This is a genomic window from Pseudomonas sp. NUPR-001 (assembly GCF_052147955.1).
GTDB lineage: Bacteria > Pseudomonadota > Gammaproteobacteria > Pseudomonadales > Pseudomonadaceae > Aquipseudomonas.
On sequence record NZ_CP197353.1, the window covers coordinates 1,131,894 to 1,189,564 of the forward strand.

The 57,671-nt window shown below is 59.9% G+C and carries 48 protein-coding genes and 1 pseudogene (2 of these 49 cut by a window edge); 26 read left to right on the forward strand and 23 right to left on the reverse strand.

What is annotated here, in order from left to right; all coding sequences use genetic code 11:
• Positions 1-365, reverse strand: partial view of an L-ornithine N(alpha)-acyltransferase gene (gene olsB / locus ACP6KB_RS05300; protein ID WP_442112374.1) — the beginning only. The gene continues 391 nt to the left of window position 1, outside the view; the window shows 365 of its 756 coding nt (coding positions 1-365); it begins with the start codon at positions 363-365; its stop codon lies beyond the left edge, outside the window.
• A 133-nt stretch (positions 366-498) separates the two neighbouring features.
• On the opposite strand from olsB, the gene ACP6KB_RS05305 reads away from it, so the two are divergent.
• Genes ACP6KB_RS05305 through ACP6KB_RS05325 form a run of 5 tightly spaced genes read left to right on the forward strand, consistent with a single transcriptional unit; the run spans position 499 to position 4,609 of the window.
• Positions 499-1,386, forward strand: a complete 888-nt coding sequence (locus ACP6KB_RS05305; protein ID WP_442112375.1) for an acyl-CoA dehydrogenase — start codon at positions 499-501, stop codon at positions 1,384-1,386.
• Between the two features lie 43 nt (positions 1,387-1,429).
• Positions 1,430-2,530 carry a serine hydrolase domain-containing protein gene (locus tag ACP6KB_RS05310; RefSeq protein ID WP_442112376.1) on the forward strand — a complete coding sequence of 367 codons (1,101 nt, stop codon included), beginning with the start codon at positions 1,430-1,432 and terminating at the stop codon, positions 2,528-2,530.
• On the forward strand, positions 2,527-2,823 hold the full coding sequence (locus ACP6KB_RS05315; RefSeq protein ID WP_442112377.1) for an amidase: 297 nt from the start codon (positions 2,527-2,529) through the stop codon (positions 2,821-2,823). Before ACP6KB_RS05310 ends, ACP6KB_RS05315 begins: the two co-directional genes overlap by 4 nt.
• Before the next feature lie 45 nt (positions 2,824-2,868).
• A complete protein-coding gene (locus ACP6KB_RS05320) occupies positions 2,869-3,450 on the forward strand; it encodes a YceI family protein (protein WP_442112378.1) in 582 nt (193 codons plus the stop codon).
• 1 nt (position 3,451) lies between these two features.
• Positions 3,452-4,609, forward strand: a complete 1,158-nt coding sequence (locus tag ACP6KB_RS05325) for a phospholipase D-like domain-containing protein (RefSeq protein ID WP_442112379.1) — start codon at positions 3,452-3,454, stop codon at positions 4,607-4,609.
• A 22-nt stretch (positions 4,610-4,631) separates the two neighbouring features.
• Here ACP6KB_RS05325 and ACP6KB_RS05330 read toward each other — a convergent pair whose 3' ends face one another.
• The 5 genes from ACP6KB_RS05330 to ACP6KB_RS05350 all read right to left on the reverse strand — a co-directional run bounded on the left by ACP6KB_RS05330 (position 4,632) and on the right by ACP6KB_RS05350 (position 16,162).
• Positions 4,632-7,112, reverse strand: coding sequence for an RHS repeat domain-containing protein (locus ACP6KB_RS05330; protein WP_442112380.1), 2,481 nt, complete (start codon positions 7,110-7,112; stop codon positions 4,632-4,634).
• 17 nt (positions 7,113-7,129) lie between these two features.
• On the reverse strand, positions 7,130-9,568 hold the full coding sequence (locus ACP6KB_RS05335; RefSeq protein ID WP_442112381.1) for an RHS repeat-associated core domain-containing protein: 2,439 nt from the start codon (positions 9,566-9,568) through the stop codon (positions 7,130-7,132).
• Entirely contained in the window at positions 9,565-12,279 is a 2,715-nt protein-coding gene (locus tag ACP6KB_RS05340; RefSeq protein WP_442112382.1) for an RHS repeat domain-containing protein, read from the reverse strand. The genes ACP6KB_RS05335 and ACP6KB_RS05340 overlap by 4 nt, the downstream gene beginning before the upstream one ends.
• A gap of 48 nt (positions 12,280-12,327) precedes the next feature.
• Positions 12,328-14,400 carry a hypothetical protein gene (locus ACP6KB_RS05345; protein WP_442112383.1) on the reverse strand — a complete coding sequence of 691 codons (2,073 nt, stop codon included), beginning with the start codon at positions 14,398-14,400 and terminating at the stop codon, positions 12,328-12,330.
• A 238-nt stretch (positions 14,401-14,638) separates the two neighbouring features.
• Entirely contained in the window at positions 14,639-16,162 is a 1,524-nt protein-coding gene (locus tag ACP6KB_RS05350) for a fumarate hydratase (RefSeq protein ID WP_107026360.1), read from the reverse strand.
• A gap of 566 nt (positions 16,163-16,728) precedes the next feature.
• On the opposite strand from ACP6KB_RS05350, the gene ACP6KB_RS05355 reads away from it, so the two are divergent.
• Positions 16,729-17,667 (forward strand): iron-sulfur-binding ferredoxin reductase, encoded by a 939-nt coding sequence (locus tag ACP6KB_RS05355; RefSeq protein ID WP_442112384.1) that lies wholly within the window; start codon positions 16,729-16,731, stop codon positions 17,665-17,667.
• Positions 17,668-17,751: 84 nt separating this feature from the next.
• On the opposite strand, the gene pyk is transcribed toward ACP6KB_RS05355, so the two are convergent.
• Entirely contained in the window at positions 17,752-19,203 is a 1,452-nt protein-coding gene (pyk, locus tag ACP6KB_RS05360; RefSeq protein ID WP_442112385.1) for a pyruvate kinase, read from the reverse strand.
• Positions 19,204-19,397: 194 nt separating this feature from the next.
• On the opposite strand from pyk, the gene ACP6KB_RS05365 reads away from it, so the two are divergent.
• From ACP6KB_RS05365 to sbcB, 3 genes are all read left to right on the forward strand, one after another.
• Positions 19,398-19,784: a tetratricopeptide repeat protein gene (locus ACP6KB_RS05365; RefSeq protein ID WP_442112386.1), complete on the forward strand. Its 387-nt coding sequence runs from the start codon at positions 19,398-19,400 to the stop codon at positions 19,782-19,784.
• A 124-nt stretch (positions 19,785-19,908) separates the two neighbouring features.
• Positions 19,909-20,268 (forward strand): PilZ domain-containing protein, encoded by a 360-nt coding sequence (locus ACP6KB_RS05370; protein WP_442112387.1) that lies wholly within the window; start codon positions 19,909-19,911, stop codon positions 20,266-20,268.
• A 61-nt stretch (positions 20,269-20,329) separates the two neighbouring features.
• Entirely contained in the window at positions 20,330-21,760 is a 1,431-nt protein-coding gene (sbcB, locus tag ACP6KB_RS05375) for an exodeoxyribonuclease I (RefSeq protein ID WP_442112388.1), read from the forward strand.
• Positions 21,761-21,834: 74 nt separating this feature from the next.
• Here sbcB and mvaT read toward each other — a convergent pair whose 3' ends face one another.
• Positions 21,835-22,212: a histone-like nucleoid-structuring protein MvaT gene (gene mvaT / locus ACP6KB_RS05380; RefSeq protein ID WP_442112389.1), complete on the reverse strand. Its 378-nt coding sequence runs from the start codon at positions 22,210-22,212 to the stop codon at positions 21,835-21,837.
• Positions 22,213-22,527: 315 nt separating this feature from the next.
• Between mvaT and purU the strand changes: the two genes are divergently transcribed.
• Together purU and ACP6KB_RS05390 are read left to right on the forward strand one after the other, a co-directional pair.
• Positions 22,528-23,379, forward strand: coding sequence for a formyltetrahydrofolate deformylase (purU, locus tag ACP6KB_RS05385; RefSeq protein ID WP_028943351.1), 852 nt, complete (start codon positions 22,528-22,530; stop codon positions 23,377-23,379).
• A gap of 21 nt (positions 23,380-23,400) precedes the next feature.
• On the forward strand, positions 23,401-23,586 hold the full coding sequence (locus ACP6KB_RS05390; protein ID WP_442112390.1) for a hypothetical protein: 186 nt from the start codon (positions 23,401-23,403) through the stop codon (positions 23,584-23,586).
• Here the strand turns inward: ACP6KB_RS05390 and ACP6KB_RS05395 are convergent.
• The 4 genes and pseudogenes from ACP6KB_RS05395 to ACP6KB_RS05410 all read right to left on the reverse strand — a co-directional run.
• Positions 23,572-24,312 carry a DUF2334 domain-containing protein gene (locus ACP6KB_RS05395; RefSeq protein WP_442112391.1) on the reverse strand — a complete coding sequence of 247 codons (741 nt, stop codon included), beginning with the start codon at positions 24,310-24,312 and terminating at the stop codon, positions 23,572-23,574. The genes ACP6KB_RS05390 and ACP6KB_RS05395 overlap by 15 nt on opposite strands.
• The gene (locus ACP6KB_RS05400; protein WP_442112392.1) at positions 24,305-25,426 is read right to left on the reverse strand and encodes a glycosyltransferase family 4 protein; all 1,122 of its coding nucleotides are present in this window, start codon (positions 25,424-25,426) and stop codon (positions 24,305-24,307) included. Before ACP6KB_RS05400 ends, ACP6KB_RS05395 begins: the two co-directional genes overlap by 8 nt.
• A gap of 142 nt (positions 25,427-25,568) precedes the next feature.
• Complete coding sequence (locus ACP6KB_RS05405; protein ID WP_371261989.1) at positions 25,569-26,333, reverse strand: methyl-accepting chemotaxis protein; 765 nt, start codon at positions 26,331-26,333, stop codon at positions 25,569-25,571.
• Between the two features lie 93 nt (positions 26,334-26,426).
• Positions 26,427-27,449, reverse strand: a pseudogene (locus ACP6KB_RS05410) (HAMP domain-containing protein); the annotation flags it as partial.
• A 168-nt stretch (positions 27,450-27,617) separates the two neighbouring features.
• On the opposite strand from ACP6KB_RS05410, the gene ACP6KB_RS05415 reads away from it, so the two are divergent.
• Positions 27,618-29,096 carry a helicase HerA-like domain-containing protein gene (locus tag ACP6KB_RS05415; RefSeq protein ID WP_442112393.1) on the forward strand — a complete coding sequence of 493 codons (1,479 nt, stop codon included), beginning with the start codon at positions 27,618-27,620 and terminating at the stop codon, positions 29,094-29,096.
• Positions 29,097-29,240: 144 nt separating this feature from the next.
• Here ACP6KB_RS05415 and ACP6KB_RS05420 read toward each other — a convergent pair whose 3' ends face one another.
• Together ACP6KB_RS05420 and ACP6KB_RS05425 are read right to left on the reverse strand one after the other, a co-directional pair.
• Positions 29,241-30,713, reverse strand: coding sequence for an inorganic phosphate transporter (locus ACP6KB_RS05420; protein WP_442112394.1), 1,473 nt, complete (start codon positions 30,711-30,713; stop codon positions 29,241-29,243).
• Positions 30,714-31,045: 332 nt separating this feature from the next.
• A complete protein-coding gene (locus ACP6KB_RS05425; RefSeq protein ID WP_442112395.1) occupies positions 31,046-31,246 on the reverse strand; it encodes a hypothetical protein in 201 nt (66 codons plus the stop codon).
• A gap of 619 nt (positions 31,247-31,865) precedes the next feature.
• On the opposite strand from ACP6KB_RS05425, the gene pcaR reads away from it, so the two are divergent.
• The 11 genes from pcaR (at position 31,866) to ACP6KB_RS05480 (ending at position 42,297) form a co-directional block, all read left to right on the forward strand.
• Positions 31,866-32,741: a pca regulon transcriptional regulator PcaR gene (gene pcaR / locus ACP6KB_RS05430; RefSeq protein ID WP_442112396.1), complete on the forward strand. Its 876-nt coding sequence runs from the start codon at positions 31,866-31,868 to the stop codon at positions 32,739-32,741.
• Between the two features lie 160 nt (positions 32,742-32,901).
• Positions 32,902-34,248 (forward strand): MFS transporter, encoded by a 1,347-nt coding sequence (locus tag ACP6KB_RS05435; RefSeq protein ID WP_442112397.1) that lies wholly within the window; start codon positions 32,902-32,904, stop codon positions 34,246-34,248.
• A 223-nt stretch (positions 34,249-34,471) separates the two neighbouring features.
• Entirely contained in the window at positions 34,472-35,332 is an 861-nt protein-coding gene (locus ACP6KB_RS05440; protein WP_442112398.1) for a CoA transferase subunit A, read from the forward strand.
• The gene (locus ACP6KB_RS05445; RefSeq protein WP_442112399.1) at positions 35,329-36,108 is read left to right on the forward strand and encodes a CoA-transferase subunit beta; all 780 of its coding nucleotides are present in this window, start codon (positions 35,329-35,331) and stop codon (positions 36,106-36,108) included. Before ACP6KB_RS05440 ends, ACP6KB_RS05445 begins: the two co-directional genes overlap by 4 nt.
• Positions 36,105-37,310: a 3-oxoadipyl-CoA thiolase gene (gene pcaF, locus ACP6KB_RS05450; RefSeq protein WP_442114258.1), complete on the forward strand. Its 1,206-nt coding sequence runs from the start codon at positions 36,105-36,107 to the stop codon at positions 37,308-37,310. The genes ACP6KB_RS05445 and pcaF overlap by 4 nt, the downstream gene beginning before the upstream one ends.
• Positions 37,311-37,429: 119 nt before the next feature.
• Positions 37,430-38,719 carry an MFS family transporter gene (locus ACP6KB_RS05455; protein WP_442112400.1) on the forward strand — a complete coding sequence of 430 codons (1,290 nt, stop codon included), beginning with the start codon at positions 37,430-37,432 and terminating at the stop codon, positions 38,717-38,719.
• Between the two features lie 18 nt (positions 38,720-38,737).
• On the forward strand, positions 38,738-40,102 hold the full coding sequence (locus tag ACP6KB_RS05460; RefSeq protein ID WP_442112401.1) for a 3-carboxy-cis,cis-muconate cycloisomerase: 1,365 nt from the start codon (positions 38,738-38,740) through the stop codon (positions 40,100-40,102).
• A gap of 11 nt (positions 40,103-40,113) precedes the next feature.
• Positions 40,114-40,905, forward strand: coding sequence for a 3-oxoadipate enol-lactonase (gene pcaD, locus ACP6KB_RS05465; RefSeq protein WP_442112402.1), 792 nt, complete (start codon positions 40,114-40,116; stop codon positions 40,903-40,905).
• A 10-nt stretch (positions 40,906-40,915) separates the two neighbouring features.
• Complete coding sequence (gene pcaC / locus ACP6KB_RS05470; RefSeq protein WP_442112403.1) at positions 40,916-41,308, forward strand: 4-carboxymuconolactone decarboxylase; 393 nt, start codon at positions 40,916-40,918, stop codon at positions 41,306-41,308.
• 417 nt (positions 41,309-41,725) lie between these two features.
• The gene (locus ACP6KB_RS05475; protein ID WP_442112404.1) at positions 41,726-41,953 is read left to right on the forward strand and encodes a hypothetical protein; all 228 of its coding nucleotides are present in this window, start codon (positions 41,726-41,728) and stop codon (positions 41,951-41,953) included.
• A gap of 62 nt (positions 41,954-42,015) precedes the next feature.
• Positions 42,016-42,297, forward strand: a complete 282-nt coding sequence (locus tag ACP6KB_RS05480) for a DUF3077 domain-containing protein (protein ID WP_442112405.1) — start codon at positions 42,016-42,018, stop codon at positions 42,295-42,297.
• 147 nt (positions 42,298-42,444) lie between these two features.
• Here the strand turns inward: ACP6KB_RS05480 and ACP6KB_RS05485 are convergent, their stop codons facing one another.
• Positions 42,445-42,969, reverse strand: a complete 525-nt coding sequence (locus ACP6KB_RS05485; protein WP_442112406.1) for an Mpo1 family 2-hydroxy fatty acid dioxygenase — start codon at positions 42,967-42,969, stop codon at positions 42,445-42,447.
• A 90-nt stretch (positions 42,970-43,059) separates the two neighbouring features.
• On the opposite strand from ACP6KB_RS05485, the gene ACP6KB_RS05490 reads away from it, so the two are divergent.
• Complete coding sequence (locus ACP6KB_RS05490) at positions 43,060-43,767, forward strand: Crp/Fnr family transcriptional regulator (protein ID WP_442112407.1); 708 nt, start codon at positions 43,060-43,062, stop codon at positions 43,765-43,767.
• Here ACP6KB_RS05490 and ACP6KB_RS05495 read toward each other — a convergent pair.
• From ACP6KB_RS05495 to ACP6KB_RS05505, 3 genes are read right to left on the reverse strand one after another with little or no spacing between them, the layout of a single operon-like run.
• A complete protein-coding gene (locus tag ACP6KB_RS05495) occupies positions 43,739-45,340 on the reverse strand; it encodes an arylsulfatase (RefSeq protein ID WP_442112408.1) in 1,602 nt (533 codons plus the stop codon). The genes ACP6KB_RS05490 and ACP6KB_RS05495 overlap by 29 nt on opposite strands.
• Before the next feature lie 9 nt (positions 45,341-45,349).
• On the reverse strand, positions 45,350-46,174 hold the full coding sequence (locus ACP6KB_RS05500; RefSeq protein WP_442112409.1) for an ABC transporter ATP-binding protein: 825 nt from the start codon (positions 46,172-46,174) through the stop codon (positions 45,350-45,352).
• Complete coding sequence (locus ACP6KB_RS05505; protein ID WP_442112410.1) at positions 46,171-47,766, reverse strand: ABC transporter permease; 1,596 nt, start codon at positions 47,764-47,766, stop codon at positions 46,171-46,173. The genes ACP6KB_RS05500 and ACP6KB_RS05505 overlap by 4 nt, the downstream gene beginning before the upstream one ends.
• A 278-nt stretch (positions 47,767-48,044) precedes the next feature.
• Between ACP6KB_RS05505 and ACP6KB_RS05510 the strand changes: the two genes are divergently transcribed.
• Positions 48,045-49,091, forward strand: a complete 1,047-nt coding sequence (locus ACP6KB_RS05510; protein WP_442112411.1) for an ABC transporter substrate-binding protein — start codon at positions 48,045-48,047, stop codon at positions 49,089-49,091.
• Here ACP6KB_RS05510 and ACP6KB_RS05515 read toward each other — a convergent pair.
• Entirely contained in the window at positions 49,048-49,974 is a 927-nt protein-coding gene (locus tag ACP6KB_RS05515; RefSeq protein WP_442112412.1) for a LysR family transcriptional regulator, read from the reverse strand. The two genes, ACP6KB_RS05510 and ACP6KB_RS05515, sit on opposite strands and share 44 nt — an antisense overlap.
• A gap of 181 nt (positions 49,975-50,155) precedes the next feature.
• Between ACP6KB_RS05515 and ACP6KB_RS05520 the strand changes: the two genes are divergently transcribed.
• A complete protein-coding gene (locus ACP6KB_RS05520) occupies positions 50,156-51,055 on the forward strand; it encodes a TauD/TfdA dioxygenase family protein (protein ID WP_442112413.1) in 900 nt (299 codons plus the stop codon).
• A gap of 66 nt (positions 51,056-51,121) precedes the next feature.
• Here the strand turns inward: ACP6KB_RS05520 and ACP6KB_RS05525 are convergent, their stop codons facing one another.
• The 4 genes from ACP6KB_RS05525 to ACP6KB_RS05540 form a co-directional block, all read right to left on the reverse strand.
• Entirely contained in the window at positions 51,122-52,375 is a 1,254-nt protein-coding gene (locus ACP6KB_RS05525; RefSeq protein WP_442112414.1) for an OprD family porin, read from the reverse strand.
• A gap of 309 nt (positions 52,376-52,684) precedes the next feature.
• Positions 52,685-54,139 (reverse strand): AdeC/AdeK/OprM family multidrug efflux complex outer membrane factor, encoded by a 1,455-nt coding sequence (locus tag ACP6KB_RS05530; RefSeq protein WP_442112415.1) that lies wholly within the window; start codon positions 54,137-54,139, stop codon positions 52,685-52,687.
• The gene (locus ACP6KB_RS05535) at positions 54,136-57,288 is read right to left on the reverse strand and encodes an efflux RND transporter permease subunit (protein ID WP_442112416.1); all 3,153 of its coding nucleotides are present in this window, start codon (positions 57,286-57,288) and stop codon (positions 54,136-54,138) included. Before ACP6KB_RS05535 ends, ACP6KB_RS05530 begins: the two co-directional genes overlap by 4 nt.
• 3 nt (positions 57,289-57,291) lie before the next feature.
• Positions 57,292-57,671, reverse strand: partial view of an efflux RND transporter periplasmic adaptor subunit gene (locus ACP6KB_RS05540; RefSeq protein ID WP_442112417.1) — the end only. 772 nt of this gene lie beyond the right edge of the window; only the last 380 of its 1,152 coding nucleotides appear in the window; the start codon falls outside the window, past its right edge; the stop codon is at positions 57,292-57,294.

Sequence of the window (57,671 nt, forward strand, 5' to 3'; positions counted from 1 at the left end):
GCCGGGTCGACACAGGTGCGGCCCAGCTCCAGTATCGGGCCCTGCAAGCCCGCCAGACCGTGCAGGCTGAACTCTTCTTCGCTGTAAAAACGCCCCAGGCTGCTGGCGGCCTGATGGTCGAGCAGGCGCGTGGTGGCAACCAGATGACCCGTGCAGAGGTCGCGTACACCGATGTGGCGACAGTGAATATCGTAGTCGTCCATGTCCAGGCCCAGTTCGGCGCCCTTGAGCTTGGCCTTGAACTCAGCGCTGAAGACCTTGAATCGAAGGGCCTGCGCTTCTTGCAGGGCCGCAGGGCCAACCAGACGCTCGGCGTGCAGGCGGCGTTCAGTGCGGGTGTCGCTGGTGCGCGCGATTCGAGTCATTGCGAGTCTCCATAAGCCAGCCAAGGGGTTGCGGCCGGTCGACTTTGTTGTGCAAGCTCAGCCTAGGGAGAGGGGGTGTCACCCCCATGAATCTTTGGTGATGCTTGTATGACAACCCTCAAGGAGCGTGACGATGGCCTGGCTGCAACGACTCAACGACCCACAGCGATCGCCGCTGTCCGCTGACCTTGGCGAGACCTACAGCAGCCTGCTGGCGCGCCTGGGCAGCGTCAGCCCGTTCGAGCTGGCGGTGCTTGGCGGCCGGGCCATGCCGACGCCGGGGTTGGCCTTTCTGATCGGCTACCAGGCGGCCTTGCGCATGCTCTGGCCAAGCGCCCCGGCCAGCCTCGGTGCCTTGTGTGCCAGTGAACGGCGCAGCGTGCGTGTGGCCGACATGCAAGTTCGCCTGGATGACTTGCGCCTGAGCGGCAGCAAGGATTTCGTCACCGCCGGGCTGGATGCCGACTGGCTGTTGGTGGCGGCACGCAGTGAAGCGGTGGGGGAGGCGCCGCAACTGAGCTTGGCGGTGGTCTACCCGGGTGAGCCCGGCGTTCGCCTGGAACCATTACCGGCCTTGCCACTGATGCCGGAAGTCGGCCACGCCCGCTTGCACCTCGATCAGGCCCTGTGTGAGCGCCTGGCAGGTGATGGCTGGGATGCCTACGTCAAACCGTTCCGTTCCCTCGAAGACCTTTATGTACTCAGTGCACTGTGCGCCTGGCTGTATGGCGTCGGTCAGGACAATGGCTGGCCGCAGAGCCTGCAGTTGCGCTTGATCGGTTTACTCGGCGGCTGCGCCGAAGGCAGCCGCCAATGTGCCGATTCCAGCGCCTGTCACGTGCTGCTGGGGGGCTTGTTCGCCCAGTTCGCCGCGCTCAAGGATGAACTCAATCAGGCGTTGAGCAATTCGCCGGGTGAATGGGCGCCGTTGTGGCAGCGCGACCAGGGCCTGCTGGAAATTGCCAGTGCGGCGCGAGCCAAGCGCCTGGCCAAGGCCTGGGCCTCCTTCGGATTGTCATGAAGCGCCCTTAAGCTGGCTGAACCCTGGCCTTGAGCGACACCGCATGATCAGAACGTTTACAGCGCTGTGGCTCGGCCTGTTGTTCATCAGCACCCAGGCCTCGAGCCAGGAGGACTGGCCGCTGCCGGACTGGCGTCAGGCGGCTGAGGTCAACAGCCCTGCCTGGCAGCAAGTGCAGGCCTATGCGTTTGCACCCCGTGATGAGCAGTGCCGTGAAGGTATACGCACCGATGCCTTGTTGGTCATCAAGAACGGCCGCATCGTGTTTGAGCAGTACGCTGCACCGACCACCGCCTGGACCCCGCACCTGACCTGGTCGGTGAGTAAAAGCGTGCTGGCGACGCTATTGGGTGTAGCTCGTCAGCAAGGACGCTTTGCCCTCGATGACCCGGTTGCCCGTTTCTATCCGCCCATGCATGTCCATCCACAGATACGTCTGCAAGACCTGCTGCACTGGGCCAGCGGTCTGGACTGGCAGGAAGACTACGAATACGCGCCATTGCATTCCTCGGTGGTGGCCATGCTCTACACCCGCGGGCGGGCGGACATGGCCGCCTATACCGCTGTGCGACCGGCGCTGGCCGAACCGGGCCAGCGCTTTCTCTACTCCAGCGGTGACAGCAATCTGTTGGCGGCCGCATTGCGCGGCATGCTCGGGCCTGAGCACTACACGCAGTACCCGTGGGACGCGCTGTTCACCCCCTTGGGCATCACTTCGGCAGTCTGGGAGCGAGATGCCAGCGGCACCCTGGTCGGTTCCTCCTACCTGTATATGACGGCGCGCGATCTGGCCCGTGTTGGCTTGTTGATGCAACGTGACGGTCGCTGGCAAGCGCAGCAGTTGCTGGGTACCGATTGGGTGGCGTTCAACCGCACCTTGTTTGCCGCGGCTATTTCCCAGCCCGGCGAAGCCAACCCCGGCGGCCATTGGTGGCTCAACCAGCCGCTACCCGGCGCCGCCCGTCCTTGGCCGGACGCCCCAGCCGACACCTTCGCCGCCTTGGGCCATTGGGGCCAGGCGTTGTATGTGCTGCCTGCTGAACAACTGGTGGTGGTGCGTTATGCCGACGACCGCGACGGCCAGTTTTCCCACAACGAACTGCTCAAGCGTGTGCTGGCGGCACAGGCGCAGGGGCGACCATGAAGCGCTTGATACTGCTTGTGCTGCTGGCCGTGGCCGGTTGGGCCTGGTACGAACGCCAGGCCCTGGCCGACTTTACCGGCATTCTCAGCGCCTACTCGGCCAAGGAGTACTGCTCCTGCCGGTTCGTCATGGGTTTTGAGGCGCCTTACTGTCGGGCCTATGTGCGCCAGTACCTGCCGTTGAGTCGTCTGGAGGAAGACACCCAGACCCGCCTGGTTGTCGCCAAGGGGCTGGGGGTCGAGCGTCGGGCGCGTTGGCAGGGCGTACGTGAGGGCTGTGGCTTGCTGCCGTGAAGGCAGGCGGGTAAGGTTGACGGCCTCTGTGTCACAGGATTGCTCATGTTCTCTCTGCCTCGTCTTTTACTGGCCCTGCTCGCTCTGGTGAGCGTCTCGGCCCACGCCAACTGGCACCTGGATGGCGAATCTTCACGCCTGTCTTTTATCTCCAGCAAAAATGGTGATACCGCCGAAGTCCATCGCTTCCTGGTATTGCACGGCAAGGTCGATCGCAAAGGCGCAGCGCAGTTGCAGATCGAAATGGACTCCAACAGCAGCGGTGTACCGTTGCGCGATGAGCGCATGCGCAAGGAGCTGTTTGAATTTGCCCGCTTCCCGGAAGCCAAGGTCACCGCGCAGATCGATTTGCAGCCCATCAATGACCTGGCCAATGGCGCCCAGGTGGAACTGCGCCTGCCGCTGACCGTCGAGCTGCACGGCAAAAAACACAGTTACAACGCCTTGCTGTTGGCGACCCGCCTGGACGAACGACGCTTCCAGGTAGTGACCCTGGAGCCGTTGATGCTGCGTGCCGAGGAGTTCGATTTGCTACCGGGCCTTGAGACCTTGCGCAAGCTGGCCGGGCTCAAATCCATCAGCCCGTCGGTGCCGGTGTCCGCGGTGTTGATCTTTACGGCGCGCTGATATGGCCGGACCGGTTTTCCCCTGGCGAGATGGTAACCGGTTCGAATTATTGATCGACGGCCCCGCGTTTTTCCCGCGCATGCTCAGTGCCATTGGCGAGGCCGAACAACACGTTGATCTGGAGCTGTACCTGGTGGAAGCGGGCGCCTGCGCCGAAGCCGTGGTGCAAGCCCTGGTACAGGCCGCCGAGCGGGGCGTGCAGGTGCGCTGCCTGTTTGACGATTACGGCTCATTGGCGTTCACCCTGAACCTGCGTCAGCGCCTGATGGCGGCGGGGGTCGAGCTGCGCTGGTACAACCGCCTGCGCTGGCGCCGTGGCTTGCGCAACCTGTACCGCGACCACCGCAAACTGCTGATCGTCGACCAGGCCTGGGCAGTGGTTGGCGGTACCGGGGTGACCGATCAGTTCTGGATGCCGGGCCAGGACGCCAGCGAATGGCATGAGGTCATGGTGCAGATGCAAGGGCCATTGGTGGCCGACTGGCAGATGCTCTTCGACCGCCAGTGGCGTGCCAACCTGCGCCGCACTGCCTGGCGGCCGCCGACCCACTTCGGCCTGACGCGCCTGCCGCACGTACCAGACAGCGGCCAGGGCATGGGCCGGGTGGCCTATGCCGATGCCCGTCAGCACCGGGATATCGTGCAATCGCTGGTACGTGCCCTGAACAGTGGCCAGCGGCGCATCTGGCTGGCCACACCTTATTTTCTGCCGACTTGGAAAGTACGCCGCTCCTTGCGCCGCGCTGCGAGCAAAGGCATCGATGTACGCCTGCTGCTGACGGGGCCGCGCACCGATCACCCCTCGGTACGCTATGCCGGGCATCGTTACTACCCGAAGTTGATGCGCGCTGGTGTGAAAATCTACGAGTACCAGCCGTGTTTCCTGCACTTGAAAATGGTGCTGGTGGACGATTGGGTCAGTATTGGCTCGTGCAATTTCGACCACTGGAATTTGCGCTTCAACCTTGAAGCGAACGTCGAGGCGCTTGATCCGCCGCTTACCGCAGCGGTGGCGGCCAGTTTCGAGCGTGACTTCAGCCTTAGTCAGGCAATCGATCTGGAGCAGTGGAATACGCGGCCACTTTGGCGTCGGTTCAAGCAGCGGCTGTGGGGGTGGTTGGATCGGTTGGTGGTTAACTTGTTGGATCGGCGAGACTGAGCGCTGCGGTCAGAAGTTGTTATCAGGTACGAGGTACTTTTTTCGGACGAAAAAGAATCGGTTCGGCTGGCGCGATATCCGAATAGTCAGAGAAAGGGCCACCTGGTATTGGTGGAACACGTTTGAATACGGTATTGCTGTTGGCATAGGCTTGTCCTATTTTTTCCGGCTGATTAGTTTGAGTTGGGTTTCTCATGAAGATATTGTCACCGTATGCAATTACCCGTCTTTTCAGCGTATTGGCCACTGATTGAGCTGCGCCATTTTTTCCCGCTTCACAGGCAAGCAGTAATATTGGCTTTTTGGGTCTCCAGAAGTATGCAAGTGATCTGGAAGTTCGCGGCGCTATTTCTTGCAAGGCAAAATCTTGCGCGGTCACATACACACCTTTTGAATTCATAAGTAGTCCTTTAGGTGTACTGTGCGTTTCAAAACCCATCACGGATGTGCTGAATACTCTTCGATGAAACACTACTGAATAGTCTTCACCAGGTAAGGTGTGCAAAAGTTCGGAATTGCCTACACGGGTTACTGTTGTACTGGAAATCGGAGTTTCGCCTGCAGCCCTGCCGCTCTTGAATTGCCCGGCGGTATTGAATGCTCTTCCAGGTTGTCGGCTGGACTGGCTTACCAGTTTGTTCACCGACTTCGACACCCCTCCCAGTACACCACTCGCCAATCCTGTCCCCAAGGAAATCCAGCCAAGGATGCTGGCGGCTTTCGAGTCCTTGTCAATGGCTTCCAATGCCGTGGCGGCGACGCCTGTGCCGAATGAAACGGCGCCCAGGACGGCTGAGCCAACAGCGAAGGCGCCGCTCATGGTCATGGCGCCGATCCCCCCCGCGGCGACGGTGGCGAACACCGGGGCCAAGGCGCCAAAGCTGGCGACCGTAGCGACAGCGCCCAGGGCCAGGCCGATACCGGCAATCACCCAGTTCAACCAGGCGTGGCCGTCCGGGTCAACGCGGTTGACCGGATCGCCTGCGCAGTAGGCGTAGGCATTGAGGCCGCCGCGGCCGAACGGGCTTTCGCTGTCGGGGCTGAGGAAGATCATCAGCAGCGGGTCATAAGGCCGGTAGCCGGCGGGGATGTACCAGCCGCTTAGCGGTTCGCGGCGTTCTCCGGCAAAACCATAGTCGCTGTTGGCGGCGTTTTTGTGTTCGCTGCCATGTGCACTGTACTGACGGTAGCGCACTTGGTTGTCAGCCTCGATGCGCACACTGCCCTGGGCATCGTGGCCGAGCAGGGTGGCCTGGCGCAGGCTGCCGGTGATTTTGTTCAAGGCCACCACGCTTGCACCGTCGCTGATGTGTTGGAGCACATGCTCGTCGGTGTGCTCGTGGGTGAGCTGGCCGTCGCTGAAGAAACTGCGGCTAAGCCGACCGTCGAGTATGCGGTCGCAGAGGCTACCGCTGGGGTCGTAGCCGTAGGCGCAGCTTTTACCCTCGTAGTCGACACGGGTCAGGCGGTCCTGGGCATCCCAGCTCATGCGTCGGCCAAGGCTGTCGGCGATAACGCGACCACAAGCGTCATACGTCAGTTCGATCAGGGCTGGCCATGATGAGTGGCTGTGGCTGATGGCGCTGACCTGAGTCGGGTCTTTGAGGTTGTCGTAGCGGTAGTGCGCAATGTCCTGGCTGTTGTCGGCGAAGGTGGTGGTGACCTGCTGATAGCCGTCGAGGGCATTGAGGATGAATTGCTGCTCGACGATGCGGTTGCCGTACGGGTCTTCGGGGGCCACAGCAGGCTCTGCGGTGTAAGTGATGAGTCGCCCGCGCAGGTCGTAGGCGAAGGTTTCGGTGCCTTCGCGGCTGGCGTCTTGCCAGCGCCGCTCGGTGAGCTGGTCGAGGTCGTTGTAGCTCAGCGTTTGCAGGCTGATGTGGGTGGCACTGCCGACGGTGGCGGCGAAGCTGCGCGAGCACTCGCGGCCGAGGCTGTCGTAACCTACTACCTGGACCAGCTGATTGCCGCTGATACGGTCGCGGGTGCTGAGCATTGTGGGTCGGGAGAAATCGTCATAAGCAATGCTGGCAGTGATGTTCTCGACCACTACCTCGCTCAGGCGGCCGAACTGATCGAAATGGCGCTGCTGGTCTGCGCCGTTGGCATCGATAAAACCGAGCAACAGGCCATCCAGCGAGAAGCGCCAGGTGGTGATGTGGTCTTGGCCGTCAACCGTCCAGGTGTCGCTCAGTGGTTTGCCAGAGGGGGTGTAGCGCATCCGCTGCGTGCCCAGCGGGCCACTGGCCGATGCGGTTACGGCCAGTTTTTTATCGTAGGTGAAGGTGTGGGCGGGTTCATTGGCCGGGTGAATACTGAGTAGTTGATACTCCAGTGTCGGCTCGTAGGTGAAGTCGACCTGTTTGCCGTCGGCAAGCAGGGTGGCTGTTGGTGGTAACTGGCCAGGGGTGTAGTTGAAACGGGTGCTACGGCCACCAGCTTCGACCTTGAGCTGGCGACCGAGGCCGTCGAATGTCTGGGCGCCCAGTAAAAATTTCTGCACGCGTGGAAGGCTAGGATTCAAAGTTTTGTCACTTGCACAAACTGACGTTGACTGGGTGACCAAACAGTGATCGTTGAATTGAGGGGCGGAGAGCCGCTTGTGCTTGAGCGGGAGGGTGAGGGCTGGGGCTCAGGAGCGGCACGATTGGAATTTGTTCGACTGCGTGCAGGGTTGGCCGTGTGGCGCGTCGATTCGTTTGTGCCAGGCCCGGAGGTCAACAGCGCTTCGGATTCCTGTGTCACTGAGGACGATCGAGTGGGTGGCGCGGTGAGCCTCGCTGAAGCTCCGGAGGTTGAAGGCTGAACCCGCGGTAGCTCTGGAGTGAGCGCTTCAAGATCTGCCACGCTTGGGTAAGACAGGTCTGGGGGAGCGGGGGCAGGACCGCTTCGTGTTGGAGCAAAAAAATCAGTATTACCGATGCGCGCCCCCGCGATGCGCGATTCGTCTCTAAAAAGAGGGACTCGCTTGTTCAGCTTTTTCAGTGCCCTGCCTGCCGAGCGCCTGATCCAGGCAGACAGCTTTGCCCCCGGTTTCGGCGCCGCACCCTGAATCCCACCAACGATACCAGTCAGAAGAGAAACGATGCCCAGGGTATCGACGGCCATTTCGTCCTTCTTTAAGCCATCAAGTATCGCAGAGGCAATACCAGTAGCCAACGATGTGGCAGTGAGGGTCGCTGAGGCAAGGGTAAGCGCGGTGCTGATAGTGATGTTGGCACTGACGGTAGCAGCCGTTACCGTGATGGCGCTGCCAACCCCACTGCTCAACAGGGCAGCGGTGGCGGGAAGCAAGGCCGGAGCGAAGCTGCCCAGGGTCATGGCTGTGGCAAGTACGCCCAGAGCAATACCGATGCCGGAAATAAACCAGCTCTTCCAGTCATGGCCATCAGGGTCGATGCGGTTGACCGGATCGCCCGCACAGTAGGCGTAGGCATTGAGACCGCCGCGGCCGAACGGGCTTTCGCTGTCGGGGCTGAGGAACATCATCAGCAGCGGGTCGTAAGGCCGGTAGCCCGCGGCAATGTACCAGCCGGTGAGTGGTTCGCGGCGTTCTCCGGTATAGCCGAACGGACTGTTGGCGGGGTTTTCAGGTTCGATGCCGTGCGCGCTGTAGTGACGGCTGCGTACCTGGTTGTCCGCTTCGACCCGCACGCTACCTTGGGCGTCCTGGCCGAGCAGGGTGGTCTGGTACAGGCCGGCGGTAATGCGGTTGAGGGCGAACAGGTTGGTCTCGCTGCGCAGGTGCAGGAGCGTTTCATCGCCGGTCTGTTCATGAGTGATTTGACTGCCGCTGAAGAAACTGCGACTGAGGCGACCGTCAAGTGTGCGGTCGCTGAGGTTGCCGCTGGGGTCGTAGCCGTAGGCGCAGCTTTTACCGTGGTAGTCGACACGGGTCAGGCGGTCTTGGGCATCCCAGGTCATGCGCCGGCCAAGGCTATCTGCGCTAACACGACCGCAGGCGTCGTAACTCAACTCGATGAGGGCTGGCCATGATGAGTGGCTGTGGCTGATGGCGCTGACTTGGGCCGGGTCTTTGGGGTTGTTGTAGCTATAGTGGGCAATATCCTGGCGCTTGTCGGCGTAGGTGGTAGTGACTTGCTCGTAGCCATCGAGGGCATTGAGGATGAAGGTCTGTGCAATGATGCGCCCGCCGAACGGGTCTTCAGGGGCCACCTCGGGCGTAGCCGTGTAGGTGATGAGTCGTCCGCGGGTGTCGTAGGCAAAGGTTTCCATACCTTGGCGTTCGGCGTCTTGCCAATGACGTTCGGTGAGCTGGTCGAGGTCGTTGTAGTTGAGGGTTTGCAGGCGTGCGCTGGTGCTACCGGCGACGGTGGTGGTGAAGCTGCGGGTGTGTTCGCGGCCGCAGTGGTCGTAAGTCAGGGCCTGCAACAGTTGATTGCCACTGGCATTGTCTGTGGTGTTCAGTAGCCTGGGACGGGAAAAGCCATCATAGGTGATGGTGATGGTGACGTTGTCGACCACAACCTGCACCAGGCGGCCGCACTGATCGTACTGCTGTTGCCGATCAGCGCCACTGGCATCGACAAAGCCGAGCAACAGGCCCTTCAGGGAGTAGCGCCATCGGGTGGTGTGGTCCTTGTCGTCAACTGTCCAGGTGTCGCTCGAAGGTTTGCCTGAGGGGGTGTAGCGCGTTCGCAGAGTGCCCAGTGGGCCGTCGGCGGTTGCGATTACGGCCAGCTTTTTATCGTAGGTGAAGTGGGAGGCGGGTTCCTCGACTGGGCAGATACTCAGCAGTTGATGCTCCAGTGCCGGTTCGTAGGTGAAATTGACCTGTTTACCGTCGGCGAGATGGGTAGTTGCCGGTGCAGGTTGCCCAGGTGTGTAAGTGAAGCGGGTGATGCGTCCGCCGACGTCAATGCTGCGCCGACGGCCGAGGCCGTCGAATGTCTGGGTGCCCAGAGAGTATTGAGTAGGCGCAGCAGTTGAACAGGTCATGAGGTGCTCCCTGCCTTTACTGGCGGCGCTTCAACGGTTATCGATTCAGGATGATCACTGTCGCTGTAGGCCAAGTACGTCCATACCACTACCGTGTCGTCGGGCAGGGTGCGTCGAGTCAGGCGTGAGTAAGCGTCGTATTCAAAGCGTGTCACCAGCGGCTCACCCTTGGCGGGGGTGATGCGCTGAGCAATCACCCGGTCAAGTCCATCGCGGGTGTTGTCAGTGGTGCGTACCAATTGCCCCCTGTTGTCATAGTATTCTTCTCGCTTCGGGCTACCTGCCACGTTGTTGTAGATGACCTGTTTGCCGCTGAGCGCGCCTGAAGCACTCTGTGACCACTGTTCGCTGCGTTGCGCGACAGGGTCATGAACGCTATGGGTAATAACGCCGGTTGGATCTATCTGCGAACTGAGGCTGCCCCAATCGTCGTATTCGAATCTGCTGGTCAGTGTCATTAGCGGTTCACTGCGGCCCGGCGCCCAGTCCCAGGTGGTTTGCCTGGTGATTCGGCCCTGCGCATCGTAAGCGCTGGATTCCATATCAAAAAAACGTGCAGGCTGTTCGGGGTTTGCGGATGACCAGTCGATGTCCTCCAACTGCACCAGTACGGCCCGACCACTGCCGTCGAGCCAGGTCCGCTTGCGCTGGCCAGTGGCGTCAGTTTCCTCGATGCCCACTGCTGAGAGCTTCTTTGTCGAGCCGTCACAGCGTGTGATGTGTGGCGCCTGCACGCTGGCGAATTCGTCATTCAGGTGATATGCGCAGGTTCGGCTGGCTTCATACTGCGAACCTGCGGCGATCACGGTGCGGGTGATTCGACCCAGGGCATCAAAGTGGTAGTCGGTTCGCACATTTGCTGTGCTGATCTCCCAGGCTGTCTGGCCGGTAATCAACGAGCGGACGTCACTGCTGCTCGATTGAGTCATTTCGTTGTTTTCGAAGCCTTTAATGGTCGTAGTGGTTCGTAGCAGCCGCTGGTCTTTGATGCTCTCGATCCGGTACTCCAAAGCCGTTGTGGTGTCTTTTCCGCCAAGGCGGGTGGTGATTTTTTTGGGCCTGCCATAGTGCTGCTTGTCGATAAGTTCGTAGACTTGCCGAGTGGTTTCCAATACCCGGCCAGTGCTCATGTCCGTCAGTTCTTCCAGCATGACCACTGCGTGATCCGGATTGCCCTCTATCAGCGACGGCAAATTCTGGTATTCGTAGCGCGTCGCAAGCTTAGGTGCTGTTCCGGGGGCGTTTGGTGCGGGCGATATTGTTTTGCGTTTCAGGTAGCGCACCATGCCTGAAGCATCGAATGGACAGGCACCTTCTTCGCCGGTTGCTGGGTAGTACTCACAATGCTCCTGAACACCTGTTGGATACAGGGTCGTCAGCACGTTTCCATAACGATCGTAGGTATAGGTAACCTGCTCGGAGCGTCGCTTGCCGGTTTTGCCGTCGACGTAGGTGGTTGTTGAACAGTGTGGAAGCTGACACCAGGGTTCTTGCTCTGGCCAGGACTTGTCGTAGTCAATACCGTAAGTTGTTTCAACGTTGACCTGGCAGTCGCCTGATACCGTGCTTTCGAATGTCAGCAGATGATGCCGATCCCATTGGCGGGTGATAGTGGCCAGGGTTGTCGAGCTGGCATCGAGCTGCGTCTCGATGACTGAATACTCATACGCTTCGCGTAATTGATAGAGGTTGTCCCTCCCGCTCTGCCACTTGAAGCCCAATGTGCTGCCATAACCAAAGTGGTTGTGCCGACCCACCCACTCGTAGCTTCGCAGCAGGGTTGTTTCCGGAGCACCGTCAGTGTGCAGCCAGGTGCTGACCCGTGGCAGGAATTGCAAGGGTGCATCATCGGGTAGTTGGTGCGAGTTGGCCTCTGCAGTCCAGACCACTGTGTCTGTAGTTCCCAGTGGGCTATTGACCTCACTGGGGAACAGTAGCTGCTGCCCTTTTCCTGTTGACTTCAACGTGTAGGCAAAATTGAAAGGTGTCTCCAGCGTTGGCAGTAACAGGGCTTGCAGCTGATTGTTCAGCACCAGAAACTGGATGTCGGACTGCTGGGCTGTAGCAGGCTCGAGTTCCAGTGTTGGCGAACCGCTCTGGCGATTGATTCTGGCCAGTGTGCGTTGCTCGTCTCGCACCTCGATGAGATGCGCGACATCATTGAGCATGCTCCAATTGAGGTACAGCTTGCGGCCTTCGGGGCTAAGTAGCTCATGAAGCACGTAGCTGCCACGGTTGTCGACCTGGCGCAGCACCTCCATTTCGCCAGTTTTGTGCTCAACTCGGAAGCTGGTTTCGTCATGGCGGATGACGCGCAGGGCTTCAAGCTTGTAATCGTAAAATGCCAGCTTTCCGCCGATGCTCAGGTCAGATTCATCCAGATTCACCGAAAATTGCTCGCCTGACGAAAGGCTTAACGACGAGGCGTTGACGGCCAGGGTCAGTTGCGAGAGCGCCAACGACCAGCCCAGGCCGAAGCCAAGGTCTCGATGTGAACTCAAGGAGCTGAATAGCCAGGTCAATGACAATGTCGGGCCGGTCAAGTTATTGGCCGCGCCGAGTGGAACATTGATGGCGAGGTTGAACTGCCCGGTTCTGGGGTCGACACCGGAATGCACAGCCTGTAAAAAATTGTTGGCTTGAGTATGGATACCGCCCACATTGAGTGGCGTGATTGGCGCTGCGCAAATCAACTTTGAAGTATCAGTCATGGCCATTATCCCAATAGCATCTTGAAGTTGCAAAATGTGAAGCTTGGGTTACCCGAGGGCAATGAAGTTGGCTTCTTCATATGGCTTTAAATACACTGCGTGGCCATTACCATGCTGGTCGCGATAGGTCACAAGAAGGCTGAAGTAGCGCTCGCCGGAGGCATCGTATTTGTACCCTTTTACCCGCGCGGCTGTAGCATCACCCGTGTTGGTGTTGATCGGCACCCGTTGTGGAATGGTACCGAAGTAAAGTGTGGAACCTTTGACTTCGTTGCATTGGTAGTAGGCTAGATAATTTGCTTTTAAATTGCCAATGTAATCGTACATCCAGACGGAGGTAGGGGCGTCGCTCCAGACGATGAAATGGTTTGCTGAGTTGATTTTTATGGTGTATGTGTCTACGTCGTAAATGCCCGGGGTTAAGTCTACCGATGAGTTTTTGCGCTCAAGACTGAAGTCTTCCTTGCGGTAGTTGTAGTCCTGTAATTGTGGTGAAATTACGGCGGCGCTGTTTGATTTTCCGGATACTGTCTTTCCGCCGGGCTCAACATCGGTTTGATACGTGTGATAAGTGATGCCGTCATGTACCAAGCGTGCGCCGATGGTCAGGTTGGTTCTCGACAGTGTGCTGATCCAGTACGTAATTGACTGCCCGCCTTGATTGGGCGTGGCAGAGGACGCTTCATTGCTATATGTCGATTGGATTATATGAAAACGTTTATCTCTATCGCTTTGGCGGCGAGAAATAGAATAATCGCTCGGTGACAAGGCGGTTCCCGTGTCGTAATCGACTAACAGGATTTTATCCAGCACGTCCTGGGGGAGGCTGATTGGCTCATCTCTTGAATTGACGGCGGTTATAACGATATTGACATAGGTTTGCTGTAGTCCGTTATTGTAGAGCTTGCATATTTGTTTGTGAGCGTCGCTGTTCAGGCCTTTGACCTGGAAGTGAGTAATGTGAATATCATCACTGTTTATGTGATCGTTGTTACTGGTGCTGACCGTCAGCTTGGTGCGTTTATCAAATGCGCTTCCTTCACTGTCGTCGAAGGCGATGCTGATGCTGTGCAGTGTGCCGTAGCGGTCGTAGGCTTGAAGCTTGAGCGGTCCTTGCTGGTCAAAACCTTCCGAGTAGTAAGGGATCTGATTATCACCTTGCAGCAGCACGACGATACTGTCGGGGTTTTCGGCGCTGATGGTCGTTGCTTTACGTGCGGGAAATTGTGCTCCCAGCTTGATGTTGTCGTTGTAATGAATGTTTCTGGCGTGCGGCAGGGCGACACCGACATGTGACGCAAAAGTTTGTCCCGGCGTATGGTCTTGCCAACGAATCATGCCTTTGGATTGTGCAGTGTCGGGATGAAATTCGGCATATGAAAAACGTACATGCCTGGGTGATAAAGAGAACTCATGAATGAACCGCGCATCATTGTCTTCCGAGGCGTAGGTGTTGCTGGCCAGCGATACTTTTTTCTGAGTCCAATTGTAGTCTTCGGGGAATTTGAAGGCAGGTGTCGATTCTGCAATGAGTGTAACTTCACTTTCGCTGTCTTTGCTGTAGTAAATGGTTTCCTGGTTTTTTTCAATGCAGGCATATAAGGTGATATCGGTCCCGGCTCGTGAATGGCTCTGAACATAAAAACGCTTTACTCTGCGAGCGCCGTTGACTTGTGTATTTGTGCTGCTGATTTCTGTGTTGCTCGTGACAGGGTCGGCGTTGTTGGCATCTAACCAGTTCCCCTCCGGTCCCAACGTCAGTAATTGTCCAAGGCTTCCATCTTCATTAAAAGTGGCAGCGGTCAAGGGTTCAGGTGTGAAAGTAGAGGGGAGGTAGTCGAAGTTTGGGTTTTCACTGCTGGAATAAAACCAGCTTTCATTGCTTGTCAATTCAGGCAACGCTACGTAGTTACCATCATCGTCGAGGTATACAGGTTTCAGTGTGTTGAATTGAGCATCGCTGATTTCTTGGTTAGCCTGTGGCTCGACAGTCAGGCTGATCTCTATTTGCTGGCGGCCATTGTTATAAACTCGGTCATTGCCCGATGAAACTTTGATGCTGAATTCTTTAAGCCAAAGGATTGGGTTTTCAGCACTTTGATTGGTTTTTCCGTGTTTCATTGGGCTTGTCCTTTAAGGGGATAAAGTCAAGCCGAGTCTAAGCCAGAACGTTTTAGGCGACACCTGACAAAAATATCAGGTCGCTTTCGTTCAGGGCGATGGCTCGTCACCGAACGCAACGAATTTTCACTCGAAAAATGACGCAACGTTCAGACGGAGAAAATCGATTATTCAACAAGATACAGAAGAAAAAACGCCCGGCAGAGGCCGGGCGTTTTATACAAAGCGAAGGCGTGAATTACTTCACTTCCACCGCCAGGCTTTCAGCGATTTTGCTCTGCCACAGGGCAGGCCCGGTGATGTGCACCGACTCGCCATTGCTGTCGACCGCGACGGTGACCGGCATGTCTTTGACTTCGAACTCGTAGATCGCTTCCATGCCCAGTTCGGCAAACGCCAGGACTTTGGACTTCTTGATCGCCTGAGCCACCAGGTAGGCAGCGCCACCTACGGCCATCAGGTACACGGCTTTGTTGTCTTTGATCGCGTCGATTGCGGTCGGGCCGCGCTCGGATTTGCCGATCATGCCCAGCAGGCCGGTTTGTTCGAGGATCTGACGGGTGAACTTGTCCATCCGTGTGGCGGTCGTCGGGCCAGCAGGGCCAACCACTTCTTCGCGTACCGGATCAACCGGGCCCACGTAGTAGATGAAGCGGCCTTTCAGATCGACTGGCAGCTCTTCGCCACGGTTGAGCATTTCGACCATGCGCTTGTGCGCAGCGTCGCGGCCAGTGAGCATTTTGCCGTTGAGCAGGATGGTCTCGCCCGGCTTCCAGCTCTGCACGTCTTCCGGGGTCAGGGTGTCGAGGTCGACGCGGCGGGCCGATGGGCCAGCTTCCCAGACGATTTCCGGGTAGGCGTCCAGCGACGGCGCTTCCAGGTCGGCAGGGCCGGAACCGTCGAGCACGAAGTGGGCGTGACGGGTGGCGGCGCAGTTAGGGATCATGCACACCGGCAAGGAGGCGGCGTGGGTTGGGTAGTCCATGATCTTGACGTCGAGCACGGTGGTCAGACCGCCCAGACCCTGGGCACCGATACCCAGCTGGTTAACCTTCTCGAACAGCTCCAGGCGGATTTCTTCGATGCGGTTCTGCGGGCCACGGGCTTTGAGCTCGTGAATGTCGATGGATTCCATCAACACTTCCTTCGCCATTACCGCAGCTTTCTCGGCGGTGCCGCCGATACCAATGCCGAGCATGCCCGGCGGGCACCAGCCAGCGCCCATGGTTGGTACGGTTTTCAGTACCCAGTCGACGATCGAGTCGGACGGGTTGAGCATGGCCATCTTCGACTTGTTCTCGGAACCACCGCCTTTGGCTGCCACGTCCACTTCCACGGTGTTGCCCGGAACGATGGAGTAGTGGATGACCGCAGGGGTGTTGTCCTTGGTGTTCTTACGCGCACCTGCCGGGTCGGCCAGGATAGAGGCACGCAGGACGTTTTCCGGCAGGTTGTAGGCGCGGCGCACGCCTTCGTTGATCATGTCGTCCAGGCTCATGGTCGCGCCATCCCAGCGCACATCCATACCGACGCGCACGAACACGGTGACGATACCGGTGTCCTGGCAGATCGGGCGATGGCCGGTGGCGCACATGCGCGAGTTGATCAGGATCTGGGCGATGGAGTCACGCGCAGCGGGCGACTCTTCACGCAGATAGGCCTCATGCATGGCCTGGATGAAGTCAACGGGGTGGTAGTACGAAATGAACTGCAGGGCGTCGGCAACGCTCTGAATCAGGTCGTCTTGCTTGATCACGGTCATGCAGCGCGCTCCTCTTAAAGACGGGAACATTCAATAAGGTATTCCGACGCGGACAGGCCGAGGTGTCGAAACGACCTTTCACGGCGCGCCGACGGACTGGCTGGCGGCGCAAAAAGGCGCGGCAGTATAGCGTGCATCGGCCGTGGGTACACGTATCAGTGGTCTGACGAAGGTCGGTAGGCGACGGGCATTGTTCTTGCGTAGCCCTTTTTATAGGTTCTTCACGGATTGTCGGGGAGGGTGGCTTTGGCTTTGAGGACTGTGGGCTTATCCATTTGCTGGGGGGGCTTTGCTGGCCTCTTCCGCCCTTATGGCAGCAAAACCGCTGGCTCCTGCATCCGGCCCTGCCGGTGGGAGCGGGCTTGCCCCGCGATTTTTTGTATCGCGCCAGATCGCGGGGCAAGCCCGCTCCCACCGTGACAGGCCCTCCACTCGGCCGCCGTAGAGGCGGAAGGGGATAAGCCCACAGCTCTCAAAGCCAAAGCCAACGCCAATCCTGCCCCGGAAATCCGTGAAGAACCTTTTTATATGCAAAACTGGCGATCTGAAGGCCTGGGAGAACATCAATGCCGGAGTTGCGGGTAGGCGAGCGGCAGTGGACGGTAGCAGCGGGCAGCAATCTGCTCGATGCCCTCAATGCGGCAGGGTTGTCGGTGCCGTACAGCTGTCGTGCGGGCAGTTGTCATGCCTGTCTGGTGCGTTGCCTGCACGGGCAGCCGCAGGATGCGCGGCCTGATGCCTTGAGTGAGCAGCAGCGGCAGTTGGGTTGGCGTTTGTCGTGCCAGTGCCGGGTCGACTCGGATGTGCAGATCGAGCTGTTCGATCCGCTGCGCGACGGCATTGCGGCAAGCGTGACCGGGCATGACTGGTTGAGCCCCGGGGTGTTGCGCTTGCGCCTGCAGGCCGAGCGGCCGCTGCGTTACCGGGCTGGTCAGCACCTGGTGTTGTGGAATGCCAGTGGTGTGGCGCGGCCATATTCGTTGGCCAGCCTGCCCGAGGAGGAGCGCTTTCTCGAGTTTCATCTTGATTGCCGCAAGACGGGTGCGTTTTGTGATGCGGCGCGCCAACTGCAGGTTGGGGATGTAGTGCGCCTGGGTGAGTTGCGTGGCGGGGCGCTGCACTATGATGCCGATTGGCAGGAGCGGCCGCTGTGGTTGTTGGCGGCTGGCACCGGGTTGGCGCCTTTGTGGGGGATTTTGCGTGAGGCGTTGCGTCAGCAGCACCTGGGCCCGATTCGTGTGTTGCACCTGGCGCATGACCGTCAGGAACACTACTTGGCCAGTGAGTTGAATGCGCTTGCCGAGCGTCATGCCCAGCTGCAGGTCGAACTGTTGACTGCGCAGGAATTGCCCCAGGCCCTGGCTGCGCTGCGGGTGCAATCACGCCAGACGGTTGCCCTGGTTTGTGGTTCACCTAGCAGTGTCGAGCTGTTTTCCCGACGTTTGTTTCTGGCTGGGGTGCCGCGTAATCAGGTGTTGGCCGACACGTTCAACGAACACGCTTAGGTAGGGGCGGGCTTGAGCTGCGATGCGGTGAGACAGGTTAACCGCAATCGCGGGGCAAGCCCGCTCCTACAGGCGTGGGAGCCGTCAGACCAGCGAATCACCTACGTGCAGGATCTTCATGCCGTTGGTGCCACCGATGGTGTGGTAGCTGTCGCCTTTGGTCAGGATCACCCAGTCACCCGGCGCAACCAGGCCACGCTTGAGCAACTCGTCGACCGCCGCCTGACTGACTTTTTCCGGTGGCAGGGCCGCCGGGTCGAAGGCAATCGGGTAAACGCCGCGGAACATCGAGGCTCGGGCCTGAGTAGCACGGTGCGGCGACAGGGCGAAGATCGGCACCGATGAGCGCAGGCGCGACATGATCAGCGGGGTGTAGCCACTTTCGGTCAGGGCGATGATCGCTTTGACGCCCGGGAAGTGGTTGGCGGTGTACATGGCCGCCAGGGCGATGCTTTCGTCGCAACGCTCGAAGGTGGTGTGCAGGCGGTGGCTGGACTTCTGGCTGGTCGGGTGCTTTTCAGCGCCCTGGCAGATGCGCGCCATGGCCTGGACGGCTTCGATCGGATAGGCACCGGCAGCACTTTCCGCCGACAGCATGACCGCGTCGGTGTTGTCGAGCACGGCGTTGGCCACGTCAGACACTTCAGCACGGGTCGGCATCGGGTTCTGAATCATCGACTCCATCATCTGGGTCGCGACGATCACCGCCTTGTTGTTGCGACGGGCGTGCTGGATGATCTTTTTCTGGATCGCGATCAGTTCGGCATCGCCGATTTCCACGCCCAGGTCACCACGGGCAACCATGACCGCGTCGCTGGCTGCGATCAGGCCATCAAGGGTTTCGTCGTCGGCAACCGCTTCGGCGCGTTCGATCTTGGCCACCAGCCAGGCGCTGCCGCCGGCTTCGTCGCGCAGGCGACGGGCGTATTCCATGTCCGAAGCATCGCGCGGGAAGGAAACGGCCAGGTAGTCCAGGTCCATTTCCGCAGCCAGTTTGATGTCGGCCTTGTCTTTTTCGGTCAGTGCCGGGGCAGTCAGGCCGCCACCTTTGCGGTTGATGCCTTTGTGGTCGGACAGCGGGCCGCCGATCAATACCGAGCAGTGCAGGGCATCGTTGGTAGCGGTTTCTACGCGCATTACCACGCGGCCGTCATCGAGCAGCAGCTCGTCACCGACGCCGCAGTCCTTGACCAGGTCGGGGTAGTCGATACCGACGATGTCCTGGTTGCCTTCGGTCAGCGGGTGGGCGGTGGAGAAGGTGAAGCGGTCACCGACTTTCAGCTCGATGCGCTTGTTGGTGAATTTGGCGATACGAATCTTCGGGCCTTGCAGGTCGCCGAGCAGCGCTACGTGGCGTCCCAGGCGTGCCGCGATTTCGCGGATCAGGCGGGCGCGGGCCTTGTGCTCATCGGGCGTGCCGTGGGAGAAGTTCAGGCGAGCGACATCCAGGCCGGCAAGGATCAGTTGTTCGATAACTTCCGGCGAGTTGCTGGCGGGGCCAAGGGTGGCGACGATTTTGGTACGGCGGATGGTCATGCACAGACTCCTATAGTGAAGCGCAGCGAAAGGCTACTCTGGAATTTCGCTGTAGTCATTGTTCCTTTGCACTACCTGCCCGGGGATAGGGGTAGCATTTGAACGGCCTGTGGCCCACCGTGATCGCGGGGCAAGCCCGCTCCTACAGATTTTGCGGGTGACGCCGATAAACTGCTCAATACAGGAGATACCTTATGCGAGCCTTGATCGTTCTGGCGCTGGCGACCTCTGTCGTTGGCTGCACCCGCTGGTCGATGGACCACCATCTGAACAATGCCTACCGTGCCTATGATCGCGGCGATTGCGAGAAGGTCATGCTCGAGCTGTCGCAGGTCGACCGCACCAGCCGCGCACGGCCGTTCATCCATCCGGAAGTGTCGATGCTGCGTGGCCAGTGCCTTGAGCGTCAGAAGCTGTATGTCGATGCGGCACAAACCTACCAGTACCTGATTGCGCGCTACCCGCAGAACGAATACGCCTACCGTGCTCGTGCTCGCCTGCAGACCCTGGAGCAGTTGGGGCATTACCGCAGCGGCGAAGCGGCCATCGCTCGGCCTGCCACCGCCACACCATGGCGTTAATACCAAAGAGCCTGGCGCGATTGTGACGCCAGGGTCAGGTTGCGCTAATCTTATAACTGCAATATACGTCAACCCGCAGCACTAGCGCGGCCCTGCTCAAGGGTCTCCGACAGCGATTCCGATCATGATTGACGAGCGCCACATCGAGCGTCATCAGCTCCCTTACTTTCTTAAAGTCTTCAACCGCTACACCGATCAGCCGATTGGCTACCTGGGTAATGTGTCGGAAGACGGCTTGATGCTGATCAGCCAGTTGCCGATGCTGGTCGGCCCCGACTACGAACTGCAACTGAAAGTGCTGGGGCGTAGCGGTGGGGTGCATCTGCTCAACCTGACCGCCAGTTGCCTGTGGTGCCATGAAGACGAGACGCCGGGGCATTATGACTCCGGTTTCATGCTGTTGCAGGCACCCTATGAGTACGCGCAACTGGTGCGTGCCCTGCGCAATTATTTCAGTTTCTATCCCTTGGGTGCCTCGGCATGAGGCTGGTGATGACGGGCGACTAGCCCTAGACTCTGGGCGATCTTATGTTCAGGACGGCCCCGTGAGCACCAGCATTTTCTGGCACGACTATGAAACTACCGGTATCAATCCGCGCAATGACCGGCCACTGCAGGTAGCCGGCGTGCGCACCGACCTCGATCTCAACGAGATCGAAGCGCCGATCAACTTCTATTGCCAACCCAGCGACGACATTTTGCCGCACCCGGCAGCCTGCCTGGTAACCGGCATCACTCCGGCGCAGTTGGCCAGCCAGGGCTTGCAGGAAGCCGAGTTCATGACCCGGATACATGCCGAGCTGGCCCGTCCCGGCACCTGTGGCGCAGGCTACAACAGCCTGCGCTTTGATGACGAAGTGACCCGATACAGCCTGTACCGCAACTTCTTCGATCCCTATGCCCGAGAGTGGCAAGGCGGCAACAGCCGTTGGGACTTGATTGATGTGGTGCGGGCCGCTTATGCCCTGCGCCCTGATGGCATTGTCTGGCCGCAGCAAGATGGGCGCACCAGTTTGCGCCTGGAGTTACTGACGGCTGCTAACGGGATCGATCATGGTCAAGCGCATGAAGCTCTCAGTGATGTGCGGGCGACCATTGCATTGGCTCGATTGATTCGGGAAAAACAACCGAAGTTATATGACTGGTTGTTTCAATTGCGCAGTAAACAGAAGGTGCTGGATCAGATTCGATTGCTGCAACCACTTGTACATATTTCCGGGCGATTCTCCGCAGAGCGCAATTATCTGGGGGTTGTCCTGCCGTTGGCCTGGCACCCACGTAATCGCAATGCATTGATTGTCTGTGACCTTGGAATGGATCCGCAGCCGTTATTGCAGGAACCAGGCGATGCATTGCGTCAGCGTTTATACACGCGGCGAGAGGAGATGCTGGAAGGGCAGTTACCTGTGCCCTTGAAGTTGGTGCATATCAACCGTTGTCCGGTTGTTGCGCCGCTGGGTGTATTGCGCGTGCAAGATCAGCAACGCTTGGGATTGGATATGTCCTTATTTCAAGCGCGGGCTTCGCAGTTGATTGCCGATCAGGCGATCTGGCAAGATAAATTACAAACCCTTTACAGTCAGGAAGAATTTGCACCGTGTGAAGATCCCGAGCAGCAGCTGTACGACGGCTTTATCGGCGATCGTGACAGGCGATTGTGTGAACAAGTTCGGAGCGTAGACCCACAGCAGTTAGGGCAGGGTCACTGGATGTTCGACGATGAACGATTACCGGAATTGTTGTTCCGCTACCGTGCGCGCAATTTCATTGAAACCTTGAATGAACAGGAGCGGCAGCGCTGGACGCAGTTCTGTCGGCAGCGTCTGACCGATCCGGCAATGGGCGCACCCAACACCGTTGGTGATTTTGAGCGAGCGCTGCAAGGCTGCTGGGACCAGGCTGACGTAGCTCAGCGGGAGCTGCTGGGGCATTGGCAAGCACACGTTCAGGCGTTGAAGTTGCAGCTGGGGATATAAGCTGTGGTCGAAAAAAAACGCCAGCAAGCTGGCGTTTTTTTCATCTTTGCAAACGCTGTTGCAGCGATGGCTAATTAACCCAGCAGGGTTGCCCAGCCTTCAACCACATCGCCGCCCCACTTGGCTTTCCACTCTTTCAGCGTTTTGTGGTTGCCGCCTTTGGTTTCGATGATTTCACCGTTGTGCGGGTTCTTGTATTGCTTGACCTTGCGAGCACGCTTGGTGCCAGTGGTTTTAACCGCGCCACGTGGTGCTTTGCTCGATTTGGCTTCTGGGTCGAGCAGGGCAATGATATCGCGCAGCGACTTCTGGTATTCGCCCATCAGATTGCGCAGTTTGCCTTCGAACTCCAGCTCTTTCTTCAGCTTGTCGTCGTTCGACAGGTTGGCCAGACGGGCCTGCAGTTCTTTGATGGCTTCTTCTGTAGCGCGATATTCGTTGATCAGGGACATTGGGTGATCCTTGCGAAGGGGGGTATCAGGTAGACAGTGAGGCAATAATAGTCAGAGTGTACTGCCAAGTAAACATTAAACTTGGCAATAATTAGCGCTGCGGTTAAAGCGATTCGATAAATTGTATAAAAAAAAATTTACAAACTAATACTGGTAAAGCTCAGTTAATTTTGCCGCCTCGGCCCAATCCGTATCGCCTGCACTCGCTACTCAGGTACTGCTGACACATGCGACAAAGCGCGTGCATTGCCTACTGCAGTTTTGCTGTGTACTCGTTAGAATGAGCGCCTTTGCGAAGTATCTGGAGTCTCATTCATGCGCACCTATCGGCTGGTGATTGCTTGCCCCGACCGCGTTGGCATCGTCGCCAAAGTCAGTAATTTCCTGGCGTCCTATAACGGCTGGATCAACGAAGCGAGCCATCACTCCGATGAGCAGAGCGGTTGGTTCTTCATGCGCCACGAAATCCGCGCGCAAACCCTGCCATTTGGCATTGAGGCGTTCCGCGAGGCGTTTGCACCGATCGCTGAAGAGTTTTCCATGGTCTGGCGGATCACCGATACCGACCAGAAAAAGCGTGTGGTACTGATGGCCAGCCGTGAGTCCCACTGCCTGGCCGACCTGCTGCACCGCTGGCACGCCAAGGAGCTGGATTGCGATATTCCCTGCGTTATCTCCAACCACAATGACCTGCGCAGCATGGTCGAGTGGCATGGCATTCCGTTTTTCCATGTACCGGTCGATCCGCAAGACAAACAACCGGCGTTCGCCGAAGTGTCGCGCCTGGTCAAAGAGCACGGTGCTGATGTAGTCGTGCTGGCGCGTTACATGCAAATTCTGCCGCCGCAACTGTGTCAGGAATATGCCCAGCAGGTGATCAATATTCACCACAGCTTCCTGCCATCGTTCGTCGGTGCCAAGCCCTATCACCAGGCCTCTTTGCGCGGCGTGAAACTGATTGGCGCGACTTGCCACTATGTCACTGAAGAACTGGATGCCGGTCCGATCATCGAGCAGGACGTAGTACGGGTCAGCCACAGCGACAGCATCGAAGACATGGTTCGCTTTGGCCGTGATGTCGAGAAAATGGTGTTGGCGCGTGGCTTGCGTTATCACCTGGAAGACCGTGTGCTGGTTCACGGCAACAAGACGGTGGTCTTCAACTAAACCGTTTGAGGAGGTTGCAGCATGGCCGATCCCTTCGACAAGGCAACCTCCAAAGCCCCGCCAGTTCTCGGTGAGGGCTGTCTGAGCCGTTACGACCCCGAAGCCCTGAACAGCGATGACGGCACCGATTTTCCCGGTGCCGCCGAGCTGTGGCAGCAGCTGCAACCAACGGGCAAAGCGGCGGAGCCTGATTCAACGGCCGGCTAGCCAGGCCGACTTTGTTAGGGGTGTCCGCCCCTGATACAGCAGCTGTTGCAAGGTTTGCATCCAGAAACGCCGGGAAAGGTCATGGCGCATATCCACCGGGTGCAGGCCCAGGCGTATCACCGCAGCCTCCTGCATGCGGGAAAGCTGAAGATTACACACCCCCTTGGACAGGCCGCGGCGCCAACCGCTGCGCGCGCTCCAGACCAGGCCGGGGGCAGCAATCGGTGTGAAGTCCGGCAAGCGATAAAGGTGCCTCGGGCCGCTGGTGTATGCCAGGGGGAGCGTGCTCAGCGCTTGTCGCGTGCCCAGGCTCATCAGCCAGGCCGGGGCAACAAAGCCAGCCAGTGGCCAGCCAAAGCGCTGAAACAAGGCTATTCCGTCTTCCAGGCGTTGCCGCGCGGTAGCCTGGTCAAGTGTGGAGAACTCGCCTTCATGGGTGTAGATACGCCGCATGACATAGTCTTTGAGCGAATGCGGTGGTGGGCTGTCGTCGAGATGATAAAAGCCATGCAGTACCAGCTCGTCGCCCCGCTGCAGGCGTCGATCAAGCATATGGCGAAATTCAGTCGCGCAAGCCAGTGGATTGCGCTTGTGAAAATCCGGTACCACCAGCCAGGTCATGGGAATGCTGCCCAGGGCATCCACCGCTTCGACGAACGTCTGGTAGTCCGGCCAGGTTTGCGGGGCTACGTCGTGCAGGACCAACAGCAGGTTCTGCTCAGGCATGAGCCCGTACCGGTAGCTCATAGCCCAGCACCGCCCGGTAGTGTGCCAGCAGGCCATTGACCACCGTGTCCCAGGCGTAGTGCTGCTCGACATGGCGACGGGCCTGCAAGCCAAGCTGCGCGGGGCCTTCTTCGAAGACTTCGCGTACTGCCCTGGCCATGGCCTGACCGTCATTGGGCGGGCACAGGCGGCCAAAGCGCTGATCGAGGATTTCCCTGAACGCGCCAGCGTCTACGGCTACCACGGGAATCGCGCTGGCCATGGCTTCGAGAATGACCAGGCCGAAGGTTTCCTGATCGCCTGCGTGCACCAGCGCATCGGCACTTGCCAACAGGCGGGAGACTTCGCTGGCAGGGCAGAAGTGGTCGATAACGCTGACATTGCCGGGTACGTTGGAGGGCATGTGCGAGCCCAGCAGTAACAAGTGGTAGTGCTTACCCAGGCGCTGCATGCAGTCGAGCAGTACCGGCAGGTTTTTTTCCCGTGAGCCACGGCCGGCAAACACCAGCAAATGGGTGCTGTCTGCAATGTGCAACTGCCGGCGCAGGGTTGGGTCGCGGTGACGTGGATGAAAAGTGTTCAGGTCTACGCCCAGGCGCTGAACATGCACATTATTGATGCCCAGGCGGCGCAGTTTGTTGGCCATTACCTGGCTGGGCGCCAGCACCCGGTCGAAATTGCCATACAGCTTGCTGACATAGGCTTCGACATTGGGGGTGAACCAGTTGCCCATGCGATTGCTGACCAGCAGCGGCAGGTCGGAGTGATAGAAGCCGATGACCGGTATATCGAGCTGACGCCGTGCGTCCAGCGCTGCCCAGGCGGTCAGGTAAGGGTCTGCGACTTCGATCAGGTCCGGCTGCAATTGCTGCAGGACGTTGCACCAGGGCGCCAGGCGCAATGGAAAGCGATAGCCATTGCCGAACGGCAATGCCGGTGCCGGTACCTGATAGACACCGTTGTCGTGCTGGGGGCTAGCGCCGGGGACCAGCAGGCTGTGACGGACACCTGGCGTCAGCCCCAGGCGGCGATGTTTGGCATCAAGATAAGTACGCACACCGCCACTGGCGGGGGCATAGAACATAGTGATGTCAGCGATATGCACGATCTGCATCCCTCCGAGATCGTCTTCAGAGTGTGTCGTGCGGTGTTGGCATGCACCGCAGGACGCGCCCTAAGGTTGACCTCTATACAGGATAGTTTGTTCGATCGCGTTTCGAGGGGAGGGCAGCGGCGCTGGCCGCTGCCTTTGCTGCTTAGATGCGGAAGCTGCCGACCAGCTGTTTCAGGCGGCTGGCCTGTTGCTCCAGGTCGGCGCAGGCGCGCAGGGTCGATTGCAGATTCTCGACCCCTTCCTGGTTGAGCATGTTGATTTCATTGATGTCCATGTTGATCGAGTCAACCACGGCGGTTTGCTCTTCAGTGGCAGTCGCCACCGATTGGTTCATGCCGTCGATTTCACCAATGCGCAGGGTGACGCTGCCAAGACGCTCACCGGCCTGGTTGGCAATTTCGACACTGTCCTGACTGTGGCGTTGGCTCTGGCCCATGGTATCGACCGACTCGCGCGCACCGACTTGCAGCTCCTCGATCATGTTTTGCACCTGCTGCGCCGATTCCTGCGTGCGGTGCGCCAGGTTGCGCACTTCATCGGCAACCACGGCAAAGCCACGGCCGGCTTCACCCGCTCGGGCCGCTTCGATCGCGGCGTTGAGCGCCAGCAGGTTGGTTTGCTGGGAGATGCTGGTGATCACTTCGAGGATCTGGCCGATGTTCACGGTCTTGCTGTTGAGCGTCTCGATGTGCGAACTCGACGTGCAGATCAGATCCGACAGACGGTTCATCGCGGCAATGCTGCGATCGACCACTTGCTGGCCTTCTTCTGCCAGATGACGCGCGGAGCTTGCCTGTTGCGAGGCCTGGGCGGCGTTATGGGCAATTTCCTGGGCCGCAGCGCCGAGCTGGTTGATTGCGGCAGCAACACTGTTGGTGCGGTTGGACTGCTCGTCGGAGTTGACCATCGAAGAGTTGGAGGCGCTGACTACCCGCAGTGCCACTTCGTTGACCTGCTCGGTGGCCGACGACACCTCGCGGATTGAACTGTGAATGCGCTCGACGAAATGGTTGAAGGCTTTGCCCAGCACGCCGAATTCGTCCTGGCTGTGCAGGGTCAGGCGCTTGGTCAGGTCACCTTCACCTTGGGCGATGTCTTCCATGGCCCGGGTCATGGTGTGCAGTGGCTGCAGCAGCACGCGAATCAACAGGCCGAGCAGGGCGATGATGATGGCCACCGCAACCAGGGTGGCGATCACCGCTGAAGTGCGGAACTCGCTGAGCATTGCGTAGGCTTTGTCTTTGTCGACAGACAGGCCGATGTACCAGTTGGCCGAAGGCAAGCCTTTGACCGGGGCGAAGGTCAGCAGGCGGGTTTGACCGTTGACTTGTACTTCACTGAGGTCTTTGCTCAGGCGCGGGGTGTTCTGCGGGAACAGGTCCGACAGCGACTTCATCACCAGATTTTTGTCGGGGTGCACCAGGATCTTGCCTTGGTCATTGACCAGGAAGGCGTAGCCCATGCCGCCGAAGTTCAGTGAGTTAATGATTTCGGTCAGGCCGTCCAGCGCCAGATCGCCGCCGACCACGCCGACGTTGCGCGCGGCAGTGGCCACCACCGAAATCACCATCTTGCCGGTGCTGACGTCGATGTAGGGTTCGGTCAGGATCGGGCCATTGGCGGCCATCCCGTCTTTGTACCAAGGGCGCACACGCGGGTCATAACCGTCAGGCATCTTGGTTTGCGGACGAATGGTGAAACCACCATTGACGTCGCCCAGGTAAATCGTCAGAAAACTCGACACCAGGGCTTGTTGCCCCAATAAGGTGCCAATCTTTTCAGCTTCAGGAAATGCGGCAATGTTCTGTGCCACGTTTTGTACTAGCAGGATACGTCCATCAAACAGGTTTTTAATATTGGTTGAGGTGGTATCGCCCATCTCCGCGAGATAACGTTCAAGATCTTCACGGATCGCATTGCGCTGCAGGTAATCGTTGTACAAAGTAAACAAGGTAAACGCGATCATGACGATCAGAGAAGCGGCCAGAAGGATCTTGTGGCTGAAACGGAGGCTTTTGTTCATAACGAGTTGGTCCGCTAAGGTTTTGTTATCCGGGTCGTTCGCACAAAGAACAGTTTGAAAGCAGTGCAGGTCCCCTTCCTTGTCGGGCTTATCCTGTCTTTCTGGTGGTCTATCGCTAATGAGCTATCGGCCGATTTGTATCAAAGCTTGAATAGAGGGTGAAAAAACATGCCTGACTCTTCGCAGTTCATTCTCGGCGCTGATCTGGCCGGACAACCAGTTGCTCAAGCCATGCGTCTGGCTAACCGCCACGGTCTGGTTGCGGGGGCCACCGGTACGGGAAAAACCGTCACCCTGCAGCATATGGCCGAGGCCTTTAGCGATGCCGGGGTCGCGGTGTTTGCGGCTGACGTCAAAGGCGACTTGTGTGGTCTGGGTGCGGTCGGCAACCCTCAAGGCAAGGTGGCTGAGCGGATTGCCGGTATGCCTTGGCTCGGCTATCGGCCGCAGGCCTATCCGGTCAGTCTGTGGGATATTCATGGGCAATCCGGCCATCCTTTGCGCACTACCCTGAGCGAAATGGGCCCGTTGTTACTGGGTAACTTGCTGGAACTGACCGACAGCCAGCAGGCTGCGCTGTATGCCGCGTTCAAGGTGGCCGACCGCGAAGGTTTGTTGTTGCTCGACATCAAGGACCTCAAGGCGCTGCTGGCGCACCTCAAGGACAATCCGCAACTGCTCGGCGAAGACAGCGCGCTGATGACCACAGGTTCCAGCCAGGCACTGTTGCGACGCCTGGCGACCTTGGAGCAGCAGGGCGCCGAAGCCTTGTTTGGTGAGCCGGCTTTACAGCTCGAAGACCTGCTGCGCCCGGATACTGACGGCCGTGGTCGTATTCATTTATTGGACGCCAGCCGCCTGGTGCACGAAGCGCCCAAGGTCTATGCGACCTTCCTGTTGTGGTTGCTGGCCGAGTTGTTCGAACAGTTGCCTGAGCGTGGCGATGCCGACAAGCCGCTGCTGGCGCTGTTCTTCGATGAAGCGCACCTGCTGTTCAATGGTACGCCCAAGGCGTTGCAGGATCGTCTGGAGCAGGTGGTTCGGCTGATTCGTTCCAAGGGTGTTGGGGTGTATTTCGTTACCCAGTCGCCGAGTGACTTGCCGGATGATGTCCTGGCGCAGTTGGGCTTGCGTATTCAGCACGGTTTGCGTGCGTTTACCGCCAAAGAGCAGAAGTCGTTGAAGGCAGTTGCCGACGGTTTCCGCCCCAATCCCGACTTTGACACCTTGAGTGTGCTGACTGAGCTGGGTATCGGTGAGGCCTTGGTCGGCACCTTGCAGGATAAAGGTACGCCGGGCATGGTTCAGCGGGTGTTGATTGCGCCGCCGCAGTCGCGCATCGGGCCATTGAGCGACGTTGAGCGCACAGCGCTGATTGCCGCCTCGCCACTGGCCGGGCGTTACGACAAACCGGCAGACCGTGAATCGGCTTATGAAATGCTCAATGCCCGCAAGGGTGGGGTTGCACCACCTGAGCAAGCGCCGGCCGCTGCCGAAGAGAGTTTGGCCGACAAGGCTGGGGAGTTTCTGCAGAGTGCGGCAGGGCAGGCGATCAAATCTGCCATGCGCCAGGCCGCCAACCAGTTCGGGCGCCAGTTGGTGCGTGGCTTGATGGGCTCGTTACTCGGTAGCAGCAAACGCCGCTAACTGCCTGTAGGAGCGGGCTTGCCCCGCGAGGCGGTGTGACAGGTGCACCGCAATCGCGGGGCAAGCCCGCTCCTACAGGTGGTGCAAGACAGTTCCCACCATGAAAAAAGGCGCCCGGAGGCGCCTTTTTTACTGCGAGCAGGTTCAGACGAAGAACTTGGTCGCCAACCAGAACAAGCCAGCCGACAGGCCCACGGTTGCTGGCAGGGTCAGTACCCAGGCCAGCAGGATGGTCTTGACGGTGCCGCCTTGCAGGCCGCTCTTGTTCGCCACCATCGTACCGGCTACACCCGACGACAATACGTGGGTGGTCGATACCGGCAGGCTGAAGATGTTGGCCATGCCGATGGCGCAGGCTGCGGTGATCTGTGCCGCCATGCCCTGGGCATAGGTCATGCCCTGCTTGCCGATTTTCTCACCGATGGTCAGTACCACACGCTTCCAGCCGACCATGGTACCCAGGCCCAGGGCCAGGGCGACCGCGAGAATCACCCAGAACGGGGCGTATTCGGTGGTGGCCGTCAGGTCTTTACGCAGCTTGTCCAGGTCGGCCTTTTCACGCGCCTGCAGGCCTGGCAGCTTGCCAACTTTCTTCGCGGTGTCGTCCAGGCAGAGCAGGTAGCGACGTACTTCTACACGCTTTTCAGGCGTCAGCGAGCGGTACTCGGTTACACCCTTGAGCGATTCGAGCAAGGCCGCGATGGTCGGTTCGGTTTGCTGCGGGTTGCAGCTGAACTGCTCTGGCAGGTCGCCAGTCTTGGCTTTGCCCAGTGCCAGGAATTCACCCAGGGTCGCTTCGTTGCGCTGGTAGAACTGGCTCAGGTGCAGGGTAGCGTCGCGGGTCCGCTCGATCTGATAGGTGGTGCTGTTCAGGTCGAGAACGAACTGCGCCGGAACGATACCGATCAGTACCAACATGATCAGGCCAATACCTTTCTGGCCGTCATTGGAGCCGTGCACGAAGCTTACGCCCATTGCCGACATGACCAGCACCAGGCGGTTCCAGAACGGCGGGTGCTTCTTGTCGTCGAGCTTGCGGCGCTGTTCAGGCGTCTTGTGCATCTTCGACAGTGGGCGCCACCATTTCAGGCCCAACAGCACGAGTGCCGCAACGGCAAAACCAGCCATCGGTGACAGCAGCAGGGAGACGCCGATGTCGATTGCTTTTTGCCAGTTGACGCCGTCACCCAGCGGAATGTCGCTGATCAGGGCGTTGGCCAGGCCAACACCGAGGATCGAGCCGATCAGGGTGTGGGAGCTGGAGGCCGGAATACCGAAGTACCAGGTGCCCAGGTTCCAGGCGATGGCCGCCGTGAGCAAGGAGAACACCATGGCCAGACCATGGCCGGTGTTCACATTGATCAGCAGTTCTACCGGCAGCAGGTGCACGATGGCGTAGGCCACACCGACACCGCCGAGCAGCACGCCGAGGAAGTTGAACACCCCGGAAAAGAACACTGCCAGGTGTGGGGGCATGGCTTTGGTGTAAATGACTGTCGCTACCGCGTTAGCGGTATCATGAAAGCCATTAATGAACTCGAAGGCGAGTACGAAGGTCAAAGCAAGCACGAGGCTCACCAGTACCCAGGCATCAAGTCCGCTGAATAAATCGATCATGAAGGTTTTCTGACCCGGTCATAAGGGGGCGCGATTATGCCAGAAATCCCTGCTAATCGATGCACCTGCCGCTGACCGGTTCTGGCCGTCCGGACACTTTTCCAGCAAGGGATGTGTCGGAAACGACCGCGAAAATGTCGGCTAAAATCGGTAAAAATCTAGAAAATATAAGGGTTTACCGAAAGTCGCTGCGTCTATGAAAAATTCAAACGCATGTATGAAATTTGTGAGAAACCATTACCGCTTGCGGTAGGGCTGTAACGATCAGCCCTATCCGGCTTTTCTCAAGTACCACTCATCCGGCCAGCAACGGTGCAGGACAGGGGCGAGCATCAGGGCTCGTCGGCCTTGAGTTCTTTCTCGATCTTTTGGATTTCCTGGGCGAATGCCTGGTCAAGAATACTGGCGCGCTTGCGCCAGGGCTTGCGCTCTGGATCGGGTTGGGCGGCGTAAGTGGTGACTTCCCCGCCGTAAACTTCCTTGTAACGTTGTTCCTGGCGCTCAAGTTCCGCGCGCAGTTCGTCTTTCGTCACAGTGCTACCTGTTGGTTATGAATAAACTCTGGCGTTAACGCGTCAGCGGTTACGCTCCTGCGCAACATCAACGCGGCTACGCTGCCAGAGCGTAGTTACTGTCGCAGCAACAGTCGATTTTTAGCGTGCAAGTCGAATGCAACGAAAGGGTGCTCATTGTTATGACGTTGCAGCAGGTCCTTTCTCTGCGGCATCAGGCAAACACGGATTGGATCCGACATAGCCCCGCCAAGCAGCAGAAAGTAAAAGTGATTATAGCAAGCAAGTTGCACTACCGTATAAGCCAGTTGTTTCACTAATGACAACAAAGACCGGCGTTTGTTACGCGCTTGTTAACGTAGGTATGCAATCGGATTGTTCACACTAGCGCTGGCGCGAAGCACGGCGTAATTGTTTTCAGCGCGTAGAAGCAGTTAACACTTGGCTGAAAGAAGAAAAAACGGCCTCGCTTCGTGGGCAAGGCCGTGCCTGGGACTTCTACGGTGGGTACCTGACCAGTCTCTCCAAGAAGCCACATGGTGGCAGTGGAAAGGTATAAGCAATTGAGGGTAGCGGTCAATTGCGATTATCGGTCGTTGGTTCGATAATCGCCCCAGTGACCGTGTTGCCGAGGTGAACCATGACAGAAGAAACATCGCCCAAGGGGGCCGGATTGAACGATCAGGTGCGCAGTTCGTTTGCGTCGCTGGCACCGCCCATCGTTGCTTCACCGGCCAGGCGCATCCAGGCCTTCACCGGTGACCCGGACTTCATGACGTCGCTGGCGCGTGGCCTGGCGGTGGTCCAGGCATTCCAGGAACGCAAGCGTCACCTGACCATCGCGCAGATCAGCCACCGTACGGAAATTCCCCGTGCTGCGGTGCGTCGTTGCCTGCACACCTTGATCAAGCTGGGCTATGCCACTACCGACGGGCGCACTTACTCGCTGCTGCCCAAAGTGCTGACGCTTGGCCATGCCTACTTGTCGTCTACGCCACTGGCGGTGTCGGCCCAGCCCTACCTCGACCGTATGAGCGATCAATTGCACGAGGCCTGCAACATGGCCACGCTGGAAGGCGATGACATTCTTTACATCGCGCGTTCGGCGACGGTGCAACGGTTGATCTCCGTCGATCTCTCGGTCGGCGGGCGACTGCCTGCCTATTGCACCTCCATGGGTCGGATTCTGCTGGCCGCACTGGACGATGCGACCTTGCATGAATACCTGGAGCATGCCGACTTGCAGGCCAAGACCAGCCGTACCATCCGCGACCCGGTGGCACTGCTCGAATGCCTGCAGCAGGTCCGGCAGCAAGGCTGGTGCGTGGTTGATCAGGAGCTGGAGCAAGGCCTGCGCTCGATTGCCGTGCCGGTCTACGATGCTTCCGGTCAGGTGCTGGCGGCCCTTAACGTCAGCACCCATGCGGGTCGGGTCAGCCGCACCGAGCTTGAACAGCGCTTCCTGCCGATCATGCTTGCCGCCAGTCGTGACTTGAGCACACAGCTGTTCGCATAACCCTGTACGTTCCTGTTCGATAAACGCACAGTGTTGCGTTTATCGAATTGCGCGGCTTTCGACTGCTTATTAATGTCCTTCGCACCAGTCGGTCGGTCTTGATCGATTGTGTCGCTCACGCGCGCCCCGCACACATGCGCGCTACTACTGGATAAAAATAATGAACAGTCCGCAAGCTGCTGTCGGGAACTGCCTTGATGTGCAGTCCTTTATTAATGAACAACCACTGTCACGTTATCAATGGCGTGTGGTGATCCTGTGTTTCCTGATTGTGTTCCTCGATGGTCTGGATACTGCGGCCATGGGCTTTATTGCCCCAGCGCTGTCGCAGGACTGGGGGATCGACCGTGCCAGCCTGGGCCCGGTCATGAGCGCGGCGCTGATCGGCATGGTCTTCGGTGCCTTGGGCTCGGGGCCGTTGGCCGACCGCTTTGGCCGCAAGCTGGTGCTGGTGGTAGCCGTGGTGGTGTTCGGGGCATTCAGCCTGGCGTCGGCGTACGCCACCAACGTCGACCAGTTGCTGGTGCTGCGCTTTCTGACTGGCTTGGGTCTTGGCGCAGGTATGCCCAACGCCACCACCTTGCTGTCTGAATACACCCCCGAGCGGCACAAGTCGCTGTTGGTCACCAGCATGTTCTGTGGTTTCAACCTGGGCATGGCCGGCGGTGGCTTTATTTCAGCCAAGTTGATTCCGGCGTTCGGCTGGCACAGCCTGTTGCTGATCGGTGGGGTACTGCCCCTGCTGTTGGCCTTGGTATTGATGCTGTGGTTGCCAGAATCGGCACGCTTTCTGGTAGTGCGCAACCGTGGTACCGACAAAGTACGCAGAACACTGGCGCCGATCCAACCGGCGGTGGTCGGTCAGGCCTCGAGCTTTAGCGTGCCAGAGCAGAAAACGGTCAAGGCTCGTAATGTGTTCGCGGTGATTTTTTCTGGCACCTACAGCGTCGGCACCTTGCTGTTGTGGCTGACCTATTTTATGGGGCTGGTGATTGTCTACCTGCTCACCAGCTGGTTGCCGACCTTGATGCGTGACAGCGGCGCGAGCATGGAGCAGGCCGCCTTTATCGGTGCCTTGTTCCAGTTTGGCGGGGTCCTCAGTGCGGTGGCGGTGGGCTGGGCCATGGACCGCTACAACCCTCACAAGGTGATCGGGGTGTTCTACCTGTTGGCCGGGGTGTTTGCCTACGCGGTCGGGCAAAGCCTGGGCGACATCACCTTGTTGGCCACCTTGGTGTTGATCGCCGGCATGTGTGTCAACGGCGCGCAATCGGCCATGCCGTCTCTTGCGGCGCGTTTTTACCCGACCCAGGGCCGCGCCACTGGAGTGTCGTGGATGCTGGGTATCGGGCGTTTCGGGGCGATTCTTGGTGCCTGGATGGGCGCCACGCTGCTGGGGCTGGGCTGGAACTTCGAACAGGTGCTGACAGCGCTGGTGATTCCGGCCGGACTGGCTACGGTGGCGGTGCTTATCAAGGGCATGGTCAGCCACGCTGATGCGACGTGATTTGATGGTGTAGGAGCGGGCTTGCCCCGCGATGCGATTCGTCTGCCAAATCGCTATCGCGGGGCAAGCCCGCTCCCACTGCACGACAATTCGTTCGATAATCGAACAGATAGTCGATTATCGGATTGTACCGCTCCAGACCCCGCCTTAATCTGAAGTCCTACCGGCGCCACCCTCGGCGCCTTGCACACCGACCTCGACTCAGCATATCCAGGAGTCTGCAATGGCTGAAATTCTCTCGCTCCACGACGCCGTGAAGCAGTTCGTCCACGACGGTGACAGCGTCGCCCTCGAAGGCTTTACGCACTTGATTCCGACTGCCGCCGGGCATGAAATCATTCGTCAGGGCAAGAAAGAGCTGACCCTGGTACGTATGACGCCGGACCTGATCTACGATCAGCTGATCGGCGCTGGTTGTGCCCGCAAACTGATTTTCTCCTGGGGCGGCAACCCAGGCGTAGGCTCGTTGCACCGTCTGCGCGATGCCGTAGAAAAGCAATGGCCGCAGCCGATGGAAATCGAAGAGCACAGCCACGCTGACCTGGCCAACGCCTACGTTGCCGGTGCCTCGGGCCTGCCCTTCGCGGTGCTGCGTGCCTACGCCGGTTCCGACCTGCCCAAGGTCAACCCATTGATCAAGAGCGTTACCTGCCCCTTCACCGGTGAAGTGCTCGCCGCCGTCCCTTCGGTTCGCCCGGATGTCACCGTGATCCATGCGCAAAAGGCTGACCGCAAAGGCAACGTACTGCTGTGGGGCATTCTTGGCGTGCAGAAAGAAGCGGCCCTGGCGGCCAAGCGCTGCATCGTCACAGTCGAAGAGATCGTCGACGACCTCAATGCCCCGATGAACGCCTGTGTCCTGCCGACCTGGGCACTGTCGGCAGTGTGCCTGGTACCAAGCGGTGCGCACCCGTCGTACGCCCATGGTTACTACGAGCGTGACAACCGTTTCTATCAGGCCTGGGACCCGATTGCCCGCAATCGCGAAGCCTTCACCGCCTGGATCGACGAATACATTCGCGGCACCACCGACTTCACTGAATTCAAGGCAAAACTGGCCAGCGCTTCGGAGGCTGCACAATGAGCTACTCCACCAATGAAATGATGACCGTCGCCGCAGCTCGTCGTCTGCGCAATGGTGCGGTGTGCTTCGTCGGTATCGGCCTGCCTTCCAAGGCGGCCAACCTGGCGCGTCTGACGTCCTCGCCGGATGTGGTGCTGATTTACGAGTCTGGTCCGATCGGTGCCAAACCAAGCGTACTGCCACTGTCGATTGGCGATGGCGAACTGGCGGAAACCGCTGACACCGTAGTGCCGACCGGCGAGATTTTCCGCTACTGGCTGCAAGGTGGGCGTATTGATGTGGGCTTCCTCGGCGCCGCCCAGGTGGATCGCTTCGGCAACATCAACACCACCGTGGTCGGTGACTACCATCAGCCGAAAGTGCGCCTGCCTGGTGCCGGTGGCGCGCCGGAAATTGCCGGTTCTGCCAAGCAAGTGCTGATCATCCTCAAGCAATCGAACCGTGCCTTCGTCGACAAGCTCGACTTCATCACTTCGGTGGGGCATGGCGAAGGCGGTGACTCGCGCAAACGTCTGGGCCTGCCAGGTGCCGGGCCGGTGGGGATCATCACCGACCTGTGCATCATGGAGCCGGAAGCCGGCACCAACGAATTCGTGGTAACCGCGATCCACCCGGGCGTTACCCGTGAGCAGATCATTGCCGCGACCGGCTGGGCGATTCGCTTTGCCGATACAGTAGCGACCACCGAGGCGCCGAGCGACGTCGAGCTGACCGCGCTGCGTGATCTGGAAGCCCGTACGGCTGCCGCTCACGGCCAAGCACCAGGAGAAGCCTGATGCGTGACGTATTTATCTGCGATGCCATTCGTACCCCCATCGGCCGCTTCGGCGGCGCGTTGGCCGGTGTGCGTGCCGATGACCTGGCGGCGGTGCCGATCAAGGCCTTGATCGAGCGCAACCCGCAGGTGCAATGGGAACAGCTGGACGAAGTGTTCCTCGGCTGCGCCAACCAGGCCGGTGAAGACAACCGCAACGTGGCGCGCATGGCGCTGCTGCTGGCGGGGCTGCCGGACAGCGTGCCGGGGGTTACCCTCAACCGTCTGTGCGCTTCGGGCATGGACGCGGTGGGCACTGCCTTCCGCGCCATTGCCAGCGGTGAGATGGAGCTGGCGATTGCCGGTGGCGTCGAGTCGATGTCGCGTGCCCCGTTCGTCATGGGCAAGGCCGACAGCGCCTATTCGCGCAACATGAAGCTGGAAGACACCACCATTGGCTGGCGTTTCATCAACCCGTTGATGAAAGCCCAGTACGGCGTCGATGCCATGCCACAGACCGCCGATAACGTCGCTGACGACTATCAGGTCTCGCGTGCTGACCAGGACGCCTTCGCCCTGCGCAGCCAGCAACGTACAGCAGTGGCTCAGGCCGCCGGCTTTTTTGCTGAAGAAATCGTGCCGGTGCGCATTGCCCATAAAAAAGGCGAGACCGTCGTCGAGCACGATGAGCATCCACGCGCCGACACTACGCTTGAAGCGCTGGCGCGGCTGAAGCCGGTCAACGGCCCGGACAAAACCGTCACCGCCGGCAATGCCTCCGGGGTCAACGACGGTGCTGCAGCACTGATCCTGGCCTCGGCTGAAGCGGTGAAAAAACACGGCCTGACCCCACGTGCCCGAGTACTGGGGATGGCCAGCGCCGGTGTGGCGCCGCGGGTCATGGGCATTGGCCCGGTGCCTGCGGTACGCAAACTGACCGAGCGTCTGGGTGTGGCAGTGAGCGATTTCGATGTGATCGAGCTCAATGAAGCGTTTGCCAGCCAAGGTTTGGCGGTGCTGCGTGAACTGGGCCTGGCCGATGATGCGCCGCAGGTCAACCCGAACGGTGGCGCTATTGCTCTGGGCCATCCGCTGGGCATGAGTGGCGCGCGTCTGATCCTGACGGCCCTGCACCAACTGGAGAAATCCGGTGGTCGCAAGGGGCTGGCGACCATGTGCGTTGGCGTAGGGCAGGGCCTGGCCCTGGCTATCGAGCGCGTGTAAACCAATGATCCCAGGCGAGCGGCTCCCACGCAGGGCTGTTCGCTTGGGGTGATTGTTCTGCGGAACGAGGTGTTACTGAATATGTCTAGACTTCAGTAACCCTCCAGGAGTAAACGGTCATGACTACAGCCTATTACACCGGTGAGGAGCGCAGTAAGCGTATCTTCGCCATTGTCGGTGCCTCTTCGGGCAACTTGGTCGAATGGTTCGACTTCTATGTCTATGCCTTCTGCGCCATCTACTTCGCCCCGGCGTTTTTCCCCTCCGACGATCCCACGGTGCAACTGCTCAATACCGCAGGGGTGTTCGCGGCTGGCTTTTTGATGCGACCGATTGGTGGCTGGCTGTTCGGCCGGGTGGCCGACCGGCATGGCCGCAAGAATTCCATGATGATCTCGGTGCTGATGATGTGTGCCGGCTCCCTGGTCATCGCTTGCCTGCCCACCTACAACTCGATCGGCGCCTGGGCGCCTGCGCTGCTATTGCTGGCGCGGTTGTTCCAGGGCCTGTCGGTAGGTGGCGAGTACGGCACCACCGCTACCTATATGAGTGAAGTGGCGCTGCGTGGTCAACGCGGGTTTTTTGCCTCGTTCCAGTACGTCACCCTGATCGGCGGGCAACTGCTGGCGGTGCTGGTGGTGGTGATTCTGCAGCAACTGCTCAGCGAAGATGAACTGCGCGCCTGGGGCTGGCGGATTCCGTTCGTGGTGGGCGCCGTTGCTGCGGTGATCTCGTTGTTCCTGCGCCGTTCGCTGGAAGAGACCAGCAGCGCCGAGACCCGTAACGACAAAGAGGCAGGCAGTATTGCCGGGCTGTTCCGTCATCACACGGCGGCCTTCATCACCGTGCTGGGTTACACCGCTGGCGGCTCGCTGATTTTCTACACCTTTACCACCTACATGCAGAAGTACCTGGTGAACACCGCCGGCATGAGCGCGAAAACCGCCAGCTTCATCATGACCGGCGCGCTGTTTCTGTACATGTGCATGCAGCCGTTCTTCGGCATGCTTTCCGACCGTATTGGCCGGCGCAATTCGATGCTGTTGTTCGGTGCCTTGGGTACCGTATTCACCGTGCCGATCCTGATGGCGCTGAAAACCGTTACCAGTCCGTTTCTGGCCTTTGTGCTGATTACCCTGGCGCTGTGCATTGTCAGTTTCTATACCTCGATCAGTGGCTTGGTCAAAGCCGAGATGTTCCCGCCGCAGGTGCGCGCGCTGGGCGTCGGCCTGGCCTATGCGGTGGCCAACGCGATGTTTGGCGGCTCGGCCGAATATGTGGCGCTGGGGCTGAAGTCGATGGGGATGGAGAACACCTTTTACTGGTACGTTACCGCCATGATGGCGATCGCTTTCCTGTTCAGCCTGCGCCTGCCGAAACAGGCGGCTTACCTGCACCACGATCATTGACTTGCGAAGGATGTGTAGATGACCCCGCGACCCGGCAATCAGCTGTTCGATGCCTACTTCACCGCACCGGCGATGCGTGAGGTGTTTTCCGACCGTGGCCGGGTACAGGGCATGCTCGATTTCGAGGCAGCCCTGGCGCACGCAGAAGCGGTCGTTGGAGTCATTCCGCAGGTGGCAGTGGCACCGATCGTGGCCGCCTGTAAGGCTGAACGTTATGACTTTGCCGCACTCGCCGAGGCCATTGGTATTGCCGGAAACTCCGCCATTCCGCTGGTCAAGGCCCTGGGCCGGGTGATCGCCAGTGGCGTCCCCGAAGCCGAGCGTTATGTGCACCTGGGCGCCACCAGTCAGGATGCCATGGACACCGGCCTGGTCTTGCAACTGCGCGAGGCCTTGAGCCTGATCGAACGCGACCTGCAACAACTTGCCGAAGCCTTGGCCCGTCAGGCCGAGGCCCACGCCAATACGCCACTGGCCGGACGCACCTGGCTGCAACACGCCACCCCGGTGACCCTGGGGATGAAAATTGCCGGTTGGCTGGGCGCCTTGACCCGCCATCGCCAGCGTTTGCAGGAACTCAAGCCGCGCTTGCTCACCCTGCAGTTCGGTGGCGCCTCCGGAACCCTGGCGGCGCTAGGGGAACAGGCCTTGCCGGTGGCCGAAGCCCTGGCCGCGCACTTGCAACTGCAACTGCCGGAACAACCGTGGCATACCCAGCGCGACCGTCTGGTGGAGTTCGCCTCGGTGCTCGGGATGCTCGCCGGTAGCCTGGGCAAGATGGGGCGCGACATCAGCTTGCTGATGCAGACCGAAGCGGCCGAAGTATTCGAGCCTGCGGCGCCTGGCAAAGGTGGTTCTTCGACCATGCCGCACAAGCGCAACCCAGTGGGTGCGGCGGTGTTGATCGGCGCGGCAACGCGGGTGCCGGGGCTGGTTTCTACGCTGCTCAGCGCCATGCCGCAGGAGCACGAGCGTAGCCTGGGCCTGTGGCATGCCGAGTGGGAAACCCTGCCGGAGATCTGCTGCCTGGTTTCTGGTGCCTTGCGTCAGGCACAGATCATCGCCGATGGCTTGCAGGTCGATGCCGAGCGCATGCGCCACAACCTCGACCTGACCCAAGGCCTGGTGCTGGCGGAGGCGGTGAGTATCGTCCTCGCCCAGCGCCTGGGCCGCGACACCGCGCATCACCTGCTGGAAACCTGCTGCAAGCGCGCCGTGGCCGAGCAACGCCACTTGCGTGCCGTGCTGGGTGACGATCCGCAGGTGAGTGCTGAACTGTCTGCAGACGAACTCGATCGTCTGCTAGATCCGGCGCATTACCTCGGTCAGGCGCGTGTCTGGGTCGAGCGTGCGCTGGCTGAACATCATCGTTTCCAAGCCTGAAGGAGGCCGCAGTGGCACAGGTACAACTCGCCGATGGCGCACTTAACTATCAACTCGACGGCCCGGAAGGCGCCCCGGTGTTGGTGTTGTCCAACTCCCTGGGCACTGACCTGCACATGTGGGACACCCAGGTCCCGGTGCTGGCCGCGCATTTTCGCGTGTTGCGCTACGACACCCGTGGGCATGGCGCGTCGCTGGTAACCGAAGGGCCTTACTCGATCGAGCAGTTGGGTCGTGACGTGCTGGCACTGCTGGATGCGCTGAACATCGAGCGCGCGCATTTCTGTGGTCTGTCCATGGGTGGTTTGATTGGCCAGTGGCTGGGCATCAATGCCGGTGAGCGAATCAACCGCCTGATCGTCTGCAACACCGCGGCCAAGATTGGCTCGCCAGACACCTGGAACCCGCGCATCGAGATGGTCCTGCGCGACGGCAAGGCGGCGATGGTCGGCCTGCGCGATGCCTCGATCGAGCGCTGGTTTACCCCGGCTTATTCGTCCAGCAACCCGGATCAGGCCAAGCGCATCACCGACATGCTCGCCGCCACCTCGCCGCAAGGCTACGCCGCCAACTGTGGTGCGGTGCGTGATGCTGACTTCCGTGATCAACTGGGTGAGATCAAGGCGCCGTTGCTGGTGATTTCCGGTAGTCACGACGCGGTCACGCCCCCTGCGGGCGGGCTGTTCATTCAGGAAAACGTGCAAGGCGCCGAATACGCCGAGTTCCATGCCGCGCACCTGTCCAACGTCGAAGTCGGCGAGCCATTCAGCCGCCGTGTGATCGACTTTTTGCTGGCCCGCTGAGGAACCGTTCGTGGACGAAAAACAACGTTACGAAGAAGGCATGAAGGTGCGTCGTGCGGTGCTGGGCGATGCTCATGTCGACCGCAGCCTCAATAACCTGACCGACTTCAACAGCGAGTTCCAGGAAATGATCACCCGCCACGCCTGGGGTGATATCTGGACCCGCCCGGGGTTGCCACGGCACACCCGCAGCCTGATCACCATCGCCATGCTGATCGGCATGAACCGCAATGAAGAGCTCAAGCTGCATTTGCGTGCCGCTGCCAGCAATGGCGTGACCCGCGAAGAGATCAAGGAAGTGCTGATGCAGAGCGCGATCTACTGCGGTATTCCGGCGGCCAATGCCACCTTCCACCTGGCCGAGTCGGTGTGGGATGAGTTGGGGGTTGAGTCGCGGGTGTAGCCTCAATCGCGGGGCAAGCCCGCTCCCACAGAATGCTCACCTACCGCTGTGGGAGCGGGCTTGCCCCGCGATACGATATGGCTGACAAACCGCAATCGCGCGGCCCGATGAAAAACCGTAAATCTGTCGGAATTTCCCGATTCCATGTAGTCCATTTCCCAAGCATACTTTTGCCGCGCGAAGTTGGTTGCGATGGCACCAATACCGCTCTAGTGTCACCCAGTCGTTGGTTATCAACGATCGGCTTTGACAGGCTGACTCAGATCTCTAGAGCACGTGCACGCGTTATGGCGGTTGTACGTGGGGCACCTTGTGTGCGCCGAGTTCTAGAGTCCTCGGTCTGTCAACCCGCGTACAGCTGCCACCTTCTTGTTTGACAGCAGGTCTGTAGCAGCCTCACTGACTCTAGAGGTTCGCATGCTCAAGATAGTCCCTGATCCACCTGCAAACACTTACCACACCCTCGAAGACATACTCGTCCAGATCTCCGAATACCTTGTGTGCGCATTAACTGTGTCGCATCAAACAGTCCTGCTTCACTCCAGCGCCTCTTGCCAGGCATTGAGCCTCGCCGCCCTGCACGAAATCGACAACGCCCACCGCTTGGTAGAACTGGCGTTGAGCAAGGTTCAGTCACAGCACTGAGTTTGAGCGCCAGCCTTGCTGCGGCAAGGCTGGCCGCTTCGTGTATGCCCGGAGTGCAACAAATGAGCGAAGAAGGTTTTAAAACAACTGGTGTCGGTATGTTTGGTGAAGGCGAGCACGAAAGCCGTACTGAACGGCTGTTCCGGGTGGAGGCAGGGCACGATGCGCAGTTTGTGATGGAGCAAGCGGCTTTGCTGATGGGCTGTGTGAGCAAACTGACCCAGCATGTGTTGTTCGAGCAGGATGAAGCCATGGTTTTGGCCGCTCACTACCTGAGCGGCATGGCCAAAGCGCTGGTTGAAGACGTAGCGCATGGCATGGTGCAAGCGCCTTGGAACCGGTGACACTTGGGAACTGTATCTGTGTACTTATCCCTTAGGTAGGCTGGGACGCGGCGAGAACCGCGTCTGAGCCAAAAATGTGTAAACCATGTCTCCGGTTTACAGAGTAGCGGATGTCTGCGGTTGTACACCCGCGATCTATTCACTCATTCACACCGCCGCCTTCTTCTGCCTGACCGCCACCGGACCTGCATTGCGTTCAATGGCCTGCTTCAGCTCCGGCCGCATTCCCAGCAAAAAGCCCAATTCCGCCACCACGAACAACGGCCCGACGATCAAGCCGCTCAGGTCATCGACAAACGCCGGTTTGCGCCCCTCGTAGTAATGGCCGACAAACTGGATCGCCCAGCCGACCACAAACAACCCCAGCCCGGCGCTCAACCAGACCAGCGTGCTCTGCTGCGCCAGCGCTTGCCCGGCCCACAGGCACAAGCCCAGCAGCAGTGCCATGATCAGCCCGAACTGTTGGTCCAGGCGCAGGTAGAACCAGCCCGCCCACAGGGCCACCAGCAGCGCAGGCGACAGCCACATCCCCGCCATTTCTGTGCCGGGGCGTGACAACAGCACGGTTACCGCGAGCACAATCATCGGGATGCCAACGAAGTGGGTGGCGATGTTGCGCGGGTCACGGTGGTAGGCTGCGTATTGACTGAGGTGTTCGACCAGGTTTTTCATTATTGTTCCTCCTGTAGGGTGGCATGAGCATGCCCTGCAGCTGTTGCGGCTGTCTGTCGGCTAGCCGACAGAGTTGACCTTCGAGGCGTTATGAATATCGATCCCGTCTGGCGCGAAACCCTGCTTCAAGGCCACTGGTTCCAGCACCTGCCTTTATCCCTTCAGCATAGCCTGATGGGCCTGGCCAAACGCCGCGAGCTGGCGCCGGGGCAATTGTTGTTCCAGCGCGGCGATGCGCCCTGCGGTTTGTATGCGGTGCTGGCGGGCAGCATGCGGGTCGGTGCGGTCAGCAGTGAAGGCAAGGAAGCCTTGCTGACTCTGGTGGAAGCCCCGCACTGGTTCGGTGAAATCAGCCTGTTCGATGGTCAGCCGCGCACCCATGATGCGCAGGCTGAAGGCGTAGTCAGCCTACTGTGGATACCGCAGGCAGCGCTGCTGGCGCTGTTGGCACAACACCCGCAGCACTGGCGTGACTTCGCGCTGTTGATGAGCCAGAAATTGCGTTGGGTGTTCGTCGCGCTGGAGCAGCAGAGCCTGATGGCGGCCGCTCCGCGGGTCGCCCATCGATTGCTGCAGATGGCTGCAGGTTATGGCGAGGTCGATGGCAGTCGCCGTGTGCTGCAGCTGTCGCAAGAGCAACTGGCATTGATGCTGTCGCTGTCGCGGCAAACCACCAATCAGGTCCTCAAGTCGCTGCAACAACAAGGTGCATTGCGTTTGGGCTATGGCGAGATCGAAATTCTCGACCTCGCCCGCCTGCACGCGGTGGCTAGTCCGGCTGGAATGGCGACTCGCTGAGGATCACTCCGGTTTCCTCGACGTATTTTTGCCATTCAGCCAACAGCGCTTGCAGCTTGGCCGGTTGTGCCTGGGCCAGGTCGTCGATTTCTCCCGGGTCGTTGGCCAGGTCATACAATTGCCAGGTGGCCGGGCCGACGGGGCCAGGGATGTACACTGCCTTCCACTGGCCCTGGCGAATCGCGCGGCGGCCAAACAACTCCCAACCGGTGACGGTGTTGTCGTCATGCACCTGTTCGGTCTCGCCCGACAAGTAACCCAGCCACGACTTGCCACGCAGCGCCGCGACATCGCGCCCGCGCCAGCGGGTGCCAGGGTGTCGAACACCGGCCAGGTCGAGCAGGGTCGGGGTGATATCCATCACCGTGCTGAACTGGTGACTGATCTGCCCCTGGCGCGCCAGGGCCGGGTAGTGCAGCAGCGCCGGTACGCGAATACCACCTTCGCTGGTAAACGCCTTGAACAGCCGCGACGGTGCGGTGGCGGCCTGTGCCCACTGCGGGCCGTACCAGACGTAGGAGTTGGCCCGGCCGATGTTGTCCAGGCTGTTGTCGTAATGCTGGTCGAGGTAGCTGGCCAGGTGCGGGCCGAACTTGGGGAAGGCTTCCAGCAGCGCGCCTTCGGCACCGTTGTCGGACATGAACAGCACCAGGGTGTTGTCCAACTGACCTTGGTTGCGCAGGTAATCGAGAATCCGGCCGATGTTCCAGTCCATGCGCTCAACCATGGCGGCGTACACCTCCATGGAACGCGCCGAACGTTGCCGCTGCTCTGGCGTAAGGCTTTCCCAGTGGTTGTCGACCGGGTGTGCGCGGGTTTCGCTTTTGATCAGGCCCAGTTCACGCAGTTTCTCCAGACGCTCCTGGCGCAGCACTTCCGGCCCGGCGTCGTAGCGGCCCTTGTAGCGTGCAACGACTTCAGCCGGTGCCTGCAATGGCCAGTGGGGGGCAGAGAAGGGCAGGTAGGCGAAGAACGGCCGGCTCTGATCACGCTCCTTGAGGTAGTGCAGCAGCTTGTCGCCAAAGGCATCGGATGAGTAGAAACCTTCAGGTAACTGTTCAACGAAGGTCTGGTCTTCGATGTACAGCGCAGGGGTGGACTTGAGCAGGCGTGGGGTCTGTTCGTCGTAGGTCGGCTCGAAACCGTAGTGGTTGGCAGCTCCTGGCAACAGGGCAAAGGAGCGCTCGAAACCACGGGCATGCGGCGCCAGCTCAGCCTTCAGGCCCAAGTGCCATTTGCCACTCATCAGGGTCTGGTAGCCAGCTTCGCGCAGCAGTTCCGGCAGCGCTACGACGCGGTCATTGAGGTAGCCCTCGTAGCCGGGTTTGCCGATCAGCTCCGGGGTCAGGGCCTCGGCCATGGTGCCGATCCCGGCGATATGGTGGTCGGTGCCGGTGAGCAGCATGGAACGGGTCGGCGAGCAGGTCGGCGCGGTGTGAAAGTCGGTCAGGCGCAGGCCGGCAGTGGCCAGGGCATCGAGGTTGGGGGTGGCAATCTCACCGCCGAAGGCGCCGAGGTCGGAGAATCCCAGGTCGTCGGCAACGATGACCAGAAAGTTGGGGCGTTGGCTCATGTGCGGCTCTCAGTAGGCAAGGTAGGACAGCGGGAGGTTGTTGATCTGCGCCGGTACGGGCGGCAGGTAACGATCGTCGGCGGTCAGGTCGTGCAGCAACGCTTCACGCAGGCGATGGAAATCGTGGCTGGAACGCTGACGGGGGTGCGCCAGAGCAACCGTATTGATGCGCTTGATCCGCCCGGGGCGGGGCTCCAGCACTACCACGCGGTCAGCCAGAAACAGCGCTTCTTCCACATCGTGGGTCACCAGCAAGGTGGTAATGCGCGCGCGTTCGCGGATGGCCAGCAACTCCTCCTGCATCTGTTGCCGGGTCAGCGCATCGAGGGCCCCGAACGGCTCATCGAGCAGCAGAATGCGTGGGCTGGCCACCAAGCCGCGGGCAATCGCCACACGTTGGGCCATACCGCCGGAGAGCTGGTGCGGGTAGGCCTGACTGAAATCTTGCAGGCCGACCAGGGCGATGTATTCGGCAACCCGCTGGGCCCGCGTACTGTCAGGCAATGGCTGATTGACCAGGCCCAGGGCGATGTTTTCCTGCACCGTCAGCCAAGGGAACAGGCGGTGTTCCTGGAACACCATGCCGCGTTCAAGACCAATGCTCGATACCGGCTGGCCATCGATCAGGATCTGGCCCTGAAAGTCGTTGTCCAGGCCGATCAGCAAGCGCAGTAAGGTGGACTTGCCACAGCCGCTGGCGCCGACAATGGCGACGAACTCGCCCTCGGCAATCTGCAGGTTGAAGTCGCGAATGGCTTCCAGCTGACCACCGGCCACCGCGAAGTGTTTGCCGACGTGGTTGAAACTGACCAAAGGATGGGCGATGGCGTTCATGCTCTTCTCCAGCGTGTGGCGCGTGATTCGATGTGTTGTCCAAGGGCGCCGAGCAGCGCCCCGGTGAGGCCGACCAGCAGCATCCCGGCCATGATCAGGTCCATGCGCAGCAACTGCTGGGCGCCAATCATCAGGCTGCCGATGCCACCGCCGGAGGGCATGAAGTATTCGGCGCCGATGGTGCCCAGCCAGGCGTAGATCAGCCCCACCCGCAGGCCGGCGAAAATCCCCGGGGCGGCGCCGGGCAGTACCAGGCGCAGCAAGCGTTGGCGCAGGTTCAGGTGCAACACCCGTGCGGCTTCATCCAGTTGTGGCGAGCGGTTGGCAACGCTGCGCTGGGTCGCGATGAACAGAGCAAAGAACGCGGCCAGGCCGACAAACACCCACTTGGCCAGCTCACCCAGGCCGAACCAGGCGGTGAGCAGCGGTACCCAGGCAAAGATCGCAATCTGCCGCAGCGCCGCCAGGGTCGGCCCGAGCAGGCGCTCGGCAGGCTGCGACAGCCCCAACCACAACCCCAGGGCGAAACCCAGGCCGCCACCCAGCAGCAAACCCGCCAGTGCACGCCCAACGCTGATTGCCAGCGCGGTGGTCAGCGAGCCGTCGAGCAAACCGCTCCAGGCGGTGCTCAATACCTGCACAGGCGCCACCAGAATATTGGCATCCACCCATTGCAACTGGCTGGCCAGTTGCCAGGCGGCCAGCAGCGCGAGGGGGAGCAGCAACGCCTGAAAGCGTTCGATGCCCTGCAAGCGATGGACGCGAAGCTCGGCGCCGGCCGGGTGTGGCCAGTGCACCAGGCGCTGTTCCAGCCAGCCCAGGCTACGGTCCATGGCAAAACCGAACAGGCCGATAACGGCGATGCAGACAAAGACGATATCGAGCATGAACAACTGCCGGGCCCAGACCATCAGGTAGCCGATGCCCTCACTGGACGCGAGCAATTCAACCGCCAGCAATGACGACCAGCCGGTGGCCAGGGCCAGGCGGACACCGGCCAGAAAGGCGGGCAACGCGGCCGGCAGGATCAGCCGGGTGATCAGCAAGCGCTGGGGGAGTTTGAGTACCGTGGCCGCTTCGCGCAGGCGGGGTTGGGCATCCCGTACGCCGACCAGTGTGTGCAGGGTGACCGGAACGATGATGGCCTTGACCAGCACCACCAGCTTGAGCAGTTCGCCGATGCCGAACAGCACCATGAACAACGGCACCCAAGCCAAGGTCGGGATCTGCGCCAGGGCATTGAAGGTCGGCAGGATCAAGCGTTCGGCACGCCGGCTGAAGCCTAGCCAGGCGCCGAGCAGGGCACCACTGGCGACCCCGACCAACAGCCCGACCAGCAATCGCTGCAGGCTGATGCCCAGGTGCATCCACAGCTCGCCGTGGGCCAGTTCCAGCGCGCTGTGCCAGACCAGGCTGGGGGCTGGCAGTATCTGTTCGCTCATCCACAGGTTTGCACTGGCCAGCCACCACAACAGTGCCAGTGCCAAGGGCAGGTACCAGGCCAGCAGGTGGCTCTGGGAGCGTGTGGCCACTGCGCGCAGGCGACCTGTGGGCCGGGCCAGAGGCAGGCTGGGAAGTGATGCTTGGGCCATGGCAGAGCTCCTTGGATTGGCTATTTCTATATTCCTTTCCGGTATATTTTTTAAAAAATAAATTCGAATAGGTGATAAGAGAAAGCATTTAAAGCAGGCCGCTGGCGCTGTATCCAATGCATTCGGCGCATATTTTTCTTGTGCTTGAGGCATCGCTTGCGCGAGCCCCGTGGCTGCTTGCTTATTCTTTAAAGTTTTTAAAATGTAATTTATTAGTATTTATTTTGCGTTCCAGGATGTGGTTAGCGTGGCGCCATCACTACAAGGAGTCGCCCGCCATGAACCTGTCTATCAACCGTGTGTTCAGTCTGTTTGCCGCCCCCGCCCTGGCCGCCGTAGTCGGTTGGCTTCCGCCGCTGGCCGAGGCCAATCCGGTGCGGGAAATCCGCATCGCTGTGCCTGACCTGAGTGCCGGGCCGAAAAACTCCGGTGGCGGTGTCAGCGATGTATTGCGCAATCAGCAATTGCTGGAAAAAGCCTTCGCGGCCGACGGCATCAAGATTCAGTGGAATTACTTCAAAGGCGCCGGGCCGGTGATCAACGAGGCGTTTGCCAACGGCCAGGTCGATTTCGCCTACCTCGGCGATCTGGCAGCAATCATCGGTAAGGCCAATGGCGTGGACACGCGCTTGCTGGCCGCGACCGGACGCGGCATCAAGCACTACCTGGGCGTCGCGCCGGGCAGCGGCATCCAGTCGTTGCAGGATCTGAAGGGCAAACGCGTGGCGATCTTCCGCGGCACTGCCAGCCAGCTGTCGTTCGATGCCGCGCTGGCCAGCCAGGGTTTGAGTGAGAAGGATCTGAAAATCATCAACCTCGACTTCAACGCCTCCATCGCTGCGTTGGCAGCGAAGCAGATTGACGCCACCTGGGGGCTGTCCGGGCTGACAGCGTTGCAGGCACGTGGCCTGGCCGAGTTGCCACTGAACACCCGTGACCTGGGCGGCGCCGGTAGCATTCAGGCGGTGCTGGTCGGTTCCGGTGCGTTTGTCGACGCCCATCCTGAGCTGGTGCAGCGCCTGCTGGCGGCTCAGCAGCAGGCGGTGCAGTGGCTCAGCGATGAGAACAACAAGGAAGCCTACATCCAGTTGGTCTCGGAATTGGCGAGCTATCCGCCGGTAATCCTGCAACGTGATTTGCAGGATGAATTGCTTGAACAGACCTTCCGTTCCAGCCTCGACCAACCTTTCCTCGACCAGCTTCAGGCCTCGGTCGACCTGGCGGCCGCGCAGCGCCTGATCCGTAAGCCGTTCAAGGTCAGCCAGTGGCTGGCGCCACAGGCTAGCCAGCCAGTGCCTGTCGCGCAGGCTGCTGATCGAGGCTGATCAGCGTATCGATCATTTCCCGGGCTGCCGGAGACAGGCGATAACCGCTGCGGCTGACAATGCCGCAGCGGGCATTGAGACTGTCGACCTGGGCCGGCAGATTGCGCCAGTGCAAGCGCACCAGACGGCCCTGCTGGATCTCCTTGGCAAACGCTTCCTCGGTGCCGATGCCGATGGCATCGCTGTCGAGCACCAGGCTCACCAGGGTCGGCAAGTGCTCCGTCAGCAACTGCGGGGTGAAATCAGTCTTGCCGCTGAGGTTTGCCAACAGCTTGCGCACCCCAGGCGGTATCAGCGTGGTGGCCAGGGGGTAATCGAACATATCGTTGGTCGACAGGCTGTCCTTGGCCAGCAGCGGATGCCCGGGGCGGCAGAAAAACAGGCCTCGGCGCGGGCTCAAGGGCAGGGTCTGGAAGTTCGGGTCGGCCTCGAACTGGCGCACGTCGGCGATGAAGAATTCAATCTCCTCACGGTTCAATGCCCGGCTGAGTTTCTCCCAGCTATCCACTTCAAGGCGGGTGCGCACATTCGGGTGCGCCTTGAGAAACACACTCAGCGCTTGAGGCACCAACTGCACGGCAGGCGCCGGCCCGCAGCCGAAGTGCAGTTCGCCGGCATCGAGCTTGGTCATCTGCAGGACTTCACAGCTCAACTGTGCCGCACCCTGTACCAGGCGCAAGGCGTGCTGCAACACCACCTGGCCTTCGGGCGTGGGGCGCAGGTCCTTGTTGCCACGGTCGACCAACACGCAGCCGAACTCCTGTTCCAGGCCCTGAATGCTGCGGCTGAAGGCCGGTTGGGTGATGCCCATGGCGTCCGCTGCACGGACAAAACTGCGGTGTTCGGTAAGGGCGATGAAGTAACGCAGTTGGCGAAGATCCATATGCTTTCCCGGCATTCCAAAAATACGGCGAAGGTATTTGCCGCCACGAAGGCTCAGGTTTTAAATGCAAGCTCTTATTCCGTCAATGAAGCGCTTGAATATTTATTAGAGCTTATTTGCATATAGATAGCGCAAGTGCCTCATTGGCTTTTTCCGAGAGCAGCCAGATGAGGGTCGTACCATGAGCAATGCCGCACACGCCGTAGCACCCGTCAGCCACGTGCTGGACATCCACCCGGTGGCCGGACGCATCGGCGCCGAGATCCGTGGCGTACAGTTGAGCGCCGACCTTGAACCGGCGGTGATCGAAGCCATTCAGGCCGCACTGGTTGAGCACAAAGTGATCTTCTTCCGCGCTCAGCATCAGCTCGACGATCAGGGCCAGGAAGCCTTTGCCCATCTGCTGGGTGAACCGATCGCGCACCCGACCGTGCCGGTTCGCGAAGGCACGCGTTTTCTGCTCGAACTCGACAGCGAGCGGCGGGCCAACTCCTGGCACACCGACGTGACCTTCGTCGATGCCTATCCCAAGGCTTCGATTCTGCGCTCGGTGGTGGCGCCAGCGTCAGGCGGTGATACGGTCTGGGCCAATACCGCGGCGGCTTACCGGGACCTTCCCGCAGAACTGCAGGCCCTGGCCGATCAACTGTGGGCGGTGCACAGCAACGAGTACGACTACGCCGGGGCAAAGCCGAATGTCAGCGCCGAGCAGCAGGAAAGCTACCGTCGTATCTTTACCTCGACGGTGTATGAAACCGAGCATCCGGTGGTGCGTGTACACCCGGTCAGCGGCGAAAAGAACTTGCTGCTCGGCCATTTCGTCAAGCGCTTGAAAGGCTACTCGCAGTTTGACTCCACACACCTGTTCAACCTCCTGCAGAGCCATGTCACGCGTCTGGAGAACACCGTGCGCTGGCGCTGGCAGGCCGGTGACGTAGCGATCTGGGACAACCGCGCCACTCAGCACTATGCGGTGGATGACTATGGCACCCAGAACCGCGTGGTGCGCCGAGTGACACTGCAAGGCGATGTGCCGGTGGGCGTGCTTGGCCAGCGCAGCCGCACTGTGCGCGGCGCCTGACGCTGTGTAGGAGCGGGCTTGCCCCGCGATCGCGATCTGTCAGCCATATCGCATCGCGGGGCCGATTCAGAGAATACCGATCGGGTAACTGATGATCAGGCGATTCTCGTCGAAGGCATTGCTGCTGTAGTCGCGACGCATGGTCGAGTTGCGCCATTTGACCGACAGGTTTTTCAGGCTTCCGGACTGAATCACATAAGCCAGTTCCGTTTCGCGTGCCCACTCTTCGCCATCGCTGACAGTGGCGGTGTGCACGTTATCGCCGCTGATGTAGCGGTTCATCAGAGTCAGGCCGGGAACGCCGACCCCAGCAAAGTTGAAGTCGTGGCGCAGTTGCCAGGAGCGTTCTTTGGCGTTGTCGAAGCTGGAGTTGTAGCTGTCGTTGGCCAGGGTGCCGCCGCTGGTGCCATTGACCCGCATCCAGCCATCGTCGCCGCTGACTTTTTGCAGGCCGACATAGAACGTGCTGCTGCCATATTTGGCGAAGAGCAGTGCCGAGGCGGTGCGGTTGTCCAGGTCACCGGCCCGTGCTGCGCCGTCTTCCTTGCCGATGAAGTAGCCGAGGTTGGCACCCAGCGTCCAGTCACCCAGCGGCTGGCTGTGCACCAGGTTGAGGTATTGCTGGCTGTAGATGTCGTTGAGCTCGGCATTCCACAGGCCAATCAGGGTGCGTTTTTCGTTGAAGCTGTATTCACCACCAGCAAAGTTGAAACGGTCGGACGTGAAGGCCGCTTTGCCGTTCATCGACATGTCTTCCATGCTCGCGTCATTGCGCGGGCTGTTGCCGCGGAACTGCCCGGCATACAGGGTCAGGCCGCTGATTTCCTGTGACGTGATCTGGCCGCCGCGAAAGGTTTGCGGCAACGAGCGGCCATCGTCCGCGCGCAAGATCGGCAACACCGGCATCCATTCACCCACTTTCAGTTCGGTGTTCGACAGCTTGGCTTTCAACGCCACGCCCAGGCGGCCGAAATCATCGGCGGGGCGGCCGTCATCATGCACCGGCAGCAAGTGAGTGCCCGCCGTGCCCTTGCCGCCATCGAGTTTGATCGAGTACAGCCCCAACACATCGACGCCGAAGCCGACCACGCCTTGGGTGAATCCGGAGCGAGCATCGAGGATGAAGCTTTGGGTCCATTCCTCGCCCTTGCCTTGTGGGTAGGCGGGGTCGACGAAGTTGCGATTGATGTAGAAGTTGCGCAGGTTGAGGTTGACCTTGGCGTCTTCGACAAAGCCGCTTTCGCTGGCCAGGGCCGGCAAGGTGAAGGTCATGGCCAACAGGCCGGAAAGCAGGTGCCGTGCGGGTGCGGGAGTGATCATGTGTGTGTCTCTTGTTTTTATTCAAGCCGAAACCATCCGCTGCGACATTCAGAGGTCTCAGGCCGGGTATCAGTCTTTTGGGGTGTGCTTTGTTAAGGCTGCGAGGGAATGGTGCGGGGGCGGGCGGGGGTGAATCAATTCGTTACAGGCGGTATTGGGCGGTAATCGAACGTTAACTGAATGGTTAGTTTGTTTTCGCGGGGCAAGCCCGCTCCCACTGGCGATCACTACAATCGGTGGGAGCGGGCTTGCCCCGCGAAGCATAAAAAAACCCACCGCAAGGGTGGGTTTGTAAGCCTCAAGTCAGCGTCAGCTCTTCGACGCGTCAACCGAAGCTTGTTGCTGTGCCTGCCCGGTCTGCTCGTACCAGCCGCCACCGAGGGCCTTGTACAGGTTGACCTCGCTGACCAGCTGCGACAGGCGATCAGTGATCAACGCCTGCTGGCTGTTGAACAACTGACGCTGAGCGTCGAGGAATGTCAGGTTGCTGTCGACACCGATACGGTAACGACGCTCGGCCAGACGGTAGTAGTCCTCGTTGGCGGAGACCAGATCACGCTGGGCTTTCAACTGATCGTTGAAGGTCTGGCGTGCGGCGAGGCCATCGGAGACTTCCTGGAAGGCAACCTGAATGGTTTTCTCGTACTTGGCGACGTTGATGTCTTTCTGGATCTTCGAGTAATCGAGGCTGGCACGCAGGGCACCGGCGTTGAAGATCGGCAGGCTGATCTGCGGCTGGAACAACCAGGTACCCGAGCCACCGCTGAACAGTCCGCTCATGTCCGGGCTGATGGTACCGGCGTTGGCGGTCAGGCTGATGCTCGGGAAGAACGCTGCACGGGCGGCGCCAATGTTGGCATTGGCGGCCTTGAGCAGGTGTTCGGCTTCCTGGATGTCAGGCCGGCGCTGCAGCAGATCCGACGGCAGGCCCGCTGGCACCTTGGCCAGCAGCTCGCTGTTCAGGTCCTTGGCTGCTGGCAGGTTGGTCGGCACACCGGTACCGAGCAATACCGCCAGGCTGTTCAGGTCCTGAGCAACCAGGCGTTGGTACTGGGCCAGTTTGACTCGGGCGCCTTCAACCGAAGTGCGCGCCTGGCTCAGGTCCAGCGCAGAAGCCACACCGACTTCATTGCTGCGCAAGGTCAGCGCATAGCTTTGCTCATAGGTTTTCAGCGTTTCTTCGGTCAGCTTGAGCAGGTCCTGGTCGGCCTGCCAGGTGAAGTAAGCGTTGGCAACGCTGGCGACCAGAGCAATCTGGGTCGAGCGCCGGGCTTCTTCACTGGACAGGTAGATTTCCAGCTGTTGCTCGGTGAGGCTGCGCACCCGGCCAAACAGGTCGAGTTCATAGGCACTCACGCCGAGGGTGGCCGAGTAGGTGCTGTTGATACCGGCTTCACCGCTCTGCGACATATTGGCCGGCAGACGTTGACGGTTGCCGCTGCCATCGGCGGTGACCGCCGGGAACAGGTCAGCACGCTGGATGCGGTATTGCGCCCGGTAGGCGTCGATGTTCAACGCCGCGACCTTGAGGTCGCGGTTGTTGAGCAGCGAGACCTGGATCAACTGCTGCAGCGCCGGGTCATGGAAAAACTGACGCCAGCCCTGCTCGGCAGCGGCGACATCCGCCGACTCGGTCGGCGAATAGGCAGGGCCTTGCGGCCACTGCGCAGCCACCGGCGATTCCGGGGTCTGGTAGTCAGGAATCAGCGAGCAGCCGCCTAGAATGAAAGCGGTGACCGCCAAAGATAACAGGGACTTACTCATTGCCCGGCCTCATTGCGTGGGGTTTCAGGGGTGAAGTCTTCTTCAGTTTTCTTGCTACTGAACATCGACGACACGCTAACGAAGAACAGCGGTACCCAGAAGATCGCCAGTACGGTGGCCGTCAGCATGCCGCCGATTACCCCGGTACCGATCGCGTGCTGGCTACCCGAGCCGGCACCGGTAGAGATAGCCAACGGTACCACGCCGAGGATGAACGCCAGCGAGGTCATGATGATCGGGCGCAGACGCATCCGGCACGCTTCAATCGCCGCATCGACCAGGCTACGGCCTTGTTCATGCAGTTCCTTGGCAAATTCGACGATCAGAATCGCGTTCTTCGCCGCCAGACCAATGGTCGTCAACAAACCGACCTGGAAGTACACGTCGTTGGACAGACCACGCAGGCTGGTAGCCAGCAGCGCACCGATGATCCCCAGCGGTACCACGAGCATGACCGCGATCGGAATCGACCAGCTTTCATACAGCGCGGCCAGACACAGGAACACCATCAGCAGCGACAAGGCGTACAGCGCTGGCGCCTGGGAACCCGACAGGCGCTCCTCGTACGACAGACCGGTCCAGGAGTAACCGATACCTTTTGGCAGTTGGGCCGCAATGCGCTCGACCTCGAGCATGGCTTCACCGGTACTGTAGCCAGGGGCTGGCGCACCGAGAATTTCCATGGCCTCGACACCGTTGTAACGCGACAGCTTCGGTGCACCGTAGATCCACTCGCCTTTGGCGAAGGAAGAGAACGGCACCATTTCACCGACACTGTTGCGCACGTACCACTTCTGCAGGTCTTCCGGGTTCATGCGCGATGCGGACTCACCCTGGATGTACACCTTCTTGACCCGACCGCGGTCGATGAAGTCGTTGACGTAGCTGGCACCCAGGGCAATCGACAGGGTGTTGTTGATGTCGGCGATGGTCACACCCAAGGCACTGGCGCGCTCGTCATCGACGGTCAACTGGTATTGCGGTTCATCGTTCAGACCGTTCGGACGTACTGCCGAGAGGATCTTGCTCTGCGCGGCCATGCCGAGGAACTGGTTACGCGCTTCCATCAGCTTGTCGTGGCCGACGCCGGCACGGTCTTGCAGGAACACGTCGAAACCGGTGGCGTTACCCAACTCCAGTACCGCAGGCGGGGCAAAGGCGAACACCATCGCGTCGCGGAAGCTGAAGAAGTGCTGCTGGGCACGTGCCGCCAGGTTGAACACGTTGTTCTCGGCGGAACGCTCTTCCCACGGCTTGAGCATGATGAAGGCCATACCCGAGCTCTGCCCGCGACCGGCGAAGTTGAAGCCGTTTACGGTGAACACCGAGGCAACGGTATCGGCTTCTTTGTCCAGCAGGTAGCTGCGCATTTCATCGATCACTACCTGGGTCCGCTCGGCACTGGAGCCGGCAGGGGTTTGCACCTGGGCGAACAGTACGCCCTGGTCTTCCTCAGGAAGGAAGGCGGTAGGGATACGCATGAACAGCCAGACCATACCGACCATGATCAGCAGGTAGGCCAGCAGGTACGGTGCCTTGTTGCGCAGGATGTTGCCCACGCCACGCTCGTAGCTCTGAACGCTGCGGTCGAAGTTGCGGTTGAACCAGCCGAAGAAGCCACGTTTGGCAACATGATGCTCACCCTTGGCAATCGGCTTGAGCATGGTTGCGCACAGTGCCGGGGTGAAGATCAGGGCGACCACGACCGACAGCGCCATGGCCGATACGATGGTGATCGAGAACTGTTTGTAGATCACCCCGGTGGAGCCACCGAAGAACGCCATTGGCAGCAGTACCGCCGAGAGCACCATGGCGATACCAACCAGCGCGCCCTGGATCTGGCCCATGGACTTCTTGGTCGCTTCTTTGGGTGACAGGCCCTCTTCGGACATCACCCGCTCAACGTTTTCCACCACAACGATGGCATCGTCTACAAGCAAGCCGATGGCCAGCACCATGCCGAACATGGTCAGGGTGTTGATGCTGAAGCCTGCAGCGGCCAGGATACCGAAGGTACCCAGCAATACCACCGGTACGGTCATGGTGGTGATGATGGTGGCGCGGAAGTTCTGCAGGAACAGGTACATCACCAGGAACACCAGCACGATCGCTTCGATCAGGGTGTGGATCACCCCGCTGATCGATTCGGTCACCACGGGCGTGGTGTCATACGGGAATACCGCCTTCATGCCTTCCGGGAAGAACGGCTCCAGTTCGCTGATGGTCTTGCGCAGTGCTTTGGCAGTGTCCAGGGCGTTGGCACCGGTTGCCAGCTTGACCGCCAGACCCGAGGCCGGCTTGCCGTTGAACTGGGCGCTGACCGCATAGTTCTCACCACCAAGGCCAACTTCGGCGACGTCTTTCAGACGTACCTGGGAGCCGTCGCGGTTAACCTTGAGCAAGATCTTTTCGAACTGCTCGGCGGTCTGCAGACGGGTCTTGCCGATGATCGTGGCGTTCAGTTGCTGGCCGGGCAGGGCAGGTAGGCCACCGAGCTGACCGGAGGAAATCTGTACGTTCTGTGCCGCCACAGCGGTACGCACGTCGATCGGGGTCAGTTGGTACTTGTTCAGCTTGGCCGGGTCGAGCCAGATACGCATCGCGTACTGGGCACCGAACACCTGGAAGTCACCGACACCCGCGGTACGCGAGATCGGGTCCTGCATGTTGGAAACGATGTAGTTGGCCAAGTCGTCCTTGGTCATGCTGCCGTCTTCAGACACCAGGCCGATTACCAGCAGGAAGTTCTTCACTGCCTTGGTTACCCGGATACCTTGCTGCTGTACTTCTTGCGGCAGCAGCGGGGTCGCCAGGTTCAGCTTGTTCTGCACCTGGACCTGCGCGGTATCGGGGTTGGTCCCCTGTTCGAAGGTCGCGGTGATGGTCATGGTGCCGTCGGAGTTACTTTCCGACGAGACATAACGCAGGTTGTCGATACCGTTGAGCTGCTGCTCGATCACCTGGACCACGGTGTCCTGCACGGTCTGCGCCGAGGCGCCCGGGTAGGTTACGGCAATGGCGATGGCCGGCGGTGCGATGCTCGGGTACTGGTTGATTGGCAACTTGAGGATCGACAAAGCGCCGACCAACATGATCACCAAGGCGATCACCCAGGCAAAAATCGGGCGATCGATAAAGAATCTCGACATGGTTTACTCCCCTTTGGCCCCTGCAGACTGTGCATTGGCCTGGGTTGGCTGAGCAGGCTTGACGTTGGTGGCTTCGCTGACTTTGACCTCGATGCCCGGCTTGACGTACTGCAGGCCTTCGGTAATCACCCGGTCACCGGCGTTCAGGCCTTCTTCGATCAGCCATTCATTGCCGACGGTACGGCTGGCCTTGAGCTGGCGCAGTTCGACCTTGTTGTCCTTGTCGACCACCAGCGCGGTCGGCTGGCCCTTGAGGTCACGGGTAACGCCTTGCTGTGGCGCGAGGATCGCCTGGGCGTTGACCCCGGCTTTCAGGCGGGCGTGGACGAACATGCCCGGCAGCAAGTTGTGCTCAGGGTTGGGGAATACGGCACGCAGGGTGA

Coding starts and splice junctions, on each gene's coding strand:
- ACP6KB_RS05305 (WP_442112375.1), top strand. CDS start 499: ATGGCCTGGCTGCAACGACTCAACGACCCACAGCGATCGCCGCTGTCC.
- ACP6KB_RS05310 (WP_442112376.1), top strand. CDS start 1,430: ATGATCAGAACGTTTACAGCGCTGTGGCTCGGCCTGTTGTTCATCAGC.
- ACP6KB_RS05315 (WP_442112377.1), top strand. CDS start 2,527: ATGAAGCGCTTGATACTGCTTGTGCTGCTGGCCGTGGCCGGTTGGGCC.
- ACP6KB_RS05320 (WP_442112378.1), top strand. CDS start 2,869: ATGTTCTCTCTGCCTCGTCTTTTACTGGCCCTGCTCGCTCTGGTGAGC.
- ACP6KB_RS05325 (WP_442112379.1), top strand. CDS start 3,452: ATGGCCGGACCGGTTTTCCCCTGGCGAGATGGTAACCGGTTCGAATTA.
- ACP6KB_RS05335 (WP_442112381.1), bottom strand. CDS start 9,568: ATGACCTGTTCAACTGCTGCGCCTACTCAATACTCTCTGGGCACCCAG.
- ACP6KB_RS05340 (WP_442112382.1), bottom strand. CDS start 12,279: ATGACTGATACTTCAAAGTTGATTTGCGCAGCGCCAATCACGCCACTC.
- ACP6KB_RS05345 (WP_442112383.1), bottom strand. CDS start 14,400: ATGAAACACGGAAAAACCAATCAAAGTGCTGAAAACCCAATCCTTTGG.
- ACP6KB_RS05350 (WP_107026360.1), bottom strand. CDS start 16,162: ATGACCGTGATCAAGCAAGACGACCTGATTCAGAGCGTTGCCGACGCC.
- ACP6KB_RS05355 (WP_442112384.1), top strand. CDS start 16,729: ATGCCGGAGTTGCGGGTAGGCGAGCGGCAGTGGACGGTAGCAGCGGGC.
- pyk (WP_442112385.1), bottom strand. CDS start 19,203: ATGACCATCCGCCGTACCAAAATCGTCGCCACCCTTGGCCCCGCCAGC.
- ACP6KB_RS05365 (WP_442112386.1), top strand. CDS start 19,398: ATGCGAGCCTTGATCGTTCTGGCGCTGGCGACCTCTGTCGTTGGCTGC.
- ACP6KB_RS05370 (WP_442112387.1), top strand. CDS start 19,909: ATGATTGACGAGCGCCACATCGAGCGTCATCAGCTCCCTTACTTTCTT.
- mvaT (WP_442112389.1), bottom strand. CDS start 22,212: ATGTCCCTGATCAACGAATATCGCGCTACAGAAGAAGCCATCAAAGAA.
- purU (WP_028943351.1), top strand. CDS start 22,528: ATGCGCACCTATCGGCTGGTGATTGCTTGCCCCGACCGCGTTGGCATC.
- ACP6KB_RS05390 (WP_442112390.1), top strand. CDS start 23,401: ATGGCCGATCCCTTCGACAAGGCAACCTCCAAAGCCCCGCCAGTTCTC.
- ACP6KB_RS05395 (WP_442112391.1), bottom strand. CDS start 24,312: ATGCCTGAGCAGAACCTGCTGTTGGTCCTGCACGACGTAGCCCCGCAA.
- ACP6KB_RS05400 (WP_442112392.1), bottom strand. CDS start 25,426: ATGCAGATCGTGCATATCGCTGACATCACTATGTTCTATGCCCCCGCC.
- ACP6KB_RS05405 (WP_371261989.1), bottom strand. CDS start 26,333: ATGGTCAACTCCGACGAGCAGTCCAACCGCACCAACAGTGTTGCTGCC.
- ACP6KB_RS05415 (WP_442112393.1), top strand. CDS start 27,618: ATGCCTGACTCTTCGCAGTTCATTCTCGGCGCTGATCTGGCCGGACAA.
- ACP6KB_RS05420 (WP_442112394.1), bottom strand. CDS start 30,713: ATGATCGATTTATTCAGCGGACTTGATGCCTGGGTACTGGTGAGCCTC.
- pcaR (WP_442112396.1), top strand. CDS start 31,866: ATGACAGAAGAAACATCGCCCAAGGGGGCCGGATTGAACGATCAGGTG.
- ACP6KB_RS05435 (WP_442112397.1), top strand. CDS start 32,902: ATGAACAGTCCGCAAGCTGCTGTCGGGAACTGCCTTGATGTGCAGTCC.
- ACP6KB_RS05440 (WP_442112398.1), top strand. CDS start 34,472: ATGGCTGAAATTCTCTCGCTCCACGACGCCGTGAAGCAGTTCGTCCAC.
- ACP6KB_RS05445 (WP_442112399.1), top strand. CDS start 35,329: ATGAGCTACTCCACCAATGAAATGATGACCGTCGCCGCAGCTCGTCGT.
- ACP6KB_RS05455 (WP_442112400.1), top strand. CDS start 37,430: ATGACTACAGCCTATTACACCGGTGAGGAGCGCAGTAAGCGTATCTTC.
- ACP6KB_RS05460 (WP_442112401.1), top strand. CDS start 38,738: ATGACCCCGCGACCCGGCAATCAGCTGTTCGATGCCTACTTCACCGCA.
- ACP6KB_RS05475 (WP_442112404.1), top strand. CDS start 41,726: ATGCTCAAGATAGTCCCTGATCCACCTGCAAACACTTACCACACCCTC.
- ACP6KB_RS05480 (WP_442112405.1), top strand. CDS start 42,016: ATGAGCGAAGAAGGTTTTAAAACAACTGGTGTCGGTATGTTTGGTGAA.
- ACP6KB_RS05485 (WP_442112406.1), bottom strand. CDS start 42,969: ATGAAAAACCTGGTCGAACACCTCAGTCAATACGCAGCCTACCACCGT.
- ACP6KB_RS05490 (WP_442112407.1), top strand. CDS start 43,060: ATGAATATCGATCCCGTCTGGCGCGAAACCCTGCTTCAAGGCCACTGG.
- ACP6KB_RS05495 (WP_442112408.1), bottom strand. CDS start 45,340: ATGAGCCAACGCCCCAACTTTCTGGTCATCGTTGCCGACGACCTGGGA.
- ACP6KB_RS05500 (WP_442112409.1), bottom strand. CDS start 46,174: ATGAACGCCATCGCCCATCCTTTGGTCAGTTTCAACCACGTCGGCAAA.
- ACP6KB_RS05505 (WP_442112410.1), bottom strand. CDS start 47,766: ATGGCCCAAGCATCACTTCCCAGCCTGCCTCTGGCCCGGCCCACAGGT.
- ACP6KB_RS05510 (WP_442112411.1), top strand. CDS start 48,045: ATGAACCTGTCTATCAACCGTGTGTTCAGTCTGTTTGCCGCCCCCGCC.
- ACP6KB_RS05515 (WP_442112412.1), bottom strand. CDS start 49,974: ATGGATCTTCGCCAACTGCGTTACTTCATCGCCCTTACCGAACACCGC.
- ACP6KB_RS05520 (WP_442112413.1), top strand. CDS start 50,156: ATGAGCAATGCCGCACACGCCGTAGCACCCGTCAGCCACGTGCTGGAC.
- ACP6KB_RS05525 (WP_442112414.1), bottom strand. CDS start 52,375: ATGATCACTCCCGCACCCGCACGGCACCTGCTTTCCGGCCTGTTGGCC.
- ACP6KB_RS05530 (WP_442112415.1), bottom strand. CDS start 54,139: ATGAGTAAGTCCCTGTTATCTTTGGCGGTCACCGCTTTCATTCTAGGC.
- ACP6KB_RS05535 (WP_442112416.1), bottom strand. CDS start 57,288: ATGTCGAGATTCTTTATCGATCGCCCGATTTTTGCCTGGGTGATCGCC.